Here is a 50,790-nt window from a genome sequence, read left to right as displayed (position 1 = left end):
GGTGCCTTTCCTCTCCCCCGATCGACGGGGGAGAGGAAAGGCACCTGGCTTTGAACTCGATGCTTGTCCAGGAAAGCTCCCTTCCTTTCCCTCCGGAGGGGGGAAAGGTGGCGCTGCGAAGCAGCGACGGATTGGGGGAACCACCTCGCAACCGCCGCGAACGCAAGCAGAAAATGGACCAGGCGCAAACATCGTCTCGCACCGCGCCAAGGCTCGCGGCGCCTAGGCGGCCTTCTTCCACCCGCTTTGAATATGCTTGTACCCCTCGCGATAGACCGCCTCCGGCGTCTCGGAGAAATCACGCCACACCTTGGTCGCCGCGGCCAGATCCTTGAGCGAGCGCCCGAAAGCCTCGATCGTCAGCCAGTCATCGTAGCCGCTCTTGCGGATCGCCGCGAAGGTCTCCTTCCACGGAATGTTGCCGCGCCCCGGCACGCCCCGATCGTTCTCCGATATGTGGATGTGCACGACATTGCCGCGATGTTGGGTGTAGGCGCCGATCGGATCGGCTTCCTCGATATTGGCATGGAACGTGTCGTACATCGCCTTGATGTGCGGCCGGTCGATGGCGTCTATATGTTCCGACAGGTCGGCCATCGTGTTGAGGAGATAGCATTCGAAGCGGTTCAGCGCCTCGAGCCCGATGGCGACATTCCTCTTGCCGGCATGGTCGCCGATGGCGCGTTGCGAGGCGATCGAGCGTTTCTTCTCGGCGGAGGTCGGCCCGGAACCCGAAAAAGCACCGAGCGTCGAATGCAGGGGGCCGCTGAGCGTTCTGGCGCCAAGTGCATCAGCGCAATCGATCGCCCACTTCATGTAATCGATACCGGCCTTGCGCGTTGCCGCATCGGCCGAGATCAGGTTCATCGCCGGGTCGCCCATGGCCGAGACGGCCGTTCGCTCCAGGCCGATGCGGTCGAGCAGTTCGCCCAGGCTTTTGTAGTCGTCGGGCGTGCCCGCGAAGATCGGTATCTCGACGCCGTCGAAGCCGGTGGCCTTGATGTCGCGCAGCAACGGTTCGTGCTTTTTCGAGACGCTGGTCGTCCATAAGAACATGCACATGCCGATTTTCATCGACGCCCTCCCCCTTTGATGCCGCGTGCTGGCCGTTCCCGCCAGCTCCGCGCAAACTCCCCCTCATCCGGCCGCGTCGCGGCCACCTCCTCCCCTCGGAGGAGAAAAGACTTAGCGTCGGCGCCGGCACTCCTCTCTCAGAGAGAGAGGTCGGATTGCCCCCAACTGCGCTTCGCAATTTCGTGGGCAATCCAGGGTCGTCGCTATCCCCGCCTCTAAAGCTTGGTCCACGCCCCGTTCTTCTTCGACGACTTCACGCAGGCTTCGATGAAAGCCATGCCCTCGACACCATCCTCAATGGTCGGGAAGACGACATCCCTGGCCGGCTTGCCGCCCTTGCGGCGCGCCGCGCGGATGGCGCGCGCGGCCTCCTGGTAGATGTTGGCAAAGCCTTCGAGATAGCCCTCGGGATGGCCCGACGGCACGCGGCTGACGCGGCCCGCCACCGGCAACGCGCCGGCGCCGTTGCGGGTGATCAACTGCTTGGGTTGGCCGAACGGTGTGAACCAGAGGTAGTTCGGATCGGCCTGCACCCATTCCAGGCCGCCCTTCGAACCGTAGATGCGCAGTTTCAGGCCGTTCTCGTGGCCCGGCGCCACCTGGCTCGCCCAGATCATGCCCTTGGCCGGATGCGTCTTGCCGACGGGCTTGAAGCGCAGCATGACGTTGACGTTGTCGTCCAGCAGCCTTCCCGGCACGAAGGCATCGAGGTCGGCCGACAGGGCATCCAGTTCCAGTCCCGAGACGAAGCGGGCGAGGTTGTAGGCATGCGTGCCGATATCGCCGAGCGCGCCGCCCGCGCCGGCCTGCTTCGGGTCGCCGCGCCACGATGCCTGCTTCTGGCCGGTGGCGGCGAGATCCTCGGTCAGCCAGTCCTGCGGATACTCGGACTGCACGATACGGATGTTCCCGAGCATGCCCTTGGCCACCATTTCGCGCGCCTGCCGCACCATCGGATAGGCGGTGTAATTGTGGGTGAGCACGAACACCTTGCCGGTCTTCTCCACCACGGCCGCGAGCTTCTTCGCCTCGGCCAGCGTGGTCGCCAGCGGCTTGTCGCAGATGACGTGAATTCCGGCCTCGAGGAACGCCTTGGCCGCAGGTACGTGCACATTGTTGGGCGTGACGATGGCCACGGCCTCGATACCGTCGGGGCGTTTCGCCTCGGCCTTGGCCATCTCGGCATAGGAGGCGTAGCTGCGGTCGGGGTCGAGCCCGAGTTCGGCGGCCGAAGCCCTGGCCCGATCCGGGTCGGACGACAGGGCGCCGGCGACCAGCACGAAGTCGTTGTCCATGCGTGCCGCGATACGGTGCACCCCGCCGATGAAGGCGCCCTGCCCGCCGCCTACCATACCGTAGCGGATCGGGCCGCCTCCCGTTTCCGACTTCGATGCGCCGACCATTTTTTCCCTTCTCCTCGTTGGTTCCCCTCCCGCTTGAGGGGAGGTCGATCCGCACAGCGGATCGGGTGGGCTCGCCAGACGTGGAGTTCGGCATTCAACCGACCCCACCCAGCCCTTCGGACCACCCTCCCTCAAGCGGGAGGGGAACGTCTCAAATTCCCATCATCGCGCGCAACAGCTTCTTGTCGGTGGTGCCGGCGGCGAAGTCGTCGAATGCCTTCTCCGTCACCCGGATGATGTGATGCTGGATGAAGGGCGCGCCTTCGGCCGCTCCGTCTTCCGGATGCTTAAGGCAGCATTCCCATTCCAGCACGGCCCAGGAATCGTAGTCGTACTGCGCCAATTTGGAGAAGATGCCGCCAAAATCCACCTGTCCGTCGCCGAGCGACCGGAAGCGGCCCGCGCGGTTGGTCCAGCTCTGGTAACCCGAATAAACGCCTTGCCGGCCGGTCGGGTTGAATTCGGCGTCCTTGACGTGGAAGGCCTTGATGCGCTCGTGATAGATATCGATGAATTCGAGATAGTCGAGTTGCTGCAGCAGGAAGTGCGACGGGTCGTAGTTGATGTTGCAGCGCTTGTGGCCACCGACCGCATCGAGGAACATCTCGAAGGTCGCGCCGTCGAACACATCCTCCGAAGGATGGATTTCGTAGCCGATATCGACGCCATTATCCTCGTAAACGTCGAGGATCGGCTTCCAGCGCTTCGCGAGCTCGCCGAAGGCCTCCTCGATCAATCCGGCCGGCCGCTGCGGGAAGGGATAGAGGTAAGGAAAGGCCAGCGAGCCGCTGAACGACACCGAGACGTCGAGCCCGAGATTGCGCGATGCCTTGGCGCCGAACTTCATCTGCTCGACCGCCCATTTCTGCCGCGCCTTCGGGTTGTTGTGCACCGATGCCGGCGCGAAGCCATCCATCTGCGCGTCATAGGCCGGATGCACCGCCACCAATTGCCCCTGCAGATGCGTCGACAGTTCGGTGATCTCGACCCCGGCATCGGCGCAGATGCCCTTCACCTCGTCGCAATAGGCCTTGGAGGAGGCAGCCTTCTTGAGATCGAAGAGCCGCCCGTCCCATGTCGGGATCTGCACGCCCTTGTAGCCGAGACCGGCGGCCCATTTGGTGATCGATGCCAGCGAGTTGAATGGCGCGGCGTCGCCCGCGAACTGCGCCAGAAACAGTCCAGGGCCCTTCATTGTCGTCGGCATCGGCATCCTCCCTCATTGCTCTCGCGGCTGAGCATAGCGCCGATTGGAAGCGGGGCCAGCCACTTTGGTCTTTTCTCAACGGCCGCTCGAAAGCCGCGCTATTCTGGTATGACCAAATATGGGCGCCTGGTCAAGCCTTACAGCAGCGTCAAACGACCTCTCAGACTCGCGCCTTCGGCAAATATATCCCAATATAATCAATCAAATAATCTATACGGAAAGTTGCGTTGTCGGACTTCTTGCCGTCACGTAGAATTTGCTGTAGAGGTCATTTTAGGCCCAATTGGTCGAACCAGTTTGCAGAAAAAGCCTGGGGATGCCTTGGGGAGGAACCCTTGCGCCGGCTTTTGGCGACGCAAGTCGCAGGCAAACCATACGGACGGATTTGGGAAGGACAGACCATGCATCTTTCGACGCACAACTGGATGCGCGCGGAACCGCTGGAGACGACGCTCAAGCGCATCAAGAAATTCGGCTATGAGTCGATCGAGATCTCCGGCGAGCCCGAGCAGTACAAGACCAAGGAAACACGGGCCCTCCTGAAGGAGCATGGCATCCGCTGCTGGGGCGCGGTGACCTTGATGCTGGGTGAACGCAATCTCGCCGCCAGGGACCAGGGCCAGCGCGAGCGCTCCGTGCAATACGTCAAGGACGTCCTGACCATGGTCAGCGAACTCGACGGCGAGATCATCACGCTGGTTCCCGCGACTGTCGGCAAGGTCGTGCCGGACGGCACCGAGGCCGAGGAATGGGGTTGGGTCGTCGACGCCACCCGCGAGTGCTTCACCCATGCCAAGAAGGTCGGCGTCAAGATCGCCGTCGAACCGCTCAACCGCTTCGAGACATATCTGTTCAATCGCGGCGCCCAGGCGCTGGCGCTGGCCGACGCGGTCAGTCCCGAATGCGGCGTCTGCCTTGACGCCTACCACATCCACATGGAGGAATTTAACGTCCATGACGCGATCCGCCAGGTCGGCAAGCGCCTGTTCGACTTCCATGTCGCCGACAATAACCGCTTCGCCGCCGGCCTCGGCCAGATCGATTGGCCTGCGATCGTCGCCACCTTGAAGGAAGTGGGCTATGACGGCGCGTTGACCAACGAGTTCGTCGCTCCGGTCGACCGCACGCCCGCGGCTCCCTACCCCGAAATGGTCGAACGTCACCCGGTCGACATCTCGCCCGAACAGCTGAAGTTCATCCAGGACCACGGTTCGAGCGTGCTGACCGAGAAATTCTACACCGACCAGATGCGCATCACCGCCGAAACGCTGCTGCCGCTGATCAAGTAGTCCAGGTTTGTTGGAGTTTGCCCTTCCGCCCTGACCGGCGGCGGGGCCGGGGAAGAATATGCGCATCAAGACTGTCCAGGCCTGGTGGGTCCGCATTCCGATCGAAGCCGCGAAGCAGCACCGCAGCGACTTCGGGCAGGTGACGACCTTTGACGCCGCCATCCTGCGCATCGAAACCGATGACGGGTTGGTCGGCTGGGGCGAAGGCAAGAACGCCGCCGGCAGCGCCGGCAGCTACGGTGCGCTCGTCCATATGCTGAACCACGAGGTCGGACCGCAACTGATCGGCCGCGACCCGGCCGATATCGGCATCATCTGGGAGATGCTCTACAACGGCGTCCGCCACGACAGTGCCGCGCGCGCCGGTCACGCCATGCCGCAACTGGCCCGGCGCGGCATGAGCATTGCCGCCATCAGCGCCGTCGACATCGCGCTCTGGGATATACTGGGCAAGTCGCTGGGCCAGCCGGTGTGGCGGCTGCTCGGCGGCCGCAAGGTCGACCGTATGCAGGCCTACGCTTCGGGAGGCTGGGCCGCCGCCGATGCGATCGGCGAACAGTTGAAATCCTATATAGCCAAGGGTGGCTTCAAGGCGCTGAAGATGCGGGTCGGCGCCATGGATGGCGCCCCGCACATCTCGGCCGCCCGCGTGCGCGCCGCGCGCCAGGCGCTTGGCCCCGACGTCGAATTGATGGTCGACGCGCATGGCACCTATACGGTGGCGGAAGCCAAACGCTTCATCCATCTCGTCGGCGACCTGGATCTCGCCTGGTTCGAGGAGCCTGTCATCGCCGACGACAAGCCGGGCATGGCTGAAGTGCGCGCCTCGGGCGCCATCCCGATCGCCACCGGCGAAAGCGAGGCGACGCGCTACGCCTTCCGCGACCTCGCGGTGCTCAAGGCCGCCGACATCTTCCAGCCGGATCCCGCCTTTTGCGGTGGCATCAGCGAAGCGGTGAAGATCGGCACTCTCGCCAGCGCCTTCAATCTGCGTTTCGCGCCGCATCTATGGGCCGGCGCGCCCTGTTTCTTCGCCGGCTTGCATGTCTGCGCCGCCTCGCCATCGAGTTTCACCGTCGAATATTCGCTCGGCGCCAACCCGATGATCCACGATTTGATCGAAGAGACTGTCGAAGCAAAGGACGGTATGATAGCGATCCCGGAAAGACCGGGTCTGGGAATCACCGTTTCGGAGCGGTTTCTGGAGGCGCACGCGCAACGCAATTGACGATGAAAGAAAAGAACCTTCTCGCGGAGCTTGCCGCCTATCTGTTCTCGCATTCGGACAAGGAGAGCGGCCGCACGCCCTCCGAACGGGAGCTGGCGGAACATTTCGGCGTCAGCCGCGGCCAGATCCGCGAGGCGCTGGCAATCCTCGAAGCGATGCGCATCGTCGAACGGCGCGCCAAGTCCGGCATCTACATCGACACCAAGCAGGCCAGCGTCGAGGCGCTGGCGCTGTTCGCGCGCGCCGGCCTGCCGCTCGATCCCCTGCAGATCTACGAGACGGTCGAGTTGCGCAAGATCCACGAGATCAAGGCTGCGGAACTTGCCTGTTCCCGCGCAACCGAGGAGAATTTCGAACGGTTGCGCGAAATCCTGAAAGCCTCCGAAGAGCGCATCGCTGCCGGCGAAGGCCTCGCCAAGGAAGACCGCGAGTTTCACCTGGAGATCGTGCGGGCGACCAAGAACGGCGTCTTCCACAACATCTGCAGCGTCTACTATCTGATGGGCGAGCAGCGCCTGCCGATCTATTTCAACGATCCGGAGCGCAGCGTGCGCTCGCATGCCGAGCATGTGCAGATCTACGAGGCGCTGCTGCGCCGCGACGGCAATCTCGCCCAGGCGCTGATGAACGCCCACCTGCAGGGTGCGGAGAGTTACTGGAAGGGCCTTATCGAGGGCGGCAAGGCGATTGCGCCCGCCGGCCCGGCACTCGAAAAGGCCTGACCGTGGCTCAGACCGCGCCCAAGATCCTGTCGACCCACCCGCTGCACCCGCGCGCTTCGGCGAGGCTCGCCGGCGCCGGTCAACTCGTGATCGCTTCAGCGCTCGACGCCGCGACCTTGACCAGGGAGGCAAAGGACGCCGACATCGTCATCGTGCGCGCGCCGCTGCCGCCGGCCTTGTTCGAAGGAGCCTGGAAGCTGAGGGCGGCGATCCGCCATGGCGCCGGGCTCGACATGATCCCGATGGAGGCGGCGGCCACGGCAGGTGTTCTGGTGGCCAACGTCCCGGCGGTCAATGCGCGTTCCGTCGCCGAGCATGTGATGTTCACGGCACTCGCTTTGCTGCGCCAGTTCCGCAGGGTCGACCGCGACCTGCGCGCGAAAGGCTGGCTTGCCGGGCGCGAGCATGCCAACGCCAACATCGAACTCGCCGGCAAGACCATCGGCATTGTCGGCCTCGGTGCGGTCGGGCAGGCCGTCGGCCATATCGCCGCGCATGGTTTCGACTTGAAGGTGGTCGCCACCACCCGCAGCATGCAGCCCGCGCCGGAGAAGGTCGGCTTCCTGTCGATAGATGCGCTGGTGGAACAGAGCGACATCATCGTGCTGTGCTGCCCGCTGACGCCGGAGACGCGCGGCCTGATCAGCCGCGAGCGTATTGCCCGCATGAAACCCAACGCCCTGTTGATCAACGTGTCGCGCGGCCCGGTGGTGGACGACGATGCGCTGATCGACGCCTTGCGGGAGCGCCGCATAGGCGGCGCCGCGCTCGACGTGTTTACAACGCAGCCGCTGCCGCCAAACCATCCCTATTTCGGCTTCGACAATGTCATCATCACCCCGCACATGGCCGGCATTACCGAGGAATCGATGATGCGCATGGGCGTTGGCGCGGCCGGCGAAGCCCTGCTGGTGCTGGCGGGCAAACTGCCGGTCAATTTGCGCAATCCGGAAGTCGTCGACCACTATCGCCGGCGGTTCCCGTCCGAACTGTAGCGCACCCGTGTTTTTGCCCCATTTCTTCGCGACGCTGCGGCCATGTCCGGCCTTCGCCTTGCACTCACGGTTGTCGCCGCCTCGTTGACCTGCGCTTTGCCGGCCCGCGCGGCGGCACAGAGCAGCTATGTCTATTGCGACAATGGGCTGCGCTGCTTCAAGGCGCCCTGCCCGTCGAACAGCGCGCTCGACCTTGCCACGGGCAAGATCGTCAAGGGCGTGTCGATCGACACCAGCGGATTGCCGCAGAAGGACAAGGCCATGACCGAAGCGTCCGACGCGCTTTATGCCGGCAAGATCGTCGTCAGGGGATCGATCGAGCGCCGCGCGCAGACCATCACCGGGAAGGATTACAGCCTGCCATGGCTGGTCGCCACCGGCATCGTGCGCACGGCCAAAGACAGCGAACGCAAGCACTGCTCGGCCTACAGGCCATGATCTCAAGATACGCAGTCACGTTGTGCCCGGATCAATATCCGAGCAAGGCTTCAACCGCGGCGGCAATTCGCAATAGGCGCCGGTCATGGCCATTGCGCGCCACCAGCATCAAGCCGGCCGGCAACGTCATGCCGGGCATCGGCAGCGATATCGCGCAGAGATCGAACTGGTTGGCCACCTGCGTGTTGCGCAACAGCAGGCCTTCCACACGGTCGCGCAACTCCTCATCTTCGGCCAGGGACGTGATTGTCGGAGCCCTCACCGGCGTGGTTGGCAGGACCAGTACGTCGAACGATGCCAGCCGCTCATCCATCGCCGCGGCCAGTGCGGCGCGGCGGCGCAGCGCCCTAATATAGACCGGCGCCGGCAGCAGCGCCGCCCTCGACAGAGGTCCGCTCACATGCGGATCGACCGGCACCGAAGCACCTGTCGCCAGCCAGTCGGCATGCACTTCGGCGCCTTCCATGGCGGCGATCGAGCCCCGCTTGGTCGCCGCGCGAAGTTCCGTGATCAGGTCATCGATCGAGACCTCCGAGATTCCCGCTCCGGCCTTGCCTATCTTTCCGAGGCATTGCTCGAAAGCGGCGCTGACCTCACTTTCCGTCTGCGTGAAAAGAACGCCGCGCGGGACGCCGAAACGAAGCCCGGAGAGCGGCAGCGGCGCCAGTTCGCCTGGTTGTTCGCCGGCCATGACGGCGTCGGCCGCGGCACAATGCGCGACAGTCCGCGCAAGCGGCCCGACGGAGTCCAGCGTTCCCGAAAGCGGAAAGGCGCCGGAGAGCGGCACCCGCCGAGCGGTCGGCTTGAAGCCGACGACGCCATTGAGCGCGGCCGGAATGCGGATCGATCCGCCCGTGTCGGAGCCGATCGAAATGTCGCTGGTGCCCTCGCCAACGCAAACGCCGGCGCCGGACGATGAGCCGCCGGGAATGCGGCTGGCATCCGCAGCGTTACCCGGCGTGCCGCAATGCATGTTGTCACCGATCGCGGTGAAGGCGAATTCGGTCATGTTGGTCTTGCCGATGATGACCGCTCCGGCCTGGCGCAGCCGGCCGACGATAGCGGCATCGCGCGGAGCCGGCGCTGCGGTCTTGCGCATCAGCGATCCCGCGGCAGTCGCCTCGCCGGCGACGTCGAACAGGTCCTTGATCGAGACGATGATCCCGTCGAGCGGGCCGAGCGTCACGCCGGCACGGCCGCGGGCATCGCTGGCGTCGGCCGCAGCGCGCGCGGCATCGCCATAGAGCTTCGTGTAGACCTTCTCGTCGCCCGCGCGATTGGCAAGACGTGACAGGATGATCTCGAGACGGTCGCGGATTGATTGCATGTCGATGTCGGACTCCGCCAGGATGGAACGTCTTCAAAAGCAAGCAGCCGAGTGGCTTGCCGAAGGGATAACCCGGCAAGCGTGCCTTTGCACCTGCCAGCGAAGGGAAGATGCTGATGCTGTACAAAGGCAGTTGCCACTGCGGCAAGGTTGCGTTCGAGGTCCAGGGCGAACTGGGCGGCGTGGTGCGCTGCAATTGTTCGATCTGCGCCCGCAAGGGGGCGCTGCTGTGGGCCGTGCCGCATGACAGCATGACCCTCGTTGCCTGGGGCGATGACCTTGGCCGCTATACATTTGGCGCGGGAAAAATCGCGCATCGTTTCTGCCGCACCTGCGGCATCCACCCTTTCGCGGAGGATGTCGGCGAGGGCCTGGAGCGTAGCGCCTACATCAACGTCAACTGCCTCGACGGTGTCGACCCGTCCACCTTGTCGGTCTTCGACTTCGATGGGCGCTCGGCCTGAAGCAGCTTTGCTCTACCGATAGCCCGTCGCATCGGCCGGTTTGCCTGCATCCTGGACTTCCGGGACGTAGCGCCAGGCATCCGGCCGCGATCCGTCGAGATCGGTGAAGCCGTAGATCTGCGCCAGCCCTCCGCTGGACAGCGACTGGCCGTTCCAGCGCGCCCGATCGGGGTCCGCGGCCAGCGCCGCGACAGCCCGCCCGATGAAACGCGGGGTCTCGGAAATGACGAAATGCGGCACTTGCGCGGTTGCCTCGCGCCAGTTGTCCTCGCGCACGCCATAGACCTCCAGCATGATTTCAGAACGCATCCAGCCGGGCGTCATAGAGACCGATGTGGCGCCGTGTCTGGCGAGATCCCTGGCATGCGCCCAGGCCATTCGGTTCACCGCGACCTTGGCGAGATCGTAGAAGGGCGACAGGCGATAGTGCTCCGCATTGTATTCGGCGGTGCCGTCGGTGATCTCGACCAGCAGGCCGCCGGGCCGTTCGATCATCAGCGGCAGCGCGTGGTGCGCGGTGATGAGATGCGTGTCGATGGCCAGTCGCAGCAGGCGCAGGCCGTTTTCCAGATTGTGGTCCCAGACCGGCTTGTCCCACTCGAACAACTTCTCGCCGCCCCAGATATCGTTGACCAGAATGTCGAGCCGGCCCTGCTCGGCGCGGATTCGCGCAATCAACTCGCGCACCTCATCGGAGACGAGGTGGTCGACTTGCACGGCGATCCCGGCCCCGCCACTGGCGGTGACCATTTCAGCCGTTTCTTCGATGGTTTCAGGGCGGGCATATTCGGATTGCTGGGCGCGCGTGGTGCGCCCCGTGACGTAGACCGTTGCCCCCGCAGCACCGAGCTCGACGGCGATGCCCCTGCCCGCGCCTCGCGTTCCGCCGGCGACCAGCGCGACTTTTCCTTGCAATGTCATGAAACTCTCCGAAATGCTCCGACCGATCGAACCAGGCTGGCTCACACGGCGCTCATCATATATAAATGATTATTCGGTTATAAAGAGGTGTCAAGATGACTAGACCCAAGACGCAACCCGACGAGCAGGTGCTGGAAGCAGCGCTGAGACTGATCCATGAGCATGGCCCGGAGGCGCTGACCTTCGAACGCCTGGCAAAGGCCTGCGGCCTCTCCGGTGCGACGCTGGTGCAGCGCTTCGGGAACAAAGCACAGCTCAAACAGCGCACCTTGCTGCATGCCTGGGATGGCCTCGACCGGAACACCAGGGACCTCGCGGCCCGTGTGCCCAAGACCCCGGCCGGCGCGATCGAACTGCTGGTGGGGCTGTCGCAAGGCTACGGCGGCATCGAATCCTATGCCGAAGGCCTCCTTGTCTTGCGCGAAGATCTGCGTGATCCCCTGCTCAGGGCGCGTGGTGCGGCCTGGAAGACATCGCTATGCGATGCGCTGGCTGCCTGTTTCGCATCGATACCGGGCCAGCCGCGCGACATCGGCCTGCTGATGGCATCGCACTGGCAGGGATCGCTCTTGTGGTGGAGCTTCGACCCGGCGATCGAAGTCGCGGCCTATGTCGGGGACAGCCTCAACCGCTTCGTTGCCGCGATCACAACGACGGCGACCCAAAAACCATGATGGTTGCCGGACCGCCGGACGAGACCTGTTTGCCGAAACAGGGCGCGATCATGCAGCCGGCCGCTATCCGGCGTGCCGCAAGCTGACGCCGCTGCCCTTGTCGAACAGCACCACCTTGTCCGCGTTCCAGGCAAAGCGCACCGATTGCTCGATGGCGACATCTGTCCTGGCCGGAACGGTGGCCCGCAACGTCGTATCGCCAACGCGCAGCGTCAGGATCTTTTCGACGCCGTGGTTCTCGACATCGTGGACCCGCGCCTCGACCGGCGCGCCGCTTTCCAGATGGACGTCCTCGGGACGGATGCCGAAGACGAGCGGGCGGCCGTCGGTTGCTCCACCCGCCATTGCCCCCCAGGAAGTATTGGCGCCTCCGGAGAAGGGCAGTTCGAAATTCAACGGCGCCATCACCGCGCGGCCGTTCACCAGCTTGCCGTCGATGAGGTTCATCGGCGGCGAGCCGACGAAGCTCGCCACATAGGTGTCGCGCGGGTTGTTGTAGATTTCGTGCGGCGTGCCGGTCTGGACGATGCGGCCATGGTTGAGCACGCCGACCTTGTCGCCCATCGACATCGCCTCGATCTGGTCATGGGTGACGAACAGGAAGGTGGCGCCGAGCTGGATCTGCAGGTTCTTCAGTTCGGTGCGCAGCGCCTCGCGCAGTTTCGCGTCCAGCGCCGACAGCGGCTCGTCCATCAGGAAAACGCGCGGCTTGCGCACGATGGCGCGGCCGATCGAGACGCGCTGCATCTCGCCGCCCGACAGCCGGTCGACCTTGCGGTCCAGCAGGTGCTCGATGCGCAACGTACGAGCGGCGCGCGCGACGCGATCCTTGATCTCGGCATCGGGCAGCCGGCGGATTTTCGGCTTCAGCGGAAATTCGAGATTCTCCCGCACCGTGTAGCGCGGGTAAAGCGAATATTGCTGCAGCACCAGCGCCACGTCGCGTTCGGCCGCGCCCCAGTCGGCGACGTCGACGCCATCGATCAGGACCTGACCTTCACTCGGTTTTTCGAGACCGGCGATCAACCTGAGCGTGGTCGTCTTGCCGGCCCCTGTCTCGCCGAGCAGGACGAAGAACTCACCGTCGGCTATGTCGAGATCGAGCCCGGTCAGCGCGGTATGGTTGCCGAAACTCTTGGAGATGTTCTTGAGCTGGATATGCGCCATCAGAGCCTCACCTCGAGCGACTTGCCGCTTGCCTTGTCGAAGAAATGCGCCTGGCTCGGGTCGATGCGTGCGAACACCTTCTCTCCGGGACCGCTGACGAAGCCGCTCTTGGTGCGCGCCCGCAGCATCTTGGAACCGACCCTGAGGTCCACGATGTCGAAGGAGCCGAGCGGCTCGACGATCTGCGTCTCGACCGGCAGGAAACCCTCGGCCGCATCCCGGCGGATCAGGACGCCTTCGGGCCGGATGCCGAGCGCCAGCTGGCCGCCGGCATGGCCGTTGAGCTTCGACAGCAATGCGCTGGGGAACTCGAAGCCGGTCGCGGCATCGCCCACGGTCACAGAGGCAGAAGAGGCTTTCTCGGTCACCGCCGCATCGGCGACGTTCATCACCGGGCTGCCGACGAATTGCGCCACGAACAGATTGGCCGGACGCGAATAGACCTCGTCGGGCGTGCCCACCTGCTGCAGCACGCCCTCATGCATGATGACGATGCGGTCGGCCAGGCTCATCGCCTCGATCTGGTCATGCGTGACGTAGATCGTGGTCGAGCCCTGCTTGATGTGCAGCCGCTTGATCTCGGCCCTCATCTCCTCGCGCAGCTTGGCGTCGAGCGCGCCGATCGGCTCGTCCATCAGCATCGCTTTCGGCCGGCGCACCAGCGCCCGCCCGATGGCGACGCGCTGCATGTCGCCGCCCGACAGCGCCGACGGCTTCTTGGCCAGAAGGTCCGATATCTGCAGCGTCTTGGCGACCGAGCGCACTTCCTGGTCGATCTCGCTTCTGCTCTTGCGGGTGGCGCGCAGCGGGAAGGCGATGTTCTCGTAGACGTTCATATGCGGGTAGAGCGAGAACGACTGGAACACCATGGCGATGTCGCGATCGGCCGCCTTCAGGTGCTGCACGGGTTTGCCGTCGATGAGAATGTCGCCCTCGTCGATCGTCTCCAGCCCGGCGACGGCGCGCAACGTGGTCGTCTTGCCGCAGCCCGACTGGCCGAGCAGCACGATGAACTCGTTGTCCGATATTTTGAGGTTGAGGTCCTTGATGACCTGGACAGCGCCAAAGAATTTCTGGACGCCGCGAAGCTCGATCTGGGTCAATGCGGTGCTCCCGGATTTCGCGAACCGCCGGCATGGCCGGTGCCGGCCCCCTCCTCGGGCGCGATCTTCGAGGTAATGTTGAAGCCGATCAGCCCGATCAGGATGATGGTCAGGCCGTATGTGTGCAGGAGCATGCTCCAGGGCTGACACAGTGCCACGATGCCGAGCACCATCAGCACCTGCGAACCGGGCTCCAGATATTTCTGGTTGATCGCACGAAAGCTCATTTGCGGATCGCTCCGAAGGACATGCCGCGCAGCAGGTGGTTGCGGAGCAGGAAGGTGAAGATCGCGACCGGCAGCAGGAACAGGAAGGTTCCAGCCGCGATGACAGTCCAGTCCGGCAGGCCGGAGCCGACCTGGCTCGGGATGAAGGGCGGCGCGGTCTGGGCGCGGCGGTTGGTCATGATCAGCGCGAAGGCATATTCGTTCCACGCGGTGATGAAGCAGAACACCGCCGTGGCCGCGATGCCGGTGGCCGCTTCCGGCAGCACGATCTTGAAGAAGGCCTCCATGCGCGTGTAGCCGTCGACGAGCGCCGCCTCCTCGTACTCTTTCGGGATCTCGTCCATGAAGCCCTTCATCAGCCACACCGAGAAGGAGAGGTTGAAGGCTGTGTAGAGGATGATCAGCCCGACATGGGTGTCGTTGAGGCCGACCGCGCGATACATCAGGAACATCGGGATCGCCACCACCACGGGCGGCAGCATGCGTGTCGACAGGATGAAGAAGAGCAGGTCCGCTTCCCCCTTCACCTTGAAGCGCGAGAAGCCGTAGGCGGTGAACGTGCCCATGCCGACCGCCAGCACAGTCGAGGTGATGGCGATGATCAGTGAGTTCAGGAACCGGCTTGGATATCCTGACCACTGCACTTCGCCCTTGCCGTCGCGCACGATCTTTTCGCCGCCGTCGAAAACGACGCGCTCCCACCACGGAGCCGCCGCATATTCTTCGGGCGACGGCGGGCTGCGCATTTGCGAGCGCTTGGTGAACAGCTTCACGAAGGGCGATATTTCAGGCTGGAACACGACCGTCGGCGGAATGGTGGTGGCGAGGTTTCGCGGCTTGAACGCCGTCGAGGCGATCCAGTAGATCGGCGCCAGGAAAATGACCGTCACCACCAGGACGGCGACGATCGCCACGCGGTTGATACCGATTTCGGAGGAAGTGCGCACGGCCGCCATATCAGCGCTCCTTCACCTTGTTGAGGTATTTGACGTAGATGTTGGTGATGGCCAGCACCATGATCAGCACGATGTAGGCGAGCGCGCAGGAACGGCCCGTCTGCCATTCCTGGAACGCCATCTTGTAGAGCCGGATCGAGATCAGTTCGGCCGTCGGCTGGCTGGTCAGGATGTAGGCGAGGTCGAAGGTCTTGAACGCTTCCATGGTGCGGAAGATGACGGCGATCATCAGGATCGGCGCCACCAGCGGCAGCGTGATGCGGAAGAAGGTGTAGAACGGCCCGGCGCGGTCGATGGCAGCGGCCTCGTAGAGATGCTTCGGCACCGCCGACAGGCCGGCCAGCGACAAAAGCATGACGAAGGGCGACCACATCCAGATGTCGGTCAGCGCGACGGCGTAGAGCGCCATCTTGGGGTCCGCCAGCCACTCGAAATTGCCGAGCCCTAGGAAATAGTTGATGACGCCCCATGACGGGTCGTAGAGCAGCTTCCAGAACAGGCCGACGACCGCCATCGACAGCATCATCGGCAACAGCAGAAGCGTCGTCAGCAGCCCTTTGAGAGGGATGTCGCGGTTGAGAAGCATCGCCACGCCGAAGCCGACGAACAGTTGGCCGGCGACCGAGATGATGACGTATTTGGCGGTGATCGCGAAATTGTTCCAGACGAACGGGTCGTTGAGCAGGTCGCGATAGTTCTGCAGCCCGACGAAATTCGCCGGCGCGTTGGTCGACGCCCGGAAATCGGTGAAGGAATAGCCGAGCGAATAGATCAGCGGAAAGATGTTGAAGACGATCAGGAACAGAACCGTCGGAATGATGAAGAGATTGCGGATGGAAATGTCGCTCAGGCCGCGCGCGGCCGCGCGCGACGATCTGTCGAGCGTGGTGATCATCGTGGTCGCCAAGACCCTGCTCCCGTTTGAAAAAAGAACGGAGGAGGCAGACCTGCCCCCTCCGTGGGACATGAACGATTATTGGACGCGACCGTATTTCTTGAAGGTCGTGTTCCAGTCGGCAGCGAGTGCGTCCAGCGTCTCCTTGGCGGTGCCTTCACCGCCGATCATGTAGGGATAGATGCGCTGGTTGAGCTGCTGCAGCAGTTCTGCATATTCCGGCACCGCCCAGAAATCCTTGACCTTGAACATGGTCTCGTAGAAGGCCTTGTTGTACGGCGTGGCGTTCTGGAATTCCGGCGATTTGAGCACTGCCTGGCTGCAGGTGTAGCCGCCGAGTTCAGCCCACCTCTTCTGTGTCGAGTCCTTGATGAACCACTCCAGGAACTTCATCGCCTCGTCCTGCTTCTTCGAATAGGAGATGACGGAGATGCCCTGGCCGCCGAGCGCGGCGAACTGGTCGCCATTCGGTCCCGGCGGGTTGGCGAAGAAGCCGGTGTTCTTGGCATTCGGGTTCGACGCCTCGTTGATCAGCGAGGGGAAGAACGCGAAGAAGTTCATGCTCATTGCCGCCAGGTTTTCGGTGATCGCCTGGTTGTCCTCGACGAAGAAGGACTTGGCCCAGCCCGGAGGCGTGAACTTGTAGAGTTCCTTGTAGGCGTCGAGCGCGGCCACCGCCTTGTCCGAGTTGATGTGGCCGTCGACCTTGTAGGTCGCATAGTCGCCAAGTTCGCCGCCATAGGAGAACAGCGCGTTCTCGAAGCCCATCGCCATCGCGTCGTAGGAATTGTCGGTGTAGATCGCGATGCCGTAGCGCTTCTGGTCGGGCCGGTGGAAGAATTCGGCGATGTCGCGCAGCGCCTTGAAATCCTTCGGCACGTCGAGGTCGTAGCCATACTTGGCCTTGAAGGCTTCCTTTTCCTTCGGATCCTCGAACCAGTCCTTGCGGTAGGACCAGCCAACGGCGTCGCCCTCGAGCGGGATCGCCCAGTACTTGCCGCTGTTGCCGGGATATTCGGCGTAGTATTTCACCGTCGCCGGCGCCATCACGTTGCCGAGGTCGTGCTTCTTGAAGAAGTCGGTGAGATCGACATAGTGGCCACCGGTCGAGCCCGCGCCGAGCCATTGCGAGTCGCCGACGACCAGGTCATAGGCGTCGCCATGGGCGTTGAACTCGGTGAAGGTCTTGGTCTGGAAGTCGGCCCACGGCGTGGTTTCCACGTTGATCTTGACGCCGGTTTCCTTCTCGTACTCGTTGCCGAGTTCCTGCAGGTAGTTGGCCGGATCCCACTCCGCCCAGAAGATGGTCAGCGACTTTTCCTGCGCGTAGACCGAAGTTCCGCAGGCAAGCGTCAGTCCGATACCAGCAAGCATGCTGGTCACTAACTTGCGCATAATGATTTCCTCCCTTGTGCGCATTCTACCTTGTCATACGAGCCGGCAACCGGGCCGGCCCTGGTAGTTCCTCCCGTGATCGCACCTTTCCGGTTCCGGGCCTCCTCGCCCTGCCGGAAAATGGATCGCAGCCTTCACTATCGATCCACTTTTCTTTTCTGATCTGGTATTACCAATTCTGCGCCCGCGTCAAGCCCTTTCTTGGGCGACAGGCCTTCTCATTGCCAGTGGATTCAGGCAGTATCTGCCTGTTTTCTCATGATTTTCCTACTGAATGATACGAAAAGGCGTTGCCCTGCAATTCGTAGAAGGGGTAATATGAATAGTCGAAGCAGAAATCTGGTCGAACCAGATAAGAGCTATTTTGCTACCCTTGCCGCACCTGTGCCGTCGACCCCGCCGATCGATTCCGCAACCGCGGCGCGCACCAGCGCGCCGGCCGCCCATTGCGCGACAGACCTCGTCGCGCGGCTGTCCAGGCCCCAGATATCCTTGAGCACGATCAGCACCTCGACACCGAAGATCAGCGACAGCGCCTGCGCCAGCCGCTTGAAGTCGCGCGGCGGCAGACGCCCTTTGAGCGGCGCGATCGCTTCCTTCAGCAAATCGACGCGGTGGCCGCGCGTGAAGGCAGGCTCACCGCCCAAAGTGCCGGCCTGGCGCCGCGCCCATTGATCGAGCGAAAGCTTCAAAGCCGCCTTGAACGTCGCCTCGAACGCCTCGATGCGCGGCATCGCCGTATCGAACAGCTCGGCGACCCGGCGTTCGGTATCCGCCGAGGTCGATTGCCAGGTCAGGATTGGCCCCAGTCCCTCATCGACGACGGCCTGCACGAGGGCCGCCTGGCTTGGGAAGTAACGATAGGCGGTGGCGCGCGAGACTTCCGCCGCCTCCGCGACCTCACTGACCGATGGCGTGACGCCCGCCTGCATCAGCCTCGTTGCCGTCTCAAGCATCAGCCGCCTGGTGCGTGCGCGCGGCCCGCGCTCGGCGGCGTCGCCGCCTTCCCGCCCGGTGTCGCCGCTTGTAGTGGATCGTTGACGTGAGACATACATGTCAATATGATACGCGCGTCTCAAAAATTTGCAATAACCTGCTCAGCTTTCGGAGTGGTTAGGTTGACACTCTACGGCATTAAGTTTTCATGGTCAGAACAGTGCCGCCTTAGGGTCAGCCAGCACAGGGACCTGCCCATGAAGCGCATCTACGTCGTGGGCACCGCCGACACCAAGGGCGAGGAACTCGCCTTCCTTGCCGATGCCATCGCGGCCACGGGCGCCTCCGTCGCCCGCGTCGACGTTGGAACCCGCCAGGCAACCGCGCCCGTGGACGTGACCGCGAAGGACGTTGCCGGCCATCATCCCGACGGAAGCGGCGCCGTGCTCGGCGGCGATGACCGCGGTGCGGCGGTTGCCGCGATGGGCATGGCCTTCGCCAACTTCGTCCGGTCACGAGACGACATTGCCGGCATGATAGGCATTGGCGGAGGCGGCGGTACCTCGATCATCACGGCTGGCATGCGCGCGCTGCCGCTCGGCCTGCCAAAGATCATGGTCTCGACGCTGGCCTCGGGCGACACCGCTCCCTATGTCGACGTCTCCGATATCGTCATGATGCCTGCCGTCACCGACATGGCCGGATTGAACCGGCTCTCGCGCGTCGTGCTCCACAACGCCGCCCAGGCGATAGCGGGCATGGCGGCAAGGCCGGCCCCGCCGCCCGACGGCAAGCCATCGATCGGGCTCACCATGTTCGGCGTCACCACACCTTGCGTGACGGCAATCGCCGACCAGTTGCGCGACACTTATGACTGCATGGTCTTCCACGCCACCGGCACAGGCGGCCGCAGCATGGAGAAACTGGCCGACAGCGGGCTGTTGTCCGGCGTCGTCGACATCACCACGACCGAGGTCTGCGACTTTTTGCTCGGCGGCGTGCTGCCGGCGACGCAGGATCGCTTCGGCGCGATCGCCCGCAGCAAACTTCCCTATGTCGGCTCGGTCGGCGCGCTCGACATGGTCAATTTCTGGGCGCCGTCGACCATCTCCGAACGCTATCGAGACCGGCTCTTCTACGAGCACAACCCGAACGTCACCCTGATGCGCACAACGGCGCGGGAATGCCGTGCAATTGGTGAGTGGATAGGCGGCAAACTGGCCCACTGCGATGGGCCGGTGCACTTTCTCATTCCGGAAAAGGGCGTCTCCGCCCTCGACATCGAGGGCGGCGCCTTCTTCGATCCAGATGCCGATGCCGCGCTTTTCGAAGCCATCGAGCGCACCATCAAGCCGAACGCCATACGCCGCGTCACCCGGCTGCCGCTGCACATCAACGACCCCGAATTCGCGCAGGCGGCAACCGCCGCCTTCCTCGACATCGCCAGACAGTGAGAGACCTGACATGCCGGCAATACCGCGCAAGGACATACTGAAGAAATTCCGGGGCATGATCGACAAGGGCGTGCCGATCGTTGGCGGCGGCGCCGGCACCGGCCTTTCGGCCAAGGCCGAGGAGGCCGGCGGCATCGACCTTATCATCATCTACAATTCCGGCCGCTACCGCATGGCCGGTCGCGGTTCGGCCGCGGGTCTGCTCGCCTACGGCAATGCCAACGAGATCGTCAAGGAAATGGCTTACGAGGTGCTGCCGGTGGTCAGACACACGCCCGTGCTGGCCGGCGTCAATGGCACCGACCCGTTCGTCATCATGCCGCTGCTTCTGGCTGAGTTGAAGACGATGGGCTTTTCGGGCGTCCAGAACTTTCCGACCATCGGCCTGTTCGACGGCACCATGCGGCAGAGCTTCGAGGAGACCGGCATGGGCTTCGGCCTCGAAGTCGACATGATCGCCGAAGCGCACAAGCTCGACCTCTTGACCACGCCCTATGTCTTCAATCCCGAAGAGGCCCGCGCCATGACCAGGGCGGGCGCCGATATCGTCGTTGCCCATATGGGCGTGACGACAGGCGGTTCGATCGGAGCGACGTCCGCCAAGTCGCTCGATGATTGCGTCGTCGCCATCGACGCCATCGCCGAGGCGGCACGCTCGGTGCGCAAGGACGTCATCCTGCTTTGCCACGGCGGGCCGATCTCGATGCCGGACGATGCCCGTTACATCCTCGAACGCTGTAAGGGCCTGCACGGCTTCTACGGCGCAAGCTCGATGGAGCGGCTGCCGGCGGAAGCCGCGATCGCTAGGCAGACGGCCGATTTCAAGGCCGTCACGCTCGTTGACGGGAAGACGACCGCAAAGAAAAAGAAGGGATGAGACGATGACCGACAGGAGCAAGGTGTTTGTCTACCCGAAGGATGTCAGCGCCTTCGGCTTCGACTGGGGCAAACTGTCACTGACCGTGGCGCCGGAAGTGAATGGCGCGACGCGCTTTTCCGGCGGCGTCGTCGACCTGCCTCCGGGACAGGGCCATACGCGGCATAATCATCCTGACGCCGAAGAAATCATCTTCGTCATCTCTGGTCATGGCGAGCAGATGGTCGAGGATGAGCAAGGCAATCCCGTGGTCGCGAAGGTCGGCCCCGGCTGCACCATCTATGTGCCGGAGAGCCGATTTCATTCGACGCTGAACACGGGCGATGGGCCGATGCAGCTGTTTGTCGTCTATTCGCCGGCCGGACCAGAGTTGGGCTTGCGGGAACTGCCGGATTTCAGGCTCATTCCGGCGGGGCAGTAATCAACTTGTTCTAGGGTTGCGCCGCCCCTCATTGTCCTGCCGGACATTTCTCCCCGTATAGGGACGGGGAGAAAGATGCTGTGATCAGCGCTTTCGCCAATTTTCAATGGTGCAGGATAGATGCCGAGGGCGAGGCTGCCCTCTTCTCCCCGTTCTACGGGGAGAAGGTGCCGGCAGGCGGATGAGGGGCGGCGCCAGCCTTGGGTTCTATGAAATCCCGCCTCTGTTCCACCCCCTGCCCCGGTCGCCAAACATCACATAGCCCGTCTCGGTCACCGCCAGAGTATCCTCCAGCTTGATGAAGCCCCGTGTCGGATGGAGCATCGTCGTCTCCACCGACAGCACCATGTTTTTCTCAAGCGGCTTGGCGGCGTAGGTGCCTTCATAGGTCACCGGATGGTTGGTCATCAGGAACGGCGCCTCATGCGTGATCAGGCCCATGCCGTGGGCGAAGAAATCCGTGTAGGGCGCAACCCTCGACGCCTTCAGCACGCCCTCGGCATGTGAAATCATGTCACCGCCCAGCGTGCCCGCCCTAACCTTCGAGAACGCCGCCTGCTGCACCGTCTCGATCTCGGCCAGCAGATCCTCGAGTTCGGCATCCGGTTCGCCCAGAATGCCCATCCGGCAGAGGTCGCCGATATAGCCGTGATAATTGCCGCCGGAATCGATCGACAGCACTTCGCCCTTCTTCCACGCCTGGCTTGAGGAGGCGCGGTTATGGCTGGAGCCCAAGGTCAGCAGGCAATATTCGAAATGCGCGCCGCGATTGGTCTCCTCGCGCCTGATCTGCTCGATCATCTCGGCCTTGGTCGTGCCTTCGCGCGCCCAGGCGATGGTGGCCAGCATGGAATCGGTGATCAATTCGGATGCCGTGCGCAGCTTCTCCAGTTCCGCATCGGTCTTGATCGCCCGCATGCTCTCCAGCATCGTTGTCGCATCGATCAGCCTGGCATCGGGCAGCGCCTTGCGGATCAGCGCATAGGCGTCCGACGGCAGGAAGCCGGGCTCGATGCCGATGCGCGCGCTCTCCTTGCCGATCTTCCTGACATGCTCGACTGCGAGATTGGCGGCATCGAGCGTGCCCCAGCAGGCCGCGTGCAGCGTCGGCGTCCAGAACGGATGGTTCTGGTGCTCGCCGCCCTCCATGCGGTTGCCGATATAGGCCGCGTGATCAGGTCCGCCTTTTTCGTAGACGACGACGGGCAGATAGCGGCTATGCCCGATCGCATCCATGGCGGCGAAGAAGATGAACTTGTAGCCGCCGAGCAGATATTGCGTGTTGTGCTTGGAGGTCGCGAGCAGCACATCGATGCCGGCCTCCTCCATCAGCCGGTCGACCCTTGCCTGGTCGAACGGGATATTGCCCACGGCACTCTTGCCCGGCGCAATGTTCATAGTCTCTCTCCCTGAATTGCCTGGGGTCGCTGCTGTTCGCGCCCGACCCGAAGGCCTGCGATCAAATCTGCACCACTTTACTCACTCTGGTCTAGCCAGAAATCGACTGGCAATGCGGCCAAACGGTCACCAACGCGTCATTTGCTCATCAATCCGCCAAATCTGGTACTACCAGATAGGTGAAGTGAACCTCGCCCTTCCAAACTGGTCCAGCAGACGAAAATTTCAAAGCCAAGCAAGGATGCGCCAATTCCGTCTCTGGCGAAACCCTCCACAAGGCTCATAATCGCCCCGCAAGGAATGCCGGCTGGCTCGCCGGCATCGAGGGGTGTTGGCACGCCGACAAGAGGTCCGCGCGCAAGAGGGAGTTCGATCATGTCAGGTTTCACCATTTCCAGGCGCACCATGCTTGCCGGTTCGGCGATGCTGCTGGCCTCAACGGCCATGCCGACCTTGGGCCGGGCACAGACACCGAAAAAGGGTGGGCGGCTGGTGCTGGCCGCCGATTCCGAGCCGCGCAATCTCAATCCCGCGATCGTCGCGTCCAACGGCGTCTTCTTCATCTCCAGCAAGATCGTCGAGACGCTGGCCGAAGCCTCCTTCGATGGCAAGGATGGGCTTGCGCCGCGACTGGCCGTCAGTTGGGAAGGCGCTGCCGACGGCCTGTCGGCGACCTTCAAGTTGCGTGAAGGCGTCAAATGGCATGACGGCAAGCCGTTCACCTCGGCCGACGTCGCCTTCTCGGCGCTGCAGATCTGGAAGCCGCTGCAGAACCTCGGCCGCACCGTGTTCAAGGATCTCAGCGCGGTCGAGACGCCAGACGCGCGGACGGCCGTGTTCAAATTCGCCAAGCCGACACCGTTCCAGCTGATCCGCAATGCGCTGCCGGCGCTGTCGAGCGTGGTGCCCAAGCATCTCTATGAGGTCGGCAAGATCGAGGATAACCCGGCCAACATCGCGCCCGTCGGCACCGGCCCGTTCAAATTCGCGGAGTACAAGGCAGGCCAGTACTACCGGCTGACGAAGAACACGGACTACTGGGGCAAGGACGAACCCTATCTCGACGAGATCATCTATCAGGTCCTGCCCGATCGCACGTCCGCGGCGAGCGCCCTGGAGGCGGAGGAGATCCAGCTTGCCGCCTTCTCCGCCGTGCCGTTGGCCGACCTCGACCGCATCTCCAAGGTTCCCGGCCTGAAGGTGATCACCAAGGGCTATGAAGGCTTGACCTATCAGCTCGTCGTCGAGATCAACCATCGCCGCAAGGAACTGGCCGACCTCAAGGTGCGCCAAGCGATCGCGCACGCCATCGACAAGGATTTCGTCGTCAAGACGGTGTTCCTCGGTTATGCCGCGACCGCCACCGGCCCGGTGCCGAAGAACGATCCGCAGTTCTACACCGCCGACGTGCCTACCTATGCTTTCGACGTTGCCAAGGCCAATGCCTTGCTGGACGAGGCAGGCTACAAGAAAGGCGCCGATGGCAACCGTTTCTCGCTGAAGCTCCTGCCGGCGCCATATTTCAACGAGACCAAGCAGTTCGGCGACTATCTGCGCCAGGCACTCGCGGCGATCGGCATCGACGCGCAGCTGGTCAACAACGACTCGGCCGCGCACATCAAGGCCGTCTACACCGACCACGCTTTCGACCTCGCGGTCGGACCGCCGGTGTTCCGGGGTGATCCGGCGATCTCGACCACCATCCTGGTACAGAGCGGCATTCCCGACGGCGTGCCGTTCTCCAACCAGGGCGGCTACAAGAACGATGCGCTCGACGCGCTGATCACCAAGGCTTCGGAGACCCTCGATACCTCCGCCCGCACGGACCTCTACAAGGAATTCCAGAAAGAAGTGGCTGCCGACCTGCCGCTGATCAATGTCGCCGAATGGAGCTTCATCAGCGTCGCCCGCGACACGGTCGGCAACATCGCCAACAATCCGCGCTGGGCGGTCTCGAACTGGGCGGACACGTATAACTGGGCGGACACGTATCTGGAATCGTGACACATTTGCGCGGATGAAAGTTCGCGAGAAAATGGGAACTTGGTCGAAGGCCGAGTTCCTTCACACCCCCCTCTGTCCTGCCGGACATCTCCCCCGCAAGGGGGGAGAGCAGCAGCTTGTCTGTCTTGCCAGTCCCGCAACAGGGGAGGTTGGCGAAACCATTGGCAACAGCCAATCTCCCCTCTTGCGGGGGAGATGTCCGGCAGGACAGAGGGGGGTGCCTAGACACCGCAATTCTCTTGATCGGCACAGTACCGTGTCATCCGTATGAACCGTGCCCTCACACTCATCCGCCGCCGCCTCGTCGGCAGCATCTTCGTGCTGCTGATCGTCGTCATCGGCACGTTCCTGCTGCTCGAGGCCGCCCCTGGCGACGCGGTCGACGCCTACATCGTCTCGACCGGTGGCGATGCCGGTATGATCGAACTGCTTCGCCATCGCTGGGGGCTCGATCAATCCGAACTGACGCGGCTTGCCAGCTATCTCTGGGCACTGCTCCATCTCGACCTCGGCCAGTCGGTGACATTCTCGCGCCCCATCCGCGACGTCATCCTCGAGCGGCTTCCCAACACTTTGCTGCTGATGGTCAGCGCCACCGCGCTGTCCTTCGGGCTTGGATCGGCGCTCGGCATCTATGCCGGCGCGCGGCCGGGAAGTTTTCGCGACCGCTTCCTGTCGATCGGCTCGCTGGCGCTCTATGCCGTGCCGGGCTTCTGGCTCGGCCTGGTGCTGATCGTCATCTTTGCAGTCGACCTGCGCTGGCTGCCGATCGGCGGCATCGAAACGCTGGCCTCCGACAAGACGGGCCTTGCCCGCGCCGCCGACATCGCCGTTCATCTGGTGCTGCCGGTTTCGGCTCTCGGCTTCATCTACCTCGCGCTCTATCTGCGCATGATGCGCGCCGGCATGGCTGAAGCCTGGCGGCAGGATTTCGTGCTTGCCGCCCGCGCGAGGGGGTTGTCGCGCCGACGCATCGTGCTTGCCCATGTCGCCCGCAATGCGCTGTTGCCGCTCGTCACCATGCTCGGTCTACAATCGGCGCAGATGCTGGGCGGCAGTGTCGTCATCGAAAGCGTCTTTTCCGTGCCCGGCCTTGGCCGTCTGGCGCAGGAGGCGGTGGCCGCCCGCGACACGCCGCTGCTGCTCGGCATAATCCTCGTCAGCGCTGTTCTCGTCATCCTGATCAACCTGCTCGTCGACATCGCCTATGCCTTCCTCGATCCGCGCGTCGGCGCCAGCGGGGTCGACGCATGAGCGCGCTCTCCCGTTTCCTGCGCACGCCCGAAGCGGTCGCCGGCGCTTTTCTGCTGGCGGCGTTGTTCGCCATGGCGCTTTCGGCGCCGCTGCTGTTTCCAGGTGACCCGCAAGCCATCGCCGGACCGGCGCTGCTGCCGCCCTTCCAGGCCTGGTCGCTGCCGCTCGGCACCGACCGGCTCGGACGTGACGTGCTGGCTGAACTTTTCCATGGCGCGCGCACGTCGCTGGCCGTCGGGCTGGCGGCGGCCGCCGCAGCGCTCGCCGTCGGCGCGGTGATCGGCACGCTGGCGGGCTTCGCCGGCGGTCTTGTAGATGAGGTGCTGATGCGCATCACCGATGCATTCCAGACCGTGCCGGCCTTCCTGCTGGCGCTGGCTTTTGTCAGCGTTGTCGGCCCCTCGCTCGGCGTCGTCGTCGTGGCGATCGCACTCGGCACCTGGACCGGGCCGGCGCGCGTCGCACGCGCCGAGGTGCTGTCGATCCGCGAACGCGACTATGTCGCCAGCGCCCGCGCGGTCGGCATGCATCCGCTGGCGATTGCCTTTCGCGAGGTGCTGCCCAATGCCTTGCCACCGGTGCTTGCCCTGTCGTCGGTGATCGTGGCGGCGGCGATCCTCACCGAAGCCGCCCTGTCCTTTCTCGGGCTCGGCGACCCGAACCGGGTTACCTGGGGCGGCATGATCGCGGAAGGCCGGACCGTGCTGCGCACCGCGCCCTTCCTGTCGGTCGTTCCTGGCATAGCATTGGTGCTGACTGTGCTCGGCGTCTATCTCGCCGGCGAAGGCATCGTCGAGGCGACGGCGGTCAGGAGGGGCCTGTCGTGAGCATGCTCGCCGCAATCCGCGGCCTCTCGGTGACCTACCGCCGCGACGGCAGCGAAGTGGCGGCGGTGAGAGGGATCAGCCTTGATGTTGTTGCGGGCGAGCGCTTGGCCATCATCGGCGAAAGCGGTTCGGGCAAGAGCACGCTGGCGCTGGCCATTGCGGGGTTGCTGCCGGCGAGCGCCAGGGTTGAGGGTAGCATTGCATGGTCTTGGCCATCCTCCGATGCCCAGGCACCCCCCTCTGTCCTGCCGGACATCTCCCCCGCAAGGGGGGAGGTTGCGCTCACTTATCCGCTTTCGCCAGTCAACAACGCTGCAGAAGATCGGCCCACAGCAAAACTGCCAATCTCCCCCCTTGCGGGGGAGATGTCCGGCAGGACAGAGAGGGGTGTGACGGAACGCCGACCATCCGCGATTGGCGAAGCCGAGCCTCCCCTCCTCGGCCGCGACATCGGCTACGTCTTCCAGGATCCCTCCTCCAGCCTCGATCCCGTCATGACCGTCGGCAAACAGATCGCCGAGGTCGCCCGCACCCATCTCGGCCTCTCATGGCCGCAGGCATTCGCCAAAGCCAGTATCCTGCTCGAACGCGTCCGCTTGACTGATCCCGCGTCGGTGCTACACGCCTTCCCGCATCAGCTCTCGGGCGGCCAGAAGCAGCGTGTGGCGATCGCGGCGGCGATCGCGGCCGGACCGAAACTGCTGATCGCCGACGAGGCGACCAGCGCGCTCGACACCATCGTGCAGGCGGAGATCGTCACGCTGATCCGGCAGTTGGTGGCAGAGGACGGGATGACCCTGCTGTTCATCAGCCATGACATCGCCCTGGCCGCCGAACTCGCCGAACGCATCGCCGTGTTTCGCCACGGCCAGTTGGTCGAGCTTGGGGTGACGGCACAGATCGTCGACGCGCCGACCCAGGCCTACACACGCACGCTGCTCGACGCCCATATCGGCCTCGACGCCGCATCGCTGCTGAACCGGGCCGGGCTGCACGCATGACCCTGCTCACCGTTTCCAATCTCACCAAACGCTACCGTCGTGGCGGCAAGGCCGTCGCCGCGGTGGATGACGTCTCCTTTCACATCGATCCCGGCGAAACGCTGGCGCTGGCCGGTCCCTCCGGCAGCGGCAAGTCGACGATCGCGCGGCTGGTGATGCGCCTGATCGAGCCGGATGCTGGCGGTGTTGAATTCGAGGGCGACGATTTTCTGGCACTGCGAGGCGCCGCGCTCCGAGCACGCCGCGCACGCCTGCAGATGGTGTTCCAGGATCCGCTCGCCGCATTCAACCCGCGCGCCACCGTGGCGCGCGTGCTCGACGATCCCTTGCGCATCCACGGTATCGCCTCTCGCACCGAGCGGCCGCACCGCATCGCCACCCTGCTGGAGCGCGTCGGACTGACCGCTGGCCTCGCCCCGCGCGCCATCCATGAAATCTCCGGCGGCCAGCGCCAGCGCGTCGCGATCGCCCGCGCCATCGCCACCAAGCCGTCCTTGATCGTGCTCGACGAGGCGGTGTCGGCGCTTGACGTTTCCGTGCGCGGCCAGATCCTCGAACTTCTGCTCGACCTGCAGCGCCAGGAGCAAATCGCCTATCTCTTCATCTCGCACGATCTTGGCGTCGTCAGGGCCGTCGCCCATCGCGTCATCCTTCTCGATGCCGGGCGGATCGCCGAGAGCGGTGATGCGCGTGCCGTCATCGACGCGCCGCGATCGGCCATCGGCAAGGCGCTGGTGGCGGCAGCACCGCGACTGCACACCAAACGAGATGCAGGCTAGAAACTAGCCGCCCACCATCAGCTTGACGACCTCGTCATGGTTGGTCTCGGAGATCTTGCGTTCGCCGGCCTGGACGCCGCGCCGCAACACGACGATGCGGTCCGAGACTGCAAAGATGTCCTGCAGATTGTGCGAGATGAAGATCACGCCGCGCCCTTGCGCCTTGAGCTGGTGGATCAGCGAAATCACCTTGCGCTGCTCGGGCACGCCGAGCGCCGCCGTCGGCTCGTCCATGATCAGAATCTGCGCGTCCCAGTATACGGCACGCCCGATGGCGACGGCCTGGCGCTGGCCGCCGGAGAAATTGCTGACCGGGGCTTCGAGCCGGCTGACGTGGAAATCGAGCCGGCTCATCGTTTCCTTCGCCGCCGCCGCCATCGCCTTGCGATCGAGCACCGGCAGGAAGCCGAACGCCTTGCGCATCGGCTCGCGGCCGAGGAAGATGTTGGCGCCGATCGACAGATTGTCGGCGAGAGCGAGATCCTGGTAGATCGTCTCGATGCCCTTTTCGCGCGCCTCCTGCGGCGTGGCGAAGGTCACCGGCTGGCCCCGCAGCAGGATTTCCCCGCCCGTCGGCTGGAACACACCCGATATCGCCTTGATCAGCGTCGTCTTGCCGGCGCCGTTGTCACCGGCAAGCGCCACCACTTCGCCTGGCCGCACGGCCATGGAGAAATCGTTGAGCGCCCGCACGGCGCCGAAATGCTTGGAGAGGTTGCGGACTTCCAGCAGGGGGCCGTTCTGGTTGGTGTTATTCATCCTGACGGGCTCCACTGAACCGGCGCTGCGCCTGGTCGATAAGAACGGAAATGATGATGACGACGCCGACGGCGATGAACTGCCAGAACGGCTCGACATTGACGAAGACCAGCCCGTACTGGATGACCGCGATCACCAGCGCGCCGGCAACCGTGCCGAAGATGGTGCCAGAACCGCCGAACAGGCTGGCGCCGCCGATCACCACCGCCGCGACGCTGTCGAGCAGCAGCGGCTCACCGGCCTGAGCCGCGCCCGCGGTGAAGCGCGCGGCATAGAGTGCGCCGCCCAGCCCAGCGCACATCGCCGACAGCACGTAGAGCCGCAATATGTGACCCCTGATGTCGATGCCGGATCGACGCGCCGCCTGCACATTGGCCCCGATGGCATAATTGTGCTGGCCGAACCGGGTCTGGCTGAGCAGGTAGTGCATGATGATGACGAAGACGGCGGTGATGATCACCAGATACGGCACGCCATAGAACTTGCCATTGCCAAGCAGCGCGAACCAGGAATTCTGCACCGGCACCGTGGTGCCGCCGGCCAGCAGGAAGGCGGCGCCGCGCGCCACGCCGAACATGCCGAGCGTGCCGATGAACGGCGGCACCTTGAGCCGCGAGATGAGCAGGCCGTTGATGACGCCGGGCACGCCGGCGACGATCACCGAGGCGAGGATGCCGGCCAGCATCGCCAGCGGCAGTGGAATGGCGGCGCCCGCCATGTTGGTGGCATGCGCGGCGACGACGGCGGCCAGGCCCATGATGAAGCCGAGCGACAGGTCGATGCCGCCGGAGATGATGACGAAGGTCTGCCCGGTCGCCAGCAATAGCGGCGCCACGGCGAAGATGGCGATGGATTGCAGATTGAACGGATTGAGCACGAAAGTCGCGCCGAAGGCGAGCCTCGACCAGATCTCGAAACAGACGATCAGGCCGGCGAGGAACAGCCAGGCGCGCCCCTCCGCGATTCGCGAGATCAGGCTGCGGGCCGGATCGCCGTGATCGGCCTGGGGCGCGACATGGTTTTCTGCTGGCTGGACTGGTGATGTCGAGGTCATGGATACTCCGCGGCGGGACTGCCATCAAAACGGTCCCGCCCCGGGCGAAGACCGGCGTTGGCTCCTCCCGGCTGATCGGGAGGAGCCAGGCTCGTCATGACTTACTCGGAGTAGAGATACTTCGAGATGTTCGGATCCGCGATGTTCGACTTGTTCATGATCGTGAAGCCGGTGCCGATGGTGACCGGGATCGAATGGCCGGTCAGGTGGGCATAGGCGGAGACCACGCCGTAATAGCCGATCTCGGCCGGATGCTGGGCGATCGCCACATCGACCAGGCCGGTGTTGATGTTGTCGACGATGCTGGTCGGAGCATCGAAGGCGACAACCTTGACGGTTCCCGTCTGCCCAGCCTGCTTGACGCCGTTGGCGGCGCCCAGCGCCGAGAACAGGTTGGCGCCGAACACGCCGACCAGATCGGGATTGCGCGCGAACACCGCCTGCAGCTGCGAGGCCGCCTTGTTGGCGTCATCGTCGTTGAACTGGGTCTCCAGCACCGTGATGCCGGGGTGATTGGCCATCTCCTTCTTGAAGCCCTCTTCGCGCTGGTCGGTGGTCGAGACACCGGGCTTGACGTTCGAGACATAGACCTTGCCCTTGTCGCCGATGGCGGTGGCGAGCGCGCGCGCGGCGATCTCGCCGCCCAGCACATTGTCGGAGGCGATATAGGCCAGCGGGAAATCGGCATCGCCCGCGCCCGTCTGGTAGACGCCCGTGCCGATGAAGGTATCGACGGTGATGACCGGTATGCCGGCGTCGTTGGCCTTGCGCAGCGGCTCGACCAGTTGGACCTTGTCGGTCGGCGCGATCAGGATCGCGTCCGGCTTCTTGGCGATCACCGCGTCGAGCACCGGCACCTGGGTAACGGGATTGAAGTCCGAGGCGCCCTGGAAGACCAGGTTCACGCCAAGCGCGTCGGCGGCCGCCTGGGCGCCCTTGCGCATGGTGATGTAGAAGCCGTCGGTGGTGAGGCCCGGAATGAGCGCGATCGTGTATTTCTTGTCCTGCGCCTGCGCGGGTGCCGTCAGCACCGTCGCGCCAAGGGCGAGCGCCGCGAGCGCGGCAAACATCTTCTTCATGACATTCCTCCTCATTGTTGGCAGATCTGCCGTTGCTGCAAGTGAGATTGGGATAGCCGCGGTCCGATTGTCGGATGCCGACGGCTGAAACGCCTGTATGCCTGTCGCGGGCAGCTCCTCCCAGGCGCCCTCCGATCGATCTCGGCCGGTCAATCGACCGGCGGCTGTCTCGTACATCGCCTTCGCGAAGTCAGGGAACCAGCCCGCTCGGCGCGCATGCGCACCAAGCCCCGCAAAATTGTAACACTTTGCAGAAATAAATTGCAACTCGGTTTTTCAGAGATATCGGCGCCGGATTTTATGGACGACATCTGACTGCTCCGTGGAGCCCCGGCCAACTATTGCTCCGACCGGTCGGCGGCACAACCGATTTCGCGAGGGCTCCGGTCGAACCCGGCGGAACGCGTCAGTCCGGCATGCCGGCCGTTATCAGGTCCCGAGGGCCGCGAGGATAGCCTGCGCCGTCTTGGTATCCGTCACCAGCGTATTGATCAGCCGAGCGCGCGCCGCGGCGATGATTGCCATCGCCTTCTCCGGCGAGGCGGCGACGCCGATGACCAGCGGCACGGCGCGAAGCTGCGCCGGCGACATGGCGATCATCCGGCTCTCGCCTTCCCAGGCGATCAGCGTTCCTTCGGCGTCGAAGTAGTGCCGAAGTACGTCGCCGGCTGCATGGACAAGTGCCTGCTCGCTCGGCGTCGCGGCGCTTGCCTCGGGCGCATTGATGGCATGCGGCAGGCCGATGCCGACGATCGCCACATCGGTCCTCTCCCATAGCGCCACGGCATCGCGAATGGCCGCGTCGCGCAGGAAGGCCTCGCGCAGCTCGCTGGACGGCAGATAGGGCGCATGGATGAAATGCGGCGTACCGCCGAATTCTTCCGCGGCAAGCCGCACGAACTCGTTGACCTGGAAATGCACTGCGTGCTGCTGCATGCCGCCGGTGGCGGCCACGGTCAGCACGCCCGGCATGCGCGGCAGGCCGGCCCGGATCACCTCCCGCACGGCGCGCCCCCAGCCGATGGCGACCACGGAGCCCGCCACGAGCTGCGCCTGCTTGAGCAAGGCGCCGAGCGGCGCGGAAAGCGCGGTCAGGGCACCCGCTGCCGGCGTCTCGACCACGGCCGCATCGCGAAGTCCAAGCCCATCGATCAAAAGCTTCGTGATATCCTCTGGTGTCACGAGGTCGAGAACTTCGATCCGCACGATACCCTCAGCCCTCGCGCGCTGCAGCAGGCGCGAAATCGTTGCCGTGGAGACACCGAGCCGGCGCGCGATGTCGACCTGCGACAGCTCTTCCACATAGTGCAGCTTGGCAACCGTGTGCAGCATCGTGCGCGATGCGGTCGCGTCCTGAATGGGGGGAACAGACAGCTTGCAATTCCTTTCAGCAACGTGTTACACACGTATACGCCGATGGGAGTTATCGCGCAAATCCGGCAAACCCGCAACTTGGAGCCACGCCGCCGGCAAGGCGCGTCTCCAACAACTGGCGACACTCCAAACGGCAAAGATATTCCTGCCGCAGGCAGGCCGACACACCATTGTTTCCACGCAATCCACGCCCTCGGCGACAGGGCGGCAACATCGGACGGAAGACCATGACCAAGATGACCACCGCCGAACTGCGCGGCTACCAGCAGATATGCGGAGAGGATGGGGCCATGGTGGCTATCGCCTGCGACCAGCGTGGCGGCATGCGCACCTTGCTGGCGTCGGATCCCGACGAGCAGGCCAGGATCACCAATGAGATGCTGGGCGACACCAAGGCCGACATCACGCGCTATCTCGCAAGTGCGGCGTCCTGCGTGCTGCTCGACCCGCTTTGCGCGGTGCCGCGTATCGTCGACGAAGGCGTTCTGAACCGCGATACGGCCCTGCTCATCGGTCTCGACGCCTCCGGCTTCGACGTCTCGCCCCAGGGCTATCGCCTGTCGCGGCTGGTGCCCGGCATCGATGCGCGCCGCGTGCGCGAACTGGGCGGCACCGGCGGCAAGATCATGGTCTACCTCAGGGCCGACAAGCCGCAGGCCAACGAGCACAACATAGCCATCCTGCGCCAATGCATCGCCGATTTCGGCAAGGAGGATCTGCTGCTGGTCGTCGAATTCCTGACCTACCAGCTGGACGGAGAGAGTGCCGAGGACTACGCGGCCAGGACGCCCCAGCTGGTCGAAGACGGTACCCGCATCTGCCTGGAGTGCGGCGCCAAGGTGCTGAAACTCCCCTACCCCGGAACGCCGGAAGCCTGCGCCAACATCACAAAAATGGCCGGCGACGTGCCATGGGCGGTGCTTTCGGCCGGCGTCAACCATGCCACTTTCCTCGGCCAGGTCGAGATCGCCATGCGCAACGGCGCCTCGGGCGTCATTGCCGGCCGCTCGCTGTGGAAGGATTGCATCTCGCTCGACCGTGACATCCAGCGCGAAAGGCTTAAGACCATCGCCGTGCCGCGGCTGCGGGAAATCCAGGCCGTGATCGGGCATTATCGGCGGAAAGCCGCCTGATATCCGCGTAAGGTCGACAGGCACGTGCAGGACATCATGCCACAAAAGTCGATGGCCATAGGGATCGATATCGGCGGCACCAATCTGCGTGCCGCCCGCATCTCGGCTTCCGGCGAAATCCTCAAACGCCTTTCCGAAAAAAGCGCGCCCGATCCGGAACTGGTGCTTGGCCGCATCGCCGACATGGTGGGCCTTCTCGACACTCCGGAGGTGGCTGCCATCGGCGTCGGTATTCCCGGCCGCGTCGACGCGCGCCGCGGAGCAGTCCTGTCGGGAGGCTATGTCGATCTTGCCTCGGTCGCGATCGCGCAGCGGCTGGAAGAGATGGCCGGCAAGCCTGTGGTGATCGACAATGACTGCAACATGGCGCTCATCGCTGAAATGGCTCTCGGCGCCGGGCAGGGTCACGACAACATCGCCATGTTCACCATCGGCACCGGCATTGGCGGCGCGGTCGCTCAAGACAGGCGCATCCTGCGGGGCCGGGCGACGGCGGGGCAACTCGGCCATATCACCGTCGACATCAACGGCGACGTCTGCGCCTGCGGGCGGCGTGGCTGTGTCGAAACCACCAGTTCCGGCACGGCACTTGGCCGCCATATCGCCCGCGCCGGCCTGGGCGCCGATGTCTCGGTCGACCAGCTCTTTGCCCGCGACTCGGCCGGAGACACAAAAGCGCGCGGCATATTGGAGGCCTGGGCAAAGCCGCTGCGCGCCGCAATCGACACCACCGTCGCCATGTTCGATCCCCATCTTGTCCTGCTCGGGGGCGGTCTTGGCCTGGCCGCGCACAAGGCGCTTGGCCGCGCGCCCGCGTTGGCGGCGTGGTATCAATGCGCGGTGGAGCCGGCCAGGCTCGGCGACGACGCCGGGGTGATCGGCGCCGGGCTCGCGGCCCTGTCTGCATCGCGCTCCGCTCAGCCCGGCCGCGCCAGACGCGCGGTGCTGGTCAACGGCATTCCCGCCAGCGGCAAGAGCACCGTGTCGCGCGCTATCGCCGATCGCATGGGCTGGCCGTTGCTGGCGCTCGACACGATCAAGAACCCGTTCCTCGAAGTGCTCGGCGGCGGCGACCGCCTGTTCAACCGCACGCTAGGCCGCGCCAGCTACCAGGCAATCTGGTCGGTCGTAGGTGAAGCTCCCGCCGGCACCACCGTGGTCGTGGATGCCTGGTTCGGCTTTCAGCCGCGTGAGGTTCTGGAGGATCATCTGCGAAAAGCCGGCGTCGAGCAGACCGTTGAAATCTGGTGCCACGCGCCCGGCGAGGTCCTTGCCGAGCGCTATGGCGCCCGACTCGGCCAGCGCCTCCCCGGTCACCCCGGAGCCGCCTATATTCCCGAACTGATCGAGCTCGCCAGGCGCGCCGAGCCGCTGCGGCGCGGACCGCTCTTCGACGTCGACACGACCAGGCCGATCGACTTCGATGCCATCACGGCATGGCTTCGAGCGGTGATGGCCAACGGTACATAGACGGCTTCACGCCGGCGGCCGCAGCGCGGTGCGCGCGATCTGCCATGCGGATTCGACATGCCGGCGCGCGGCGGCTTCCGCCGCGTCCGGCTTGCGCGCCCTTATGGCATCCATGATCTCGTTCATCTCGGCAATCGCCGGCCCCCGGCGGTTCGCCGAAAGGATGGTCATGGAGCGCAGCTGGTTGATGCGAACGTTCAGCCCCGTCACGATCTCCCAGGCGACACGCTTGTCGGCCGCTTCGAACAGCGCTTCGTAGAATTTCGTCGTCGCCCGCATCACCTCCGCCGGCTTGCCCGTTGCCCAGGCCTCGAAGAGATTTGCCAGGGCATGTTCGAGCGCGGCCAATTGTCCATCCGTTGCCGAAGTGGCGCAGGCACGCGCGGCAATGCCCTCGAGGAGCGCCCGCAGCTCATAGATCTCGTCGGTACGGCCGAGATCGGGCTTGGCCACCGCCGGCCCGTGTCCGGGGATCATCTGCACCAGGCCCTCGGCCTCCAGTTGCCGAAGCACCTCGCGCACGACCGAGCGGCTGACGCCGAGTTGGTCGCAGAGCGGCCGCTCGACCAGTCTTTCACCCGGCTGGAAGTGGAAATCCATGATCGCCTCGCGCATGCGCTCCAGCGCCAGCGTCCTCAAGGTCTTGGCGCTGCGGTCGATGCGAAGCGTGTCGTCCTGCATGTCGTGTCTCCTGCGCCGCCACGAAAACAGATTCCATGTCCGGTTGACAAGGTACTTGGCGCTCCATACCATGGTATACCATAAGATGATACAGGGATCGCACGATCCCATTGCGTCGCCGACTCCGAGGATTTCATGCACCCCGCCATCCGCAAGATCGTCACCTACACGGAGAACACGCTGATCGAAGGCGGCAAGGCGGCACCCCGGCCGCTGCGCCTGATCGGCGTCGCCGCGGTGCTGACCAACCCGTGGGCCGGACGCGGCTTCACCGATGATTTGTCACCCGGGGTCCGCGCTTGCGCGCCTGTTCTGGGAGAAATCCTCACCCGCGAAATCATCGCCATCGCCGGGTCGGGCGAGGCGATCGAGGGCTACGGCAAGGCGGCCATCTCTGGCACGTCGGGCGAGATCGAACACGCGTCGGCATTGATCCACACGCTGCATTTCGGCAACCATTACCGCCGCGCCGTCGGCGCCAAGACCTATCTTGCCTTCACCAATCTGCGCGGTGGGCCCAACACGCCCATCATGATCCCGCTCATGGACAAGAATGACGAGGGCCGGCGTTCGCACTACCTGACCGTTCACTTCCAGATCGGCGACGCGCCGGCGCCGGACGAACTGGTGGTGGCGCTTGGCGCTTCGATCGGCGGCCGCCCGCATCACCGCATCGGCGACCGTTACCAGGACCTCAAGGAGCTTGGGGATCTGCATGGCTGACGCATCTGCATGGGCACGGCAGGGCAAGGCGCCTGACGGCACCGGCTTCATCCGCGCCGGCGCGGGCACGCCGGTTCTGTTCATCCATGGCGTCGGGATGAACGCCGCGATCTGGCAGCCGCAGATTGAGCGGATGACCGACCGCTTCGACGTTGTCGCCATAGACATGCTCGGCCACGGCCAGTCGCCGCTGCCGCCGCAGCACCCGGAACTGGCCGACTATGCCGATCAGGCCGTACGCCTGCTCGACCATCTCGGCCTCGACAAGGTTTTCGTCGTCGGCCATTCGATGGGTGCACTCGTCGCCCAGGAGTTGGCTCTGCGCGCGCCAGGGCGCGTCCGCCGTATCGTCTCGCTCAACGCCGTATTCCGCCGCCCGCCTGAATTGACCGAGGCCGTTCGCCAGCGCGCAGCCGCCCTCACCGGCCGTGGTGACGCTGCCGGCACGGCACAGACCATCGCACGCTGGTTCGGCGATCCGGTGCCAGCCGAGTTGGAAGCGACAGCGCAGAAGACGGCATCCGCACTGAGCGCTGTCGACCCGGAAGGCTATGCCCGCACCTACCGCCTGTTCGCCCGCGCCGACGACGACCATGCCGACCGCCTGCCAACGCTGGCCGTGCCGGCGCTGTTCATGACCGGTTCCGAGGACAAGAACTCATCTCCGGCAATGTCGGCAGCCATGGCGCGGCTGGCGCCGCGCGGCCGCTGTACGGTGCTGCCGGGCGAACGGCATATGATGGCGGTGGCTGCGCCGGACCTTACCACGCGCCATATCGTCGACTTCCTCACCGAGGATGAAGCGATCGAACAAAGCACGCAGGCGAACGCAGGCTTCGACAGCGGCGAGTTCCGCCGCGCGCTGGGCTCCTTCCTCACCGGCGTCACCATCGTCACCACGATCGGCCCCGATGGCGAGCCGCGCGGCTTCACCGCCAATTCCTTCACTTCGGTCTCCCTCGACCCGCCGCTGGTGCTGGTCTGCATTGCCCACAAGGCGCTTGGCCATCCCGTCTTCGCGACCTCGAAAAGCTTTGCCATCAATATCCTCAACGAGGGTCAGAAGGCGGCATCAGGCATTTTCGCCTCCAAGGCCGCCGACAAATTCGCATCCGTGACTTGGCGACCGGGGCAGACCGGCAGCCCGGTGCTGGACGGCTCGGTCGCATCCTTCGACTGCGACATGGAACGGCTGGTCGATGCCGGCGATCATTCCATCCTGATCGGCCGCGTCCGCGATTTCGAGCACAACTCCGCGCCGCCGCTCGGCTATTGCCGGGGCGCCTATATCGCACCCGGCCTCAGTCAGGAGGCGCTGGCCGCCACCCAACCCGGCACCGATGTCGGCGCCATCCTCGAAAATGCCGGCCGTATTCTTTTTCTGGAAACAGCCGACGGCTTCGAACTGCCGCGCGGCCGGGGACTGGGCTCGGCCGGCGATAGCAAAAGTCTCAAGGGATTGCTCGCGGCAAAGGCGATCGAGGCGCAGCTTGGCTTCCTCTACGCCGTCTGGGACGATGCCGGAAACCAGTCACGCACCCACGTCTATTATCGCGGCACTTTCGACGTGCCGGCCTCCAGCGATCGTGGCATCCGGCTGGTCGACATCGACGACATCGGCGGTCTGAAGATCGCCGATCCGGCGATCCGCTCCATGCTCTCCCGCTATGTGAGGGAGTGCTCGCAGGACGCCTTCGGCGTCTATGTCGGCAACGAGGTCGAAGGCGAGGTCCGGCCGCTCGCCAGGGCCGGCCTCTCCGCCATGAATACAGGTGACCAGGGATGAAGTTTTCGCTCTTCGTGCATATGGAACGGTCCGATCTGGCCAAGCCGCATTCCGAGCTCGTGGCCGAGCTCGAAGACCTGGTCCTGATGGCCGAAAAGGCCGGCTTCGAGACCGCCTGGATCGGCGAACATCACGGCATGGAATTCACCATCTCGCCCAACCCGTTCATCAACATCGCCTATCTCGCCGCCAAAACCAGCCATATCCGTCTTGGCACCGGAACCGTGATTGCCCCCTTCTGGCATCCGATCAAGCTCGCCGGCGAAGCGGCGATGGCAGACGTCATCACCGGCGGCCGGCTCGACATCGGCATCGCGCGCGGCGCCTACAGCTATGAATACCAGCGCATTTTCCCGGGGCTCGACGCCTGGGGTGCCGGCCAGCGTCTGCGCGAGATCATCCCTGCGATCCGCGGCCTCTGGGACGGCGACTTCGAGCTTTCCGGCGAGTTCTGGCAATTCCCGCCCACGACTTCGTCGCCCAAGCCCTTGCAGAAACCCTACCCGCCGATCTGGGTGGCGGCACGCGATCCCAACTCGCATGACTTCGCAGTCGCCAATGGCTGCAAGGTGCAGGTGACGCCACTGGCCTCGGGCGACGATGAGGTGACAAGCCTGATGCAGCGCTTCAACGACGCCTGCGCCGCGCATCCCGAGATCGAGCGGCCGGAAATCATGCTTTTGATGCACACCTTCGTCGCCGAGGACGCTTCCGACGCCGATCGCCTGACGCAGGACCTGTCGAATTTCTACTGTCAGTTCGGCGCCTGGTTCCAGAACAAGAAGCCGGTGCGTCAGGGCGTATTGGAGCCGCTGACGCCGGACGAGATCGCGGCCATGCCGCAATACGCGCCCGACAAGATCCGCAGGAATCTGGTGATCGGTGAAGCCGACGAGGTGATCGGCCGGCTGAAAGCCTACGAGACGCTCGGCTACGACCAGTATTCGATCTGGATCGACAGCGGGCTTTCGCACGAGCGCAAGAAGAAATCGCTGCAACTGTTCATCGACCGGGTGATGCCGGCCTTCATGTGATCGCGAGCCCTTGAATGACCAGCCAATGACTGACGCTCTGTTCTGGAACTTCATCGACGGCCGCTTCGAGGAGCCGTCAGCCACTTTCGACAGCGTCGATCCGTCGACCGGCGCGCTGTGGGCGAAGATGCCGGCGGCGACGGAAGCCGATGTCGACCGCGCCGTCGAGGCGGCGCACCGCGCGCTGCGCTCCGGCCCGTGGCGGACGATGACGGCGACGGCACGCGGCAAGCTGCTGGTCAAGCTGGGTGACCTCATGGTCGCCAATACGGCGCGCCTGGCGGAACTCGAGACACGCGACACCGGCAAGATCATCCGCGAGACCCGCGCCCAGATCGCCTATGTCGGCGACTACTACCGCTACTATGGCGGACTGGCCGACAAGAATGAAGGCGCGCATGTGCCGATCGACAAGCCGGACCTCGACGTCACCATCCGCCGCGAACCGATCGGCGTCGTGGCCGCCGTCGTGCCGTGGAACTCGCAGCTCTTCCTGTCGGCGGTGAAGCTCGGCCCGGCGCTCGCCGCCGGCTGCACGGTCGTGCTCAAGGCTTCCGAGGATGGCCCGGCGCCGCTGCTCGCCTTTGCCGAACTCGTCCATGAAGCCGGTTTTCCCGCCGGCACCGTCAACATCCTTACCGGCTTCGGCCACGAATGCGGTAAGCGGCTGACCAGCCATCCGCTGGTCTCGCGCGTCGCCTTCACCGGCGGCCCGTCGACGGCGCGCGCCATCGTCAGGAACACGGCGGAGAACCTCGCCTACACGACCCTGGAGCTCGGCGGCAAAAGTCCGGTCGTCGTCTTCGCCGACGCCGATCTCGACAGCGCCGCCAACGCCGTCGTCGCCGGCATTTTCGCCGCCACTGGCCAAAGCTGCGTCGCCGGTTCGCGGCTGCTCGTCGAACGCTCTGTGAAGGGCGAATTCCTTGCCCGGCTGAAGCGCAAGGCCGAAGCGATCAGGATCGGCGATCCGCAGGACGCCGCCACCGAAATGGGTCCGCTAGCCACGCAGCGCCAGCGCGACTGGATCGAGAAAGTGGTCGCCGAAAGCCTCGCCAGAGGCGGCACGCTGGTCACCGGCGGCAAGCGCCCCGACAGCCCTGGCTTCTACTACGCTCCGACCATCATCGAAGCCGGCAGCGCCGACCTGCCCTGCGTGCGCGAGGAACTGTTCGGCCCAGTGCTCAGCGTTCTTGCCTTCGACACCGAGGCCGAAGCGCTGGCGCTGGCCAACGACACGCCCTTCGGTCTCGCTTCCGGTGTCTTCACCTCGAACCTCGGCAAGGCGCACCGCATGGCGCGCGACATCCATGCCGGCGTGGTCTGGGTCAACACCTACCGGGCCGTGTCGCCGCTCGTTCCCTTCGGCGGTTACGGCCTGTCCGGCCTCGGCCGCGAAGGCGGGCTCGACGCCATCAAGGATTACACGCGTTCGAAATCCGTCTGGATCAAGACCTCGGACGATCCGATCCCAGATCCCTTCGTCATGCGCTGAGAACGGCACGGCGAAGGTGCACCAAGAAAAGCAAGAACAGACCAACAGAGGAGAATGACATGAAACTGATCCTGACCGGCCTTCTGGCCGGATTGCTGGCAGCCACTGCCGCGCGAGCCGACGAAATGGTGTTTACCAGCTGGGGCGGCACCACGCAGGAGGCACAGACCAAATCCTGGGCAGCCCCCTTCGAGGCCAGCTCCGGCATCAAGGTGCTGCAGGACGGGCCTACCGACTACGGCAAACTCAAGGCCATGGTCGATGCCAAGAACGTCACCTGGGACGTCGTCGACGTCGAAATGGACTTTGCCATCAAGGCCGCCAAGGACGGCCTGCTGGAGCCGATCGACTTCACGGTGGTGCCCAAGGCCGATCTCGACCCACGCTTCAGCAACGACCACGCGGTCGGAAGCTTCTACTATTCGTTCGTGCTGGCCTGGAACAAAGGCGCAGTCTCCGGCGAACCGGCGAGCTGGGCCGACATGTTCGACACCAAGAAATTTCCCGGCAAGCGCACCTTCTACAAATGGTCGGCGCCGGGCGTGATCGAGATCGCTTTGCTGGCCGACGGTGTGCCGGCCGACAAGCTCTATCCGCTCGACCTCGACCGCGCCTTCAAGAAGCTCGACACGATCAAGTCCGACATCGTCTGGTGGGGCGGCGGCGCGGAATCGCAGCAGCTGGTCGCTTCCGGCGAGGCTGCATTCGGCCAGCTCTGGAACGGGCGCGTCTTCGCCCTCCAGCAGGACGGCACCGATGTCGGCGTCTCCTGGAACCAGAACCTCACCGCCGCCGACGTGCTCGTCGTGCCGAAGGGCGCCAAGAACAAGGACAACGCGATGAAGTTCCTGGCCACGGCGACCAGCCCGACCGGCCAGGCCAAGTTCGCCGAGGCGAGCGGCTACGCGCCCATCAACACCAAGGCCAAGGGCGAGATGCCCGCGGAGGTGGTGAAGGGCCTTCCCGACGCCCATGTCGACGGCCAGATCAACCTCGACATGAATTACTGGGCCGAACACCGCGACGAGATCGCCACGCGCTGGTACGCCTGGCAGACCAAGTAAAACACATCCGGCGGGGCGCCGGTTGCGCGCCCCGCCCTGGAACAGGACCGCTCGATGCAGGGAAATTCTTCCAGACGCGGCTCGGTCGCCAGCCTGGCCGCCGGCAGCGGCAGCGCCTTGCCGGCCCTGCTGCTGGTCGGCCTGTTCTTCATCGTGCCGGTGGTCGCTCTTTTGCTGCGCAGCGTCACCGATCCCGAGCCCGGCCTGCAGAACTACGCGGCGCTGTTCGGCAGCGGCACCTATGTTCGGGTGTTCCTCAACACCTTCCTGGTCGCCGCGGTCGTCACCGCGGTCACCATATTGGTCGCCTTTCCCGTCGCCTGGATGCTGGCGATCATGCCGCCCGCCTTCGGCTCGGTCGTCTTCGGCATCATCATCCTGTCGATGTGGACCAACCTGCTCACGCGCACCTATGCCTGGATGGTGCTGCTGCAGCGCACCGGCGTGATCAACAGGACGCTGATGGGGCTCGGCATCATCCAGGAGCCGCTGCCTCTAATCAACAATCTGACCGGCGTCACCATCGGCATGGTCTACATCATGCTGCCCTTCATGATCCTGCCCCTTGTCGGCACGCTGCGCGCCATCGATCCGATGACGCTGCGCGCCGCCGCCCTGTGCGGCGCAAGCCCGTTCCAGGCCTTCCGCCGTATCCTGCTGCCGCTGTCCCTGCCCGGCATCGCCGCCGGCGGCCTCATGGTCTTCGTCATGTCGCTCGGCTACTTCGTGACACCAGCCCTGCTCGGCGGCACGTCCAACATGATGCTGGCCGAGATGATCGCCCAGACGGTGCGGTCATTGCTCAACTGGGGTCTCGGCAGCGCCGCCGCCTTCGTCCTGCTCGTCATCACCATGGCGCTCTACGCGCTCCAGCTTCGCCTGGTCGGCGCCAGACGCACCGGCGGGGGGGCCTGACATGCTGCTCGACTATGACCGCCTCGGATGGCTGCGTGCGGCGCTTGTCGGCTTCACGGCGGCGGTTGCGGCCTTCCTGCTGCTGCCGGTGGTCTTCATCGTGCTGTTGTCGTTCGGGTCGTCGCGCTGGCTGGCCTTTCCGCCGCCCGGCTGGACGCTGAAATGGTATGAGCAGCTGTTCGCCGACTCGACCTGGATCGATGCGGCGCTGACCAGCGCCAGGATCGCCGCCATGGCCGCCGTGCTTGCCGTCGTCATCGGCCTCTTCGCCTCCTTCGCCTTGGTGCGGGGCGAATTTCGCGGACGCCAGCTCCTGCGCGGATTGCTGCTGACGCCGATGGTGCTGCCGGTGGTCGTCTTCGCCATCGCCATCTATGCCTTCTTCCTGCGCATCGGTCTTGCTGGCACCACGATCGGCTTCGTCATCGCTCACACCATCCTTGCGCTGCCCTTCGCCATCATTCCGATCACCGCCGCGCTCGAAGGCTTCGACAAATCGATCGAGGACGCGGCCATCGTCTGCGGCGCCAGCCCGCTTCAGGCGCGGCTCAGGATCACCTTGCCGTCGATCCGCATCGGCATCTTCTCGGCGGCCATCTTCTCCTTCCTCGCCTCCTGGGACGAGGTCGTGGTGGCGATCTTCATGGCGAGCCCGACCTTGCAGACCCTGCCGGTGAAGATCTGGGGCAGTCTGCGCGCCGATTTGAGCCCGGTCGTCGCGGCCGCCTCCAGCCTGCTCGTCGGCCTCACTCTGTGCCTGATGATCGTGACCGCACTCCTTCGCAGAAAACTGTCCAGATGACCCGTTCCTTCCTGTCCATACGCGCGGTGAGAAAGACGTTCGGTGCCTTCGTCGCCGTCCACGACGTCACCATCGAGGTGCCCAAGGGCGAGTTCCTGACCTTCCTCGGACCGTCCGGCTCCGGCAAATCGACGACCCTCTACGCCATCGCCGGCTTTCAGGATCCGACCTCCGGCGATGTGCTGCTGGAGGACAAGTCCCTGCTGTCGGTGCCGTCGCACAAGCGCAACATCGGCATGGTCTTCCAGCGCTACACGTTGTTTCCGAACCTCAGCGTGGCCGAGAATGTCGCCTTCCCGCTGCGTGTGCGGCGCCGGCCGGATGCCGAGGTGAAGCGCAGGGTCGCGGACATGCTGGCGCTGGTGCGCCTGGAGAACTTCGCCGACCGCCATCCCGGTGCGCTGTCGGGCGGCCAGCAGCAGCGCGTGGCGCTCGCCCGGGCCCTCGCCTACGATCCGCCAATCCTGTTGATGGACGAGCCGCTGTCGGCGCTCGACAAGAAACTGCGCCAGGAAATCCAGGCCGAAATCCGCCGCATCCACCGCGAAACCGGTGTCACCATCCTCTATGTCACCCACGATCAGGAGGAAGCGCTCCACCTCTCGGACCGCATCGCCCTGTTCAAGGAGGGGCGCATCGAGCAGATCGGCACCGGCGAGGACCTTTATCTCCGGCCGGCCAGCGAGTTCGTGGCCGGCTTCATCGGCAATTCGAACTTCCTTCCCGGCGAACATCTGGAAACCGCAGCGGGCGCGGCGACGGTGCGGCTGGCGGACGGCTCCATCATCACCGGCTTGACGGCGGCGGAGCCATTCAGCAGGGGCCAGAAGGTAAGGCTGATGGTGCGCCCGGAGGCGTTGAGCCTTACGCCCGGACCGGCGAGCACGGCTCTTCAGGTCGACATCGTCGACACCGCCTTTTTCGGCGACCGCCGCCGGGTCGTGGCACGCACGGCCAGCGGCGACGAAATAGACGTCAGGCCAACCTCTGACGCGACGGACCCTGCCGGCGCCATTGCCGGCTCGGGTCGGCGCATCTATTTTGATCCTGCCTTGGCGTTTCTGTTCCCGGCCTGAGGTCGCGACATTTCTCGCTCCTCGCGAGGCATTCTGGAACGCATCGACAGGGCCCAACGAGATACCAGGCTGACAAGCCTTGTCGCGGCTGGTCTGATGGAGCCTGGCCGAATCGACCGACCGCTGTCAGGAGCCCGCCCATGCATGTCGTGACATTGTTGAAAGCCGATATGTTCGACGTCGAAATCGATGGACAACCGGCATCGATCGCGCAGGCCCTGCCCGGCTGGAACCAGCATGACCGGTTCGGACTGGTGATCGACGATGCGCTCGGCGGCATCGGCGCCACCCACCTGCTGCAGATCGCCATCACTTCGTTCTACGACGTCAAGCCGAGCCGTCGCAGCGAACTCACGGTCTATCCCGAGATCTATGCCTTCCATATCGGCAAGGGCTACGGAGCGCATGCGCCCTATGATTTCTGGCCTGCGCGGCGCGAGGTCATCACCTCGCTCGATCATCGCGAGGTTCTCGATGCCATCAACGATCGCGGCATCACGAGGTTGGCCGTTCCCGATCGCGTGCCGCGCGAGGTCGTGCACCGGCCGAAGGAGGTCGATGCGGCGCTCGACCGCATCGCTTCTGCCTTCGTCTACGATCCTTCAGGGCGCGTTCCCAATCCCGACCTCGTCATTTCAGGCAAGGACAGAAGAACCGAATACAACCCGAACAGCGCCCTGCGGCCACGCTACACCGACAGCCGGCCGGCTTCCGTTTCGACCGCGGCCAAGCCGGTCAAGGAACTCGACACCTCCTACCAGGAATGGCTGCGCAAGCGCGAGCATGACCTGACCGACGAGGAGCGCGACTTCGTCGAACGCCGCCGCCAGGAACTGCGGCGCGATGGCCTGGTCACCGAGACCTACCGGCGCGTCGGCGTCCGCGAGGCCTTGATGCGCCTGGCATCGGCCGGCCTCGATCGAGGCCGGGCCGCTGCCGTCTGATCAATAGCCGACCGTGAAACGCTGCCGGACATGGGCCGGCTTCTCGATCTCATCGACCATGACGATGGCGTAATCCTCGAAGGAAATGCTGCTGCCCTTGTCCGAGGCGAGAAGCATGTCCTTGCCGAGACGGAATTTGCCGGTGCGCTCCCCCGGGACGAACATCGCCGACGGCGACAGCAAGGTCCAGTCGAGGTCGGTGACGGCTCTCAGCTTGCCCAGAAAGTCAGCGCCCTTCTGCGCTTCGGCCTTGTAGATCGCGGGGAATTCAGGTGTGTCGACCAGCCGCTTGCCCGGCGCGACTTCGAGGCTGCCCGCGCCGCCGACGACGAGATAGCGCTTCACGCCCGACGCACGCACCGCGGCGATCAGCGTGTCGGGGTCGCTGTCCAGGAAATGTACGGAACTGATCACCACGTCGTGGCCGCGTATCAGATCGGCGAGCCCCCGAGGGTCGAAGACATCGCCTTTCCTGGCGGTTACGCCAGGCAGCGCCGCGATCTTTTCCGGGCTGCGGGCAATGCCCGTTACCGTGTGGCCACGATCCGAGAGCTCCTTGAGAAGGCGCGAACCGACAGCGCCCGAGGCGCCGATGAGAGCAACTTTTGCCATGTCTTTATCCGTTCCTGTTGGGGGTCTTTGGTGGGAGGATCACGCCGCCTCGATATGGGCGACGAGATTGTCGAAGCTGCCGAACAGCGCGTTCGAACCGATGAGCCGGGGCATATCGTTGCTGGCAACGGCGAGAGAAGGCACGCCATTGGCATGCAGGCGCCGAAACAATGCCCGGCCCCGGCTGACCAGTTCGCGATCGGCTGCCAGCAGGTCTTCCCCGGGCGCCTCCAGCATGGCGGCGACATCCGCCATTCCGGCATCGGCAAGCGCTTCGGCGACGCCTGCAACGGTCACGATATCGCGGCCGTCGACATAGCGCGCCCGCTGAATAGTCTTCAGTGCGGTCAGCCTGCGTGAAGGATCTTCCAGGCCGGCGGCGCTGATGCCGAGCGTGGCCGCACGGGAATCGAGAAGCGTGCCTCGCGCCTTCAGCACATTCTGCTGATAGGCCTGTGTGAAGGGCTGCCCGGTGAGGCGCTCGATACGTTGGTCATTGGACCAGGCATGGGCGGCAAAGCCTTCATCCATCGGCCGCGCGCCGGAGCCGGAAAACAACCCGGTCGGCAAGAGTTCGACGCGCATGCCGGCGGCCGACAACCTGTCCAGCATCGGAGCGGCGCCGTAGCACCAGCCGCAGAGCGGATCGAAAAGATAAATCACGTCTGAAGTACGCATGGTTGCCTGATGCCCTTGGAGCGGCGGGAGGTCGTAACCTGACCGTCAATGTCTCGGGCCATATGTGGCAGGTGGCGATCTTGCGATAAATGGCCACCAATAATACAAACTGTGTGATCAGATCAGACAATAATGGTGGCCATGGCTGAGCTTCTGAACCTCAACCGCCTCGTCTACTTCACGACCGTGATGGAAACCGGCTCGTTCACCACGGCTGCGGACAGGCTCGGTGTCGCCAAGGCCGTGGTCAGCCACCAGATCGGCAAGCTCGAGGAGGAATTGGGCGCGACACTGCTGCGGCGCACAACCCGGCGCGTCACGCCGACCGAGGAAGGGCGGCTGTTCTATGACCGCGCGGTGATCATCCTGCGCGAGGCTGAGGCCGCCTATGGCGAGATCTCGCACGGCGCGGTCGAGCCTGCCGGAATGCTGAGATTGACCGCCCCTCTCGACTACGGCACCAGGATGGTGGCGCCGGTAATGGCGGCCTATCTGAAGGCCTATCCGCACATGCGTATCGAGGCCATCTTCGACGACGCGGTCAGCAATCTGGTTGATGAACAGATCGATCTCGGCATCCGGGTCGGCTGGCTTACGGATTCCTCCAACCAGGCAAGGCGCCTGGGCACGATACGGCAGGTCGTGGTCGCGAGCCCGGCCTTCGCCGCAGGCCTGCCGCGGGACGTTGCTCCGAGCCAGGCGCGATCTCTGGCCTGGGTCGGCAATGCCCAGCTTCGCGGCATCGGCCAATGGCTGTTCTCCAGGAATGACGAAACGGTGCTGACCGAGCTCAATCCTGTCGTCGTCTGCGACAAAAGCCCCGCGGCCTATGCCTGCGTCCTCGCCGGCATTGGCCTTGGCGTTTTCCCCGACTATGCGGTGGATGAGGATGTCGCGGCCGGCCGGCTGGTAAGGATATTCGCCGACTGGACGTTACCGACTGGTGGCATACATGCGGTGTTCCCGCCTGCCCGCTTCCGGCCCGCGAAGGTCCGCGCCTTCGTTGACCTGCTCGCAGCCGCCGAGAAACGGCGTTCGCGTGGTCTTGCCATCGCGTGATCGGAACCACGCTCAGCCGAATGTCGGCAATAGCTTACATTTGTTCTTCATTGAGAAGCCCGCGCCGGGACGCCACGGATCCGGGAGAAGCTAAGCCCCCTACAGTGGCGCTGGTTTTTGGTGTGGGTGACTTGACCGCCGCGGAGCCAAGCCGGCGTCTGGTGAGCGTTTGAGGTTGGCGTGCATGGGGGAGGGCTACAGAAGCAAAAAGCCCGCGCGAGGCGGGCTTTTTTGAATTTGGTTGCGGGGACAGGATTTGAACCTGTGACCTTCAGGTTATGAGCCTGACGAGCTACCGGGCTGCTCCACCCCGCGCCATCGGACTTTTGCCTCGGGCAAAATGTCCTTTCAACGCTTTCAGACCTTTGCCGCAGGCAAAATGTCTATACGAACTGCCAATGGAAAGGGCCGCGTTAGCGGCCCGAGGTTTCCCGTTGGCGGGCCATGTTTAGAGAAGATTTCTGTCATCCTGTTTGGATGAGAGATCAACGTGCGTTTAGCAGACCTGGCAGCGACCTACTCTCCCGCGTCTTGAGACGAAGTACCATCAGCGCTGGAGCGTTTCACGGCCGAGTTCGGAATGGGATCGGGTGCAGCCGCTCCGCCATAACCACCAGGTCGGCAAAACGCACGTTATTTCGAGAAGCTGTTTTTGTGCCATTGGCGTTCTTTTAGTCGAGGCGCCTTTCGAAGCGAAGCTTCGCAAGGTCGACTGACCGTCGGCGCTGATGCGCCGCACCCACGTAGCGCCGCCCGACAGGGCGGAACAAGCGTGAGTGAGAACAAGACCATTTGACTTCGTCAAATGGGCATAAGGAATGAGAACGATCAAGCCGATCGAACTATTAGTACCGGTAAGCTTCAAGCGTTGCCGCTCTTCCACACCCGGCCTATCAACGTGGTCGTCTTCCACGGTTCTCAGGGAATACTCGTTTTAAGGTGGGTTTCCCGCTTAGATGCCTTCAGCGGTTATCCCGTCCGGATATAGCTACCCTGCTATGCGGCTGGCGCCACAACAGGTCCACCAGAGATCCGTCCATCCCGGTCCTCTCGTACTAGGGACAGATCCTTTCAATATTCCTACACCCACGGCAGATAGGGACCGAACTGTCTCACGACGTTCTGAACCCAACTCACGTACCGCTTTAAATGGCGAACAGCCATACCCTTGGGACCTGCTCCAGCCCCAGGATGCGATGAGTCGACATCGAGGTGCCAAACAACCCCGTCGATATGGACTCTTGGGGGTCATCAGCCTGTTATCCCCGGCGTACCTTTTATCCGTTGAGCGATGGCCCTTCCACGCGGGACCACCGGATCACTATGACCGACTTTCGTCTCTGCTCGACTTGTCAGTCTCGCAGTCAGGCAGGCTTATGCCATTGCACTCAGCGAACGATTTCCGACCGTTCTGAGCCCACCATCGCGCGCCTCCGTTACTCTTTAGGAGGCGACCGCCCCAGTCAAACTACCCACCATACATTGTCCCGGACCCGGATAACGGGCCGCGGTTAGACATCCATAGTAATAAGGGTGGTATTTCAAGGGTGGCTCCACCCGAGCTGGCGCCCGGGTTTCAAAGCCTACCACCTATCCTACACATGCCACTACGAATGCCAATGTAAAGCTATAGTAAAGGTGCACGGGGTCTTTCCGTCTAACCGCAGGAACCCCGCATCTTCACGGGGAATTCAATTTCACTGAGTCTATGCTGGAGACAGCGGGGAAGTCGTTACGCCATTCGTGCAGGTCGGAACTTACCCGACAAGGAATTTCGCTACCTTAGGACCGTTATAGTTACGGCCGCCGTTTACTGGGGCTTCGATTCAGAGCTTGCACCCCTCCTCTTAACCTTCCAGCACCGGGCAGGCGTCAGACCCTATACGTCGCCTTGCGGCTTCGCAGAGCCCTGTGTTTTTGATAAACAGTCGCTACCCCCTGGTCTGTGCCACCCTCCTTAGCTTGCGCTAAAAAGGGTCACGCTTCTTCCGAAGTTACGCGTGCAATTTGCCGAGTTCCTTCAGCATAGTTCTCTCAAGCGCCTTGGTATACTCTACCAGACCACCAGTGTCGGTTTCGGGTACGGTTTATAAGGAGGAGCTATTTCCTGGAACCACGCAGCAGCCCGTTCAATCCGATAAGATTGGACTACCTCAATGATCCGTCACTACCTCCAAGCCCACGAATATTAACGTGGTTCCCATCGACTACGCGTTTCCGCCTCGTCTTAGGGGCCGGCTAACCCTGCTCAGATTAGCTTTAAGCAGGAACCCTTGGTCTTTCGGCGGGGGAGTCTCTCACTCCCCTTACGTTACTCATGTCAGCATTCGCACTTCTGATACCTCCACCACCCCTCACGGGTATGGCTTCATCAGCTTACAGAACGCTCCGCTACCGCTCGTATTGCTACGAACCCTAAGCTTCGGTGTATGGCTTTAGCCCCGTTACATTTTCGGCGCAAAGACCCTTATTTAGACCAGTGAGCTGTTACGCTTTCTTTAAATGATGGCTGCTTCTAAGCCAACATCCTGGTTGTTTTGGGATCCTCACATCCTTTCCCACTTAGCCATAACTTGGGGACCTTAGCTGTAGGTCAGGGTTGTTTCCCTTTTCACG

47 protein-coding genes, 1 tRNA gene and 2 rRNA genes (1 of these 50 cut by a window edge) are annotated in these 50,790 nt (G+C 64.0%); 27 read left to right on the top strand and 23 right to left on the bottom strand.

Annotation, left to right across the window (positions count from 1 at the left end; all coding sequences use genetic code 11):
* Positions 1–222: 222 nt before the first annotated feature.
* From FFS37_RS32560 to FFS37_RS32550, 3 genes are all read right to left on the bottom strand, one after another.
* Positions 223–1,074, bottom strand: a complete 852-nt coding sequence (locus FFS37_RS32560) for a sugar phosphate isomerase/epimerase family protein (RefSeq protein ID WP_137935030.1) — start codon at positions 1,072–1,074, stop codon at positions 223–225.
* Between the two features lie 215 nt (positions 1,075–1,289).
* Positions 1,290–2,477 (bottom strand): Gfo/Idh/MocA family protein, encoded by a 1,188-nt coding sequence (locus tag FFS37_RS32555; protein WP_137935029.1) that lies wholly within the window; start codon positions 2,475–2,477, stop codon positions 1,290–1,292.
* 151 nt (positions 2,478–2,628) lie between these two features.
* Positions 2,629–3,684: a sugar phosphate isomerase/epimerase family protein gene (locus tag FFS37_RS32550; protein WP_137935028.1), complete on the bottom strand. Its 1,056-nt coding sequence runs from the start codon at positions 3,682–3,684 to the stop codon at positions 2,629–2,631.
* Between the two features lie 401 nt (positions 3,685–4,085).
* Here FFS37_RS32550 and FFS37_RS32545 point away from each other — a divergent pair, with 401 nt between their 5' ends.
* Genes FFS37_RS32545 through FFS37_RS32525 form a run of 5 tightly spaced genes read left to right on the top strand, consistent with a single transcriptional unit; the run spans position 4,086 to position 8,356 of the window.
* Positions 4,086–4,973: a sugar phosphate isomerase/epimerase family protein gene (locus tag FFS37_RS32545; protein ID WP_137935027.1), complete on the top strand. Its 888-nt coding sequence runs from the start codon at positions 4,086–4,088 to the stop codon at positions 4,971–4,973.
* A gap of 58 nt (positions 4,974–5,031) precedes the next feature.
* Positions 5,032–6,201, top strand: a complete 1,170-nt coding sequence (locus FFS37_RS32540; RefSeq protein WP_137935026.1) for a mandelate racemase/muconate lactonizing enzyme family protein — start codon at positions 5,032–5,034, stop codon at positions 6,199–6,201.
* Between the two features lie 2 nt (positions 6,202–6,203).
* On the top strand, positions 6,204–6,923 hold the full coding sequence (locus FFS37_RS32535; protein ID WP_137935025.1) for a FadR/GntR family transcriptional regulator: 720 nt from the start codon (positions 6,204–6,206) through the stop codon (positions 6,921–6,923).
* Positions 6,924–6,925: 2 nt separating this feature from the next.
* Positions 6,926–7,918 (top strand): hydroxyacid dehydrogenase, encoded by a 993-nt coding sequence (locus FFS37_RS32530; protein ID WP_137935024.1) that lies wholly within the window; start codon positions 6,926–6,928, stop codon positions 7,916–7,918.
* Positions 7,919–7,960: 42 nt separating this feature from the next.
* Positions 7,961–8,356 (top strand): hypothetical protein, encoded by a 396-nt coding sequence (locus FFS37_RS32525; RefSeq protein WP_137935023.1) that lies wholly within the window; start codon positions 7,961–7,963, stop codon positions 8,354–8,356.
* A gap of 31 nt (positions 8,357–8,387) precedes the next feature.
* Here FFS37_RS32525 and FFS37_RS32520 read toward each other — a convergent pair whose 3' ends face one another.
* The gene (locus FFS37_RS32520; protein ID WP_137935022.1) at positions 8,388–9,683 is read right to left on the bottom strand and encodes an amidase; all 1,296 of its coding nucleotides are present in this window, start codon (positions 9,681–9,683) and stop codon (positions 8,388–8,390) included.
* A 116-nt stretch (positions 9,684–9,799) separates the two neighbouring features.
* Here FFS37_RS32520 and FFS37_RS32515 point away from each other — a divergent pair, with 116 nt between their 5' ends.
* Positions 9,800–10,147 carry a GFA family protein gene (locus tag FFS37_RS32515; RefSeq protein ID WP_137935021.1) on the top strand — a complete coding sequence of 116 codons (348 nt, stop codon included), beginning with the start codon at positions 9,800–9,802 and terminating at the stop codon, positions 10,145–10,147.
* A 12-nt stretch (positions 10,148–10,159) separates the two neighbouring features.
* Here the strand turns inward: FFS37_RS32515 and FFS37_RS32510 are convergent, their stop codons facing one another.
* Positions 10,160–11,068 carry an SDR family oxidoreductase gene (locus FFS37_RS32510; RefSeq protein ID WP_137935020.1) on the bottom strand — a complete coding sequence of 303 codons (909 nt, stop codon included), beginning with the start codon at positions 11,066–11,068 and terminating at the stop codon, positions 10,160–10,162.
* A 95-nt stretch (positions 11,069–11,163) separates the two neighbouring features.
* Here FFS37_RS32510 and FFS37_RS32505 point away from each other — a divergent pair, with 95 nt between their 5' ends.
* The gene (locus tag FFS37_RS32505; protein ID WP_137935019.1) at positions 11,164–11,742 is read left to right on the top strand and encodes a TetR/AcrR family transcriptional regulator; all 579 of its coding nucleotides are present in this window, start codon (positions 11,164–11,166) and stop codon (positions 11,740–11,742) included.
* Between the two features lie 63 nt (positions 11,743–11,805).
* On the opposite strand, the gene FFS37_RS32500 is transcribed toward FFS37_RS32505, so the two are convergent.
* The 7 genes from FFS37_RS32500 to FFS37_RS32470 all read right to left on the bottom strand — a co-directional run bounded on the left by FFS37_RS32500 (position 11,806) and on the right by FFS37_RS32470 (position 18,540).
* Entirely contained in the window at positions 11,806–12,909 is a 1,104-nt protein-coding gene (locus tag FFS37_RS32500) for an ABC transporter ATP-binding protein (RefSeq protein ID WP_137935018.1), read from the bottom strand.
* Complete coding sequence (locus FFS37_RS32495; protein WP_137935017.1) at positions 12,909–14,012, bottom strand: ABC transporter ATP-binding protein; 1,104 nt, start codon at positions 14,010–14,012, stop codon at positions 12,909–12,911. Before FFS37_RS32495 ends, FFS37_RS32500 begins: the two co-directional genes overlap by 1 nt.
* Complete coding sequence (locus FFS37_RS32490) at positions 14,009–14,239, bottom strand: hypothetical protein (protein WP_137935016.1); 231 nt, start codon at positions 14,237–14,239, stop codon at positions 14,009–14,011. Before FFS37_RS32490 ends, FFS37_RS32495 begins: the two co-directional genes overlap by 4 nt.
* Entirely contained in the window at positions 14,236–15,195 is a 960-nt protein-coding gene (locus FFS37_RS32485) for a carbohydrate ABC transporter permease (RefSeq protein WP_137935015.1), read from the bottom strand. Before FFS37_RS32485 ends, FFS37_RS32490 begins: the two co-directional genes overlap by 4 nt.
* 1 nt (position 15,196) lies before the next feature.
* Positions 15,197–16,102, bottom strand: a complete 906-nt coding sequence (locus tag FFS37_RS32480; RefSeq protein ID WP_137935014.1) for a carbohydrate ABC transporter permease — start codon at positions 16,100–16,102, stop codon at positions 15,197–15,199.
* A 66-nt stretch (positions 16,103–16,168) separates the two neighbouring features.
* Positions 16,169–17,485 carry an ABC transporter substrate-binding protein gene (locus FFS37_RS32475; protein ID WP_137935013.1) on the bottom strand — a complete coding sequence of 439 codons (1,317 nt, stop codon included), beginning with the start codon at positions 17,483–17,485 and terminating at the stop codon, positions 16,169–16,171.
* A gap of 359 nt (positions 17,486–17,844) precedes the next feature.
* Positions 17,845–18,540 (bottom strand): TetR/AcrR family transcriptional regulator, encoded by a 696-nt coding sequence (locus FFS37_RS32470; protein ID WP_137935012.1) that lies wholly within the window; start codon positions 18,538–18,540, stop codon positions 17,845–17,847.
* Positions 18,541–18,678: 138 nt separating this feature from the next.
* Between FFS37_RS32470 and FFS37_RS32465 the strand changes: the two genes are divergently transcribed.
* The 3 genes from FFS37_RS32465 to FFS37_RS32455 are packed head-to-tail and all read left to right on the top strand — an operon-like array spanning position 18,679 to position 21,173.
* Positions 18,679–19,875 carry a Tm-1-like ATP-binding domain-containing protein gene (locus tag FFS37_RS32465; protein ID WP_137935011.1) on the top strand — a complete coding sequence of 399 codons (1,197 nt, stop codon included), beginning with the start codon at positions 18,679–18,681 and terminating at the stop codon, positions 19,873–19,875.
* A 10-nt stretch (positions 19,876–19,885) separates the two neighbouring features.
* Positions 19,886–20,752, top strand: coding sequence for a phosphoenolpyruvate hydrolase family protein (locus tag FFS37_RS32460; protein ID WP_137935010.1), 867 nt, complete (start codon positions 19,886–19,888; stop codon positions 20,750–20,752).
* Positions 20,753–20,756: 4 nt separating this feature from the next.
* Positions 20,757–21,173, top strand: coding sequence for a cupin domain-containing protein (locus tag FFS37_RS32455; protein WP_137935009.1), 417 nt, complete (start codon positions 20,757–20,759; stop codon positions 21,171–21,173).
* Between the two features lie 207 nt (positions 21,174–21,380).
* On the opposite strand, the gene FFS37_RS32445 is transcribed toward FFS37_RS32455, so the two are convergent.
* Positions 21,381–22,571 carry a M24 family metallopeptidase gene (locus tag FFS37_RS32445; protein ID WP_137935008.1) on the bottom strand — a complete coding sequence of 397 codons (1,191 nt, stop codon included), beginning with the start codon at positions 22,569–22,571 and terminating at the stop codon, positions 21,381–21,383.
* A gap of 375 nt (positions 22,572–22,946) precedes the next feature.
* Here FFS37_RS32445 and FFS37_RS32440 point away from each other — a divergent pair, with 375 nt between their 5' ends.
* The 5 genes from FFS37_RS32440 to FFS37_RS32415 all read left to right on the top strand — a co-directional run bounded on the left by FFS37_RS32440 (position 22,947) and on the right by FFS37_RS32415 (position 28,436).
* Positions 22,947–24,575 (top strand): ABC transporter substrate-binding protein, encoded by a 1,629-nt coding sequence (locus FFS37_RS32440; RefSeq protein ID WP_137935007.1) that lies wholly within the window; start codon positions 22,947–22,949, stop codon positions 24,573–24,575.
* Between the two features lie 267 nt (positions 24,576–24,842).
* Positions 24,843–25,829, top strand: a complete 987-nt coding sequence (locus tag FFS37_RS32430; RefSeq protein WP_137935006.1) for an ABC transporter permease — start codon at positions 24,843–24,845, stop codon at positions 25,827–25,829.
* Entirely contained in the window at positions 25,826–26,656 is an 831-nt protein-coding gene (locus tag FFS37_RS32425; RefSeq protein ID WP_137935005.1) for an ABC transporter permease, read from the top strand. The genes FFS37_RS32430 and FFS37_RS32425 overlap by 4 nt, the downstream gene beginning before the upstream one ends.
* Positions 26,653–27,657, top strand: coding sequence for an ABC transporter ATP-binding protein (locus FFS37_RS32420; RefSeq protein ID WP_171026511.1), 1,005 nt, complete (start codon positions 26,653–26,655; stop codon positions 27,655–27,657). The genes FFS37_RS32425 and FFS37_RS32420 overlap by 4 nt, the downstream gene beginning before the upstream one ends.
* On the top strand, positions 27,654–28,436 hold the full coding sequence (locus FFS37_RS32415; RefSeq protein WP_137935004.1) for an ABC transporter ATP-binding protein: 783 nt from the start codon (positions 27,654–27,656) through the stop codon (positions 28,434–28,436). The genes FFS37_RS32420 and FFS37_RS32415 overlap by 4 nt, the downstream gene beginning before the upstream one ends.
* A 3-nt stretch (positions 28,437–28,439) precedes the next feature.
* On the opposite strand, the gene FFS37_RS32410 is transcribed toward FFS37_RS32415, so the two are convergent.
* From FFS37_RS32410 to FFS37_RS32395, 4 genes are all read right to left on the bottom strand, one after another.
* The gene (locus FFS37_RS32410) at positions 28,440–29,195 is read right to left on the bottom strand and encodes an ATP-binding cassette domain-containing protein (protein ID WP_137935003.1); all 756 of its coding nucleotides are present in this window, start codon (positions 29,193–29,195) and stop codon (positions 28,440–28,442) included.
* The gene (locus FFS37_RS32405) at positions 29,188–30,249 is read right to left on the bottom strand and encodes an ABC transporter permease subunit (RefSeq protein ID WP_137935002.1); all 1,062 of its coding nucleotides are present in this window, start codon (positions 30,247–30,249) and stop codon (positions 29,188–29,190) included. The genes FFS37_RS32410 and FFS37_RS32405 overlap by 8 nt, the downstream gene beginning before the upstream one ends.
* A 101-nt stretch (positions 30,250–30,350) precedes the next feature.
* On the bottom strand, positions 30,351–31,328 hold the full coding sequence (locus FFS37_RS32400; RefSeq protein ID WP_137935001.1) for an ABC transporter substrate-binding protein: 978 nt from the start codon (positions 31,326–31,328) through the stop codon (positions 30,351–30,353).
* A 429-nt stretch (positions 31,329–31,757) separates the two neighbouring features.
* Positions 31,758–32,660, bottom strand: coding sequence for a sugar-binding transcriptional regulator (locus tag FFS37_RS32395; protein ID WP_137935000.1), 903 nt, complete (start codon positions 32,658–32,660; stop codon positions 31,758–31,760).
* 269 nt (positions 32,661–32,929) lie between these two features.
* On the opposite strand from FFS37_RS32395, the gene FFS37_RS32390 reads away from it, so the two are divergent.
* A complete protein-coding gene (locus FFS37_RS32390; RefSeq protein WP_137934999.1) occupies positions 32,930–33,835 on the top strand; it encodes a tagatose-bisphosphate aldolase in 906 nt (301 codons plus the stop codon).
* Between the two features lie 36 nt (positions 33,836–33,871).
* Positions 33,872–35,305 carry an ROK family protein gene (locus tag FFS37_RS32385; protein ID WP_137934998.1) on the top strand — a complete coding sequence of 478 codons (1,434 nt, stop codon included), beginning with the start codon at positions 33,872–33,874 and terminating at the stop codon, positions 35,303–35,305.
* Between the two features lie 6 nt (positions 35,306–35,311).
* Here the strand turns inward: FFS37_RS32385 and FFS37_RS32380 are convergent, their stop codons facing one another.
* The gene (locus tag FFS37_RS32380; RefSeq protein ID WP_137934997.1) at positions 35,312–35,986 is read right to left on the bottom strand and encodes a GntR family transcriptional regulator; all 675 of its coding nucleotides are present in this window, start codon (positions 35,984–35,986) and stop codon (positions 35,312–35,314) included.
* Between the two features lie 135 nt (positions 35,987–36,121).
* Between FFS37_RS32380 and FFS37_RS32375 the strand changes: the two genes are divergently transcribed.
* From FFS37_RS32375 to FFS37_RS32335, 9 genes are all read left to right on the top strand, one after another.
* Positions 36,122–36,709, top strand: a complete 588-nt coding sequence (locus FFS37_RS32375) for an amino acid synthesis family protein (RefSeq protein ID WP_137934996.1) — start codon at positions 36,122–36,124, stop codon at positions 36,707–36,709.
* Positions 36,702–38,495, top strand: coding sequence for an alpha/beta fold hydrolase (locus FFS37_RS36535; RefSeq protein ID WP_137934995.1), 1,794 nt, complete (start codon positions 36,702–36,704; stop codon positions 38,493–38,495). The genes FFS37_RS32375 and FFS37_RS36535 overlap by 8 nt, the downstream gene beginning before the upstream one ends.
* On the top strand, positions 38,492–39,529 hold the full coding sequence (locus FFS37_RS32365; RefSeq protein WP_137934994.1) for an LLM class flavin-dependent oxidoreductase: 1,038 nt from the start codon (positions 38,492–38,494) through the stop codon (positions 39,527–39,529). The genes FFS37_RS36535 and FFS37_RS32365 overlap by 4 nt, the downstream gene beginning before the upstream one ends.
* Before the next feature lie 25 nt (positions 39,530–39,554).
* Positions 39,555–41,024, top strand: coding sequence for an aldehyde dehydrogenase (locus FFS37_RS32360; RefSeq protein ID WP_137934993.1), 1,470 nt, complete (start codon positions 39,555–39,557; stop codon positions 41,022–41,024).
* Between the two features lie 59 nt (positions 41,025–41,083).
* Positions 41,084–42,088: an ABC transporter substrate-binding protein gene (locus FFS37_RS32355; protein ID WP_137934992.1), complete on the top strand. Its 1,005-nt coding sequence runs from the start codon at positions 41,084–41,086 to the stop codon at positions 42,086–42,088.
* 54 nt (positions 42,089–42,142) lie between these two features.
* Positions 42,143–43,003 (top strand): ABC transporter permease, encoded by an 861-nt coding sequence (locus tag FFS37_RS32350; RefSeq protein ID WP_137934991.1) that lies wholly within the window; start codon positions 42,143–42,145, stop codon positions 43,001–43,003.
* Between the two features lies 1 nt (position 43,004).
* Positions 43,005–43,805, top strand: a complete 801-nt coding sequence (locus FFS37_RS32345; RefSeq protein ID WP_137934990.1) for an ABC transporter permease — start codon at positions 43,005–43,007, stop codon at positions 43,803–43,805.
* Positions 43,802–44,881: an ABC transporter ATP-binding protein gene (locus FFS37_RS32340; RefSeq protein WP_137934989.1), complete on the top strand. Its 1,080-nt coding sequence runs from the start codon at positions 43,802–43,804 to the stop codon at positions 44,879–44,881. The genes FFS37_RS32345 and FFS37_RS32340 overlap by 4 nt, the downstream gene beginning before the upstream one ends.
* Before the next feature lie 140 nt (positions 44,882–45,021).
* On the top strand, positions 45,022–45,825 hold the full coding sequence (locus FFS37_RS32335; protein ID WP_137934988.1) for a hypothetical protein: 804 nt from the start codon (positions 45,022–45,024) through the stop codon (positions 45,823–45,825).
* Here the strand turns inward: FFS37_RS32335 and FFS37_RS32330 are convergent, their stop codons facing one another.
* Together FFS37_RS32330 and FFS37_RS32325 are read right to left on the bottom strand one after the other, a co-directional pair.
* Complete coding sequence (locus FFS37_RS32330) at positions 45,826–46,437, bottom strand: NAD(P)-dependent oxidoreductase (protein WP_137934987.1); 612 nt, start codon at positions 46,435–46,437, stop codon at positions 45,826–45,828.
* A gap of 39 nt (positions 46,438–46,476) precedes the next feature.
* Positions 46,477–47,115: a DsbA family protein gene (locus FFS37_RS32325; protein ID WP_137934986.1), complete on the bottom strand. Its 639-nt coding sequence runs from the start codon at positions 47,113–47,115 to the stop codon at positions 46,477–46,479.
* Between the two features lie 141 nt (positions 47,116–47,256).
* On the opposite strand from FFS37_RS32325, the gene FFS37_RS32320 reads away from it, so the two are divergent.
* Positions 47,257–48,174: a LysR family transcriptional regulator gene (locus tag FFS37_RS32320; RefSeq protein ID WP_137934985.1), complete on the top strand. Its 918-nt coding sequence runs from the start codon at positions 47,257–47,259 to the stop codon at positions 48,172–48,174.
* 238 nt (positions 48,175–48,412) lie between these two features.
* Here the strand turns inward: FFS37_RS32320 and FFS37_RS32315 are convergent.
* The 3 genes from FFS37_RS32315 to FFS37_RS32305 all read right to left on the bottom strand — a co-directional run.
* Positions 48,413–48,489: transfer RNA gene (locus FFS37_RS32315), tRNA-Met, on the bottom strand.
* Positions 48,490–48,677: 188 nt separating this feature from the next.
* Positions 48,678–48,792 (bottom strand): 5S ribosomal RNA (gene rrf, locus FFS37_RS32310).
* A gap of 206 nt (positions 48,793–48,998) precedes the next feature.
* Positions 48,999–50,790, bottom strand: a 23S ribosomal RNA gene (locus tag FFS37_RS32305) (it continues 1,006 nt past the right edge of the window).

Source organism: Mesorhizobium comanense (genome assembly GCF_005503535.1).
In the GTDB taxonomy this organism is placed as follows: Bacteria; Pseudomonadota; Alphaproteobacteria; order Rhizobiales; family Rhizobiaceae; genus Mesorhizobium; species Mesorhizobium comanense.
The sequence above is the reverse complement of the archived record's forward strand: the minus strand, read 5'-3'. Positions and strand labels throughout refer to the sequence as shown.

Bases quoted from the DNA above. Each gene is read 5' to 3' on its own strand.
- FFS37_RS32375 (WP_137934996.1), top strand. From the start codon at position 36,122: ATGCACCCCGCCATCCGCAAGATCGTCACCTACACGGAGAACACGCTG.
- FFS37_RS32540 (WP_137935026.1), top strand. From the start codon at position 5,032: ATGCGCATCAAGACTGTCCAGGCCTGGTGGGTCCGCATTCCGATCGAA.
- FFS37_RS32510 (WP_137935020.1), bottom strand. From the start codon at position 11,068: ATGACATTGCAAGGAAAAGTCGCGCTGGTCGCCGGCGGAACGCGAGGC.
- FFS37_RS32390 (WP_137934999.1), top strand. From the start codon at position 32,930: ATGACCAAGATGACCACCGCCGAACTGCGCGGCTACCAGCAGATATGC.
- FFS37_RS32360 (WP_137934993.1), top strand. From the start codon at position 39,555: ATGACTGACGCTCTGTTCTGGAACTTCATCGACGGCCGCTTCGAGGAG.
- FFS37_RS32535 (WP_137935025.1), top strand. From the start codon at position 6,204: ATGAAAGAAAAGAACCTTCTCGCGGAGCTTGCCGCCTATCTGTTCTCG.
- FFS37_RS32340 (WP_137934989.1), top strand. From the start codon at position 43,802: ATGACCCGTTCCTTCCTGTCCATACGCGCGGTGAGAAAGACGTTCGGT.
- FFS37_RS32490 (WP_137935016.1), bottom strand. From the start codon at position 14,239: ATGAGCTTTCGTGCGATCAACCAGAAATATCTGGAGCCCGGTTCGCAG.
- FFS37_RS32440 (WP_137935007.1), top strand. From the start codon at position 22,947: ATGTCAGGTTTCACCATTTCCAGGCGCACCATGCTTGCCGGTTCGGCG.
- FFS37_RS32545 (WP_137935027.1), top strand. From the start codon at position 4,086: ATGCATCTTTCGACGCACAACTGGATGCGCGCGGAACCGCTGGAGACG.
- FFS37_RS32460 (WP_137935010.1), top strand. From the start codon at position 19,886: ATGCCGGCAATACCGCGCAAGGACATACTGAAGAAATTCCGGGGCATG.
- FFS37_RS32455 (WP_137935009.1), top strand. From the start codon at position 20,757: ATGACCGACAGGAGCAAGGTGTTTGTCTACCCGAAGGATGTCAGCGCC.
- FFS37_RS32385 (WP_137934998.1), top strand. From the start codon at position 33,872: ATGCCACAAAAGTCGATGGCCATAGGGATCGATATCGGCGGCACCAAT.
- FFS37_RS32550 (WP_137935028.1), bottom strand. From the start codon at position 3,684: ATGCCGACGACAATGAAGGGCCCTGGACTGTTTCTGGCGCAGTTCGCG.
- FFS37_RS32555 (WP_137935029.1), bottom strand. From the start codon at position 2,477: ATGGTCGGCGCATCGAAGTCGGAAACGGGAGGCGGCCCGATCCGCTAC.
- FFS37_RS32465 (WP_137935011.1), top strand. From the start codon at position 18,679: ATGAAGCGCATCTACGTCGTGGGCACCGCCGACACCAAGGGCGAGGAA.
- FFS37_RS32520 (WP_137935022.1), bottom strand. From the start codon at position 9,683: ATGCAATCAATCCGCGACCGTCTCGAGATCATCCTGTCACGTCTTGCC.
- FFS37_RS32485 (WP_137935015.1), bottom strand. From the start codon at position 15,195: ATGGCGGCCGTGCGCACTTCCTCCGAAATCGGTATCAACCGCGTGGCG.
- FFS37_RS32395 (WP_137935000.1), bottom strand. From the start codon at position 32,660: ATGCTGCACACGGTTGCCAAGCTGCACTATGTGGAAGAGCTGTCGCAG.
- FFS37_RS32525 (WP_137935023.1), top strand. From the start codon at position 7,961: ATGTCCGGCCTTCGCCTTGCACTCACGGTTGTCGCCGCCTCGTTGACC.
- FFS37_RS32330 (WP_137934987.1), bottom strand. From the start codon at position 46,437: ATGGCAAAAGTTGCTCTCATCGGCGCCTCGGGCGCTGTCGGTTCGCGC.
- FFS37_RS32515 (WP_137935021.1), top strand. From the start codon at position 9,800: ATGCTGTACAAAGGCAGTTGCCACTGCGGCAAGGTTGCGTTCGAGGTC.
- FFS37_RS32345 (WP_137934990.1), top strand. From the start codon at position 43,005: ATGCTGCTCGACTATGACCGCCTCGGATGGCTGCGTGCGGCGCTTGTC.
- FFS37_RS32355 (WP_137934992.1), top strand. From the start codon at position 41,084: ATGAAACTGATCCTGACCGGCCTTCTGGCCGGATTGCTGGCAGCCACT.
- FFS37_RS32380 (WP_137934997.1), bottom strand. From the start codon at position 35,986: ATGCAGGACGACACGCTTCGCATCGACCGCAGCGCCAAGACCTTGAGG.
- FFS37_RS32560 (WP_137935030.1), bottom strand. From the start codon at position 1,074: ATGAAAATCGGCATGTGCATGTTCTTATGGACGACCAGCGTCTCGAAA.
- FFS37_RS32335 (WP_137934988.1), top strand. From the start codon at position 45,022: ATGCATGTCGTGACATTGTTGAAAGCCGATATGTTCGACGTCGAAATC.
- FFS37_RS32350 (WP_137934991.1), top strand. From the start codon at position 42,143: ATGCAGGGAAATTCTTCCAGACGCGGCTCGGTCGCCAGCCTGGCCGCC.
- FFS37_RS32365 (WP_137934994.1), top strand. From the start codon at position 38,492: ATGAAGTTTTCGCTCTTCGTGCATATGGAACGGTCCGATCTGGCCAAG.
- FFS37_RS32505 (WP_137935019.1), top strand. From the start codon at position 11,164: ATGACTAGACCCAAGACGCAACCCGACGAGCAGGTGCTGGAAGCAGCG.
- FFS37_RS32445 (WP_137935008.1), bottom strand. From the start codon at position 22,571: ATGAACATTGCGCCGGGCAAGAGTGCCGTGGGCAATATCCCGTTCGAC.
- FFS37_RS32320 (WP_137934985.1), top strand. From the start codon at position 47,257: ATGGCTGAGCTTCTGAACCTCAACCGCCTCGTCTACTTCACGACCGTG.
- FFS37_RS32430 (WP_137935006.1), top strand. From the start codon at position 24,843: ATGAACCGTGCCCTCACACTCATCCGCCGCCGCCTCGTCGGCAGCATC.
- FFS37_RS36535 (WP_137934995.1), top strand. From the start codon at position 36,702: ATGGCTGACGCATCTGCATGGGCACGGCAGGGCAAGGCGCCTGACGGC.
- FFS37_RS32470 (WP_137935012.1), bottom strand. From the start codon at position 18,540: ATGTATGTCTCACGTCAACGATCCACTACAAGCGGCGACACCGGGCGG.
- FFS37_RS32475 (WP_137935013.1), bottom strand. From the start codon at position 17,485: ATGCGCAAGTTAGTGACCAGCATGCTTGCTGGTATCGGACTGACGCTT.
- FFS37_RS32415 (WP_137935004.1), top strand. From the start codon at position 27,654: ATGACCCTGCTCACCGTTTCCAATCTCACCAAACGCTACCGTCGTGGC.
- FFS37_RS32425 (WP_137935005.1), top strand. From the start codon at position 25,826: ATGAGCGCGCTCTCCCGTTTCCTGCGCACGCCCGAAGCGGTCGCCGGC.
- FFS37_RS32400 (WP_137935001.1), bottom strand. From the start codon at position 31,328: ATGAAGAAGATGTTTGCCGCGCTCGCGGCGCTCGCCCTTGGCGCGACG.
- FFS37_RS32325 (WP_137934986.1), bottom strand. From the start codon at position 47,115: ATGCGTACTTCAGACGTGATTTATCTTTTCGATCCGCTCTGCGGCTGG.
- FFS37_RS32500 (WP_137935018.1), bottom strand. From the start codon at position 12,909: ATGGCGCATATCCAGCTCAAGAACATCTCCAAGAGTTTCGGCAACCAT.
- FFS37_RS32410 (WP_137935003.1), bottom strand. From the start codon at position 29,195: ATGAATAACACCAACCAGAACGGCCCCCTGCTGGAAGTCCGCAACCTC.
- FFS37_RS32405 (WP_137935002.1), bottom strand. From the start codon at position 30,249: ATGACCTCGACATCACCAGTCCAGCCAGCAGAAAACCATGTCGCGCCC.